The 53444-nt window shown below is 66.9% G+C and carries 58 protein-coding genes and 1 pseudogene (1 of these 59 running past the window's edge); 27 read left to right on the forward strand and 32 right to left on the reverse strand.

Annotation, left to right across the window (positions count from 1 at the left end):
- The 10 genes and pseudogenes from HMPREF3014_RS34375 to edd all read right to left on the reverse strand — a co-directional run.
- Positions 1-140 (reverse strand): annotated as a pseudogene (locus HMPREF3014_RS34375) (porin); the annotation flags it as partial.
- 43 nt (positions 141-183) lie between these two features.
- Positions 184-1344, reverse strand: a complete 1161-nt coding sequence (locus tag HMPREF3014_RS14340) for an ABC transporter ATP-binding protein (RefSeq protein ID WP_003119710.1) — start codon at positions 1342-1344, stop codon at positions 184-186.
- Between the two features lie 32 nt (positions 1345-1376).
- Entirely contained in the window at positions 1377-2222 is an 846-nt protein-coding gene (locus HMPREF3014_RS14345) for a carbohydrate ABC transporter permease (protein ID WP_003091470.1), read from the reverse strand.
- Positions 2215-3147 (reverse strand): carbohydrate ABC transporter permease, encoded by a 933-nt coding sequence (locus HMPREF3014_RS14350; RefSeq protein ID WP_003091471.1) that lies wholly within the window; start codon positions 3145-3147, stop codon positions 2215-2217. Before HMPREF3014_RS14350 ends, HMPREF3014_RS14345 begins: the two co-directional genes overlap by 8 nt.
- Positions 3148-3247: 100 nt before the next feature.
- Positions 3248-4510 (reverse strand): ABC transporter substrate-binding protein, encoded by a 1263-nt coding sequence (locus tag HMPREF3014_RS14355; protein ID WP_003091472.1) that lies wholly within the window; start codon positions 4508-4510, stop codon positions 3248-3250.
- 113 nt (positions 4511-4623) lie between these two features.
- Positions 4624-4977: an endonuclease domain-containing protein gene (locus tag HMPREF3014_RS33550; RefSeq protein WP_305954986.1), complete on the reverse strand. Its 354-nt coding sequence runs from the start codon at positions 4975-4977 to the stop codon at positions 4624-4626.
- 57 nt (positions 4978-5034) lie between these two features.
- Positions 5035-6456, reverse strand: coding sequence for a two-component system sensor histidine kinase GtrS (gene gtrS / locus HMPREF3014_RS14360; protein WP_003130488.1), 1422 nt, complete (start codon positions 6454-6456; stop codon positions 5035-5037).
- Positions 6457-6479: 23 nt separating this feature from the next.
- Positions 6480-7208 carry a two-component system response regulator GltR gene (gene gltR, locus HMPREF3014_RS14365; RefSeq protein ID WP_003091475.1) on the reverse strand — a complete coding sequence of 243 codons (729 nt, stop codon included), beginning with the start codon at positions 7206-7208 and terminating at the stop codon, positions 6480-6482.
- A gap of 34 nt (positions 7209-7242) precedes the next feature.
- A complete protein-coding gene (locus HMPREF3014_RS14370; RefSeq protein ID WP_003091477.1) occupies positions 7243-8238 on the reverse strand; it encodes a glucokinase in 996 nt (331 codons plus the stop codon).
- Between the two features lie 102 nt (positions 8239-8340).
- A complete protein-coding gene (edd, locus tag HMPREF3014_RS14375) occupies positions 8341-10167 on the reverse strand; it encodes a phosphogluconate dehydratase (RefSeq protein ID WP_003091478.1) in 1827 nt (608 codons plus the stop codon).
- A 129-nt stretch (positions 10168-10296) separates the two neighbouring features.
- Between edd and gap the strand changes: the two genes are divergently transcribed.
- The gene (gene gap / locus HMPREF3014_RS14380) at positions 10297-11301 is read left to right on the forward strand and encodes a type I glyceraldehyde-3-phosphate dehydrogenase (protein WP_003091480.1); all 1005 of its coding nucleotides are present in this window, start codon (positions 10297-10299) and stop codon (positions 11299-11301) included.
- 6 nt (positions 11302-11307) lie between these two features.
- On the opposite strand, the gene HMPREF3014_RS14385 is transcribed toward gap, so the two are convergent.
- From HMPREF3014_RS14385 to HMPREF3014_RS14410, 6 genes are all read right to left on the reverse strand, one after another.
- Positions 11308-11490, reverse strand: a complete 183-nt coding sequence (locus HMPREF3014_RS14385) for a DUF1289 domain-containing protein (RefSeq protein WP_003091481.1) — start codon at positions 11488-11490, stop codon at positions 11308-11310.
- Positions 11491-11604: 114 nt separating this feature from the next.
- Positions 11605-12135 (reverse strand): hypothetical protein, encoded by a 531-nt coding sequence (locus HMPREF3014_RS14390; protein WP_009876802.1) that lies wholly within the window; start codon positions 12133-12135, stop codon positions 11605-11607.
- An 81-nt stretch (positions 12136-12216) separates the two neighbouring features.
- Positions 12217-13215 (reverse strand): SMC-Scp complex subunit ScpB, encoded by a 999-nt coding sequence (gene scpB / locus HMPREF3014_RS14395; RefSeq protein ID WP_003114835.1) that lies wholly within the window; start codon positions 13213-13215, stop codon positions 12217-12219.
- Between the two features lie 144 nt (positions 13216-13359).
- On the reverse strand, positions 13360-14112 hold the full coding sequence (locus HMPREF3014_RS14400) for a segregation and condensation protein A (protein WP_003124353.1): 753 nt from the start codon (positions 14110-14112) through the stop codon (positions 13360-13362).
- A 172-nt stretch (positions 14113-14284) separates the two neighbouring features.
- A complete protein-coding gene (locus HMPREF3014_RS14405) occupies positions 14285-14914 on the reverse strand; it encodes an L-threonylcarbamoyladenylate synthase (RefSeq protein ID WP_003091486.1) in 630 nt (209 codons plus the stop codon).
- Positions 14911-15798, reverse strand: a complete 888-nt coding sequence (locus HMPREF3014_RS14410; protein WP_003091487.1) for a PHP domain-containing protein — start codon at positions 15796-15798, stop codon at positions 14911-14913. Before HMPREF3014_RS14410 ends, HMPREF3014_RS14405 begins: the two co-directional genes overlap by 4 nt.
- A 215-nt stretch (positions 15799-16013) precedes the next feature.
- Between HMPREF3014_RS14410 and HMPREF3014_RS14415 the strand changes: the two genes are divergently transcribed.
- The 7 genes from HMPREF3014_RS14415 to HMPREF3014_RS14445 all read left to right on the forward strand — a co-directional run bounded on the left by HMPREF3014_RS14415 (position 16014) and on the right by HMPREF3014_RS14445 (position 20674).
- Positions 16014-16601: a septation protein A gene (locus HMPREF3014_RS14415; protein ID WP_003091488.1), complete on the forward strand. Its 588-nt coding sequence runs from the start codon at positions 16014-16016 to the stop codon at positions 16599-16601.
- 1 nt (position 16602) lies between these two features.
- The gene (locus tag HMPREF3014_RS14420) at positions 16603-16902 is read left to right on the forward strand and encodes a YciI family protein (RefSeq protein ID WP_003091489.1); all 300 of its coding nucleotides are present in this window, start codon (positions 16603-16605) and stop codon (positions 16900-16902) included.
- A 175-nt stretch (positions 16903-17077) separates the two neighbouring features.
- Positions 17078-17446 carry a hypothetical protein gene (locus tag HMPREF3014_RS14425; protein WP_003111064.1) on the forward strand — a complete coding sequence of 123 codons (369 nt, stop codon included), beginning with the start codon at positions 17078-17080 and terminating at the stop codon, positions 17444-17446.
- Between the two features lie 10 nt (positions 17447-17456).
- The gene (locus HMPREF3014_RS14430; protein WP_003091491.1) at positions 17457-18134 is read left to right on the forward strand and encodes a response regulator transcription factor; all 678 of its coding nucleotides are present in this window, start codon (positions 17457-17459) and stop codon (positions 18132-18134) included.
- A gap of 128 nt (positions 18135-18262) precedes the next feature.
- Positions 18263-18703 carry a Spy/CpxP family protein refolding chaperone gene (locus HMPREF3014_RS14435; RefSeq protein ID WP_003114831.1) on the forward strand — a complete coding sequence of 147 codons (441 nt, stop codon included), beginning with the start codon at positions 18263-18265 and terminating at the stop codon, positions 18701-18703.
- A 114-nt stretch (positions 18704-18817) separates the two neighbouring features.
- Entirely contained in the window at positions 18818-20155 is a 1338-nt protein-coding gene (locus HMPREF3014_RS14440) for a sensor histidine kinase (RefSeq protein WP_003114830.1), read from the forward strand.
- A gap of 39 nt (positions 20156-20194) precedes the next feature.
- Positions 20195-20674, forward strand: coding sequence for a hypothetical protein (locus HMPREF3014_RS14445; protein WP_016852634.1), 480 nt, complete (start codon positions 20195-20197; stop codon positions 20672-20674).
- On the opposite strand, the gene HMPREF3014_RS14450 is transcribed toward HMPREF3014_RS14445, so the two are convergent.
- Both HMPREF3014_RS14450 and HMPREF3014_RS14455 read right to left on the reverse strand, forming a co-directional pair.
- A complete protein-coding gene (locus HMPREF3014_RS14450) occupies positions 20655-21215 on the reverse strand; it encodes a nitroreductase family protein (protein WP_003119703.1) in 561 nt (186 codons plus the stop codon). The genes HMPREF3014_RS14445 and HMPREF3014_RS14450 overlap by 20 nt on opposite strands.
- Positions 21216-21279: 64 nt before the next feature.
- Positions 21280-21651, reverse strand: coding sequence for a YkgJ family cysteine cluster protein (locus HMPREF3014_RS14455; RefSeq protein WP_003114826.1), 372 nt, complete (start codon positions 21649-21651; stop codon positions 21280-21282).
- Positions 21652-21808: 157 nt separating this feature from the next.
- On the opposite strand from HMPREF3014_RS14455, the gene HMPREF3014_RS14460 reads away from it, so the two are divergent.
- The 5 genes from HMPREF3014_RS14460 (at position 21809) to HMPREF3014_RS14480 (ending at position 26847) form a co-directional block, all read left to right on the forward strand.
- Positions 21809-23263: a TrkH family potassium uptake protein gene (locus tag HMPREF3014_RS14460; protein WP_003114825.1), complete on the forward strand. Its 1455-nt coding sequence runs from the start codon at positions 21809-21811 to the stop codon at positions 23261-23263.
- Positions 23264-23329: 66 nt separating this feature from the next.
- Positions 23330-24475 (forward strand): MlaE family ABC transporter permease, encoded by a 1146-nt coding sequence (locus HMPREF3014_RS14465; RefSeq protein WP_003452815.1) that lies wholly within the window; start codon positions 23330-23332, stop codon positions 24473-24475.
- On the forward strand, positions 24472-25266 hold the full coding sequence (locus tag HMPREF3014_RS14470; protein WP_003114823.1) for an ABC transporter ATP-binding protein: 795 nt from the start codon (positions 24472-24474) through the stop codon (positions 25264-25266). The genes HMPREF3014_RS14465 and HMPREF3014_RS14470 overlap by 4 nt, the downstream gene beginning before the upstream one ends.
- A gap of 1 nt (position 25267) precedes the next feature.
- The gene (locus HMPREF3014_RS14475; RefSeq protein WP_003114822.1) at positions 25268-26206 is read left to right on the forward strand and encodes an MlaD family protein; all 939 of its coding nucleotides are present in this window, start codon (positions 25268-25270) and stop codon (positions 26204-26206) included.
- Positions 26203-26847 carry an ABC-type transport auxiliary lipoprotein family protein gene (locus HMPREF3014_RS14480; protein WP_003109195.1) on the forward strand — a complete coding sequence of 215 codons (645 nt, stop codon included), beginning with the start codon at positions 26203-26205 and terminating at the stop codon, positions 26845-26847. The genes HMPREF3014_RS14475 and HMPREF3014_RS14480 overlap by 4 nt, the downstream gene beginning before the upstream one ends.
- Before the next feature lie 22 nt (positions 26848-26869).
- Here the strand turns inward: HMPREF3014_RS14480 and HMPREF3014_RS14485 are convergent, their stop codons facing one another.
- Positions 26870-27883 carry an AraC family transcriptional regulator gene (locus HMPREF3014_RS14485; RefSeq protein ID WP_003114821.1) on the reverse strand — a complete coding sequence of 338 codons (1014 nt, stop codon included), beginning with the start codon at positions 27881-27883 and terminating at the stop codon, positions 26870-26872.
- A 142-nt stretch (positions 27884-28025) separates the two neighbouring features.
- Between HMPREF3014_RS14485 and HMPREF3014_RS14490 the strand changes: the two genes are divergently transcribed.
- Both HMPREF3014_RS14490 and HMPREF3014_RS14495 read left to right on the forward strand, forming a co-directional pair.
- Positions 28026-28343 (forward strand): Mpo1-like protein, encoded by a 318-nt coding sequence (locus tag HMPREF3014_RS14490; protein WP_003114819.1) that lies wholly within the window; start codon positions 28026-28028, stop codon positions 28341-28343.
- Positions 28344-28559: 216 nt separating this feature from the next.
- On the forward strand, positions 28560-29951 hold the full coding sequence (locus HMPREF3014_RS14495; RefSeq protein ID WP_003124349.1) for a protein CyaB: 1392 nt from the start codon (positions 28560-28562) through the stop codon (positions 29949-29951).
- Here the strand turns inward: HMPREF3014_RS14495 and HMPREF3014_RS14500 are convergent.
- A complete protein-coding gene (locus HMPREF3014_RS14500; RefSeq protein WP_003114817.1) occupies positions 29941-30996 on the reverse strand; it encodes a glycosyltransferase family 4 protein in 1056 nt (351 codons plus the stop codon). The two genes, HMPREF3014_RS14495 and HMPREF3014_RS14500, sit on opposite strands and share 11 nt — an antisense overlap.
- Positions 30993-31805, reverse strand: a complete 813-nt coding sequence (locus HMPREF3014_RS14505; protein ID WP_003091510.1) for a UDP-2,3-diacylglucosamine diphosphatase — start codon at positions 31803-31805, stop codon at positions 30993-30995. Before HMPREF3014_RS14505 ends, HMPREF3014_RS14500 begins: the two co-directional genes overlap by 4 nt.
- Positions 31806-31951: 146 nt before the next feature.
- On the opposite strand from HMPREF3014_RS14505, the gene HMPREF3014_RS14510 reads away from it, so the two are divergent.
- From HMPREF3014_RS14510 to HMPREF3014_RS14520, 3 genes are all read left to right on the forward strand, one after another.
- Complete coding sequence (locus HMPREF3014_RS14510) at positions 31952-32716, forward strand: helix-turn-helix domain-containing protein (RefSeq protein ID WP_003114816.1); 765 nt, start codon at positions 31952-31954, stop codon at positions 32714-32716.
- 64 nt (positions 32717-32780) lie between these two features.
- Positions 32781-33116, forward strand: a complete 336-nt coding sequence (locus HMPREF3014_RS14515; RefSeq protein WP_003109191.1) for a tRNA-binding protein — start codon at positions 32781-32783, stop codon at positions 33114-33116.
- Positions 33117-33125: 9 nt separating this feature from the next.
- Positions 33126-34025 (forward strand): DMT family transporter, encoded by a 900-nt coding sequence (locus tag HMPREF3014_RS14520; protein ID WP_003116401.1) that lies wholly within the window; start codon positions 33126-33128, stop codon positions 34023-34025.
- Positions 34026-34129: 104 nt separating this feature from the next.
- Here HMPREF3014_RS14520 and azoR3 read toward each other — a convergent pair whose 3' ends face one another.
- A complete protein-coding gene (azoR3, locus tag HMPREF3014_RS14525; RefSeq protein WP_003114814.1) occupies positions 34130-34771 on the reverse strand; it encodes an FMN-dependent NADH-azoreductase AzoR3 in 642 nt (213 codons plus the stop codon).
- Positions 34772-34917: 146 nt separating this feature from the next.
- A complete protein-coding gene (locus tag HMPREF3014_RS14530; RefSeq protein WP_023087142.1) occupies positions 34918-35235 on the reverse strand; it encodes a hypothetical protein in 318 nt (105 codons plus the stop codon).
- Between the two features lie 199 nt (positions 35236-35434).
- On the opposite strand from HMPREF3014_RS14530, the gene HMPREF3014_RS14535 reads away from it, so the two are divergent.
- The 5 genes from HMPREF3014_RS14535 (at position 35435) to HMPREF3014_RS14555 (ending at position 40186) form a co-directional block, all read left to right on the forward strand.
- Positions 35435-36364 (forward strand): PA3225 family LysR-type transcriptional regulator, encoded by a 930-nt coding sequence (locus HMPREF3014_RS14535; RefSeq protein WP_003091534.1) that lies wholly within the window; start codon positions 35435-35437, stop codon positions 36362-36364.
- 6 nt (positions 36365-36370) lie between these two features.
- Complete coding sequence (locus HMPREF3014_RS14540; RefSeq protein ID WP_016263235.1) at positions 36371-37198, forward strand: alpha/beta fold hydrolase; 828 nt, start codon at positions 36371-36373, stop codon at positions 37196-37198.
- Positions 37180-37743 (forward strand): peptidylprolyl isomerase PpiA, encoded by a 564-nt coding sequence (gene ppiA / locus HMPREF3014_RS14545; protein WP_023087141.1) that lies wholly within the window; start codon positions 37180-37182, stop codon positions 37741-37743. The genes HMPREF3014_RS14540 and ppiA overlap by 19 nt, the downstream gene beginning before the upstream one ends.
- 62 nt (positions 37744-37805) lie before the next feature.
- Entirely contained in the window at positions 37806-39638 is a 1833-nt protein-coding gene (locus tag HMPREF3014_RS14550) for an ABC transporter ATP-binding protein (protein WP_003109184.1), read from the forward strand.
- Between the two features lie 281 nt (positions 39639-39919).
- A complete protein-coding gene (locus HMPREF3014_RS14555; RefSeq protein WP_003091540.1) occupies positions 39920-40186 on the forward strand; it encodes a DUF2790 domain-containing protein in 267 nt (88 codons plus the stop codon).
- A gap of 32 nt (positions 40187-40218) precedes the next feature.
- On the opposite strand, the gene HMPREF3014_RS14560 is transcribed toward HMPREF3014_RS14555, so the two are convergent.
- The 7 genes from HMPREF3014_RS14560 to HMPREF3014_RS14590 all read right to left on the reverse strand — a co-directional run bounded on the left by HMPREF3014_RS14560 (position 40219) and on the right by HMPREF3014_RS14590 (position 47420).
- Positions 40219-41343 carry a GNAT family N-acetyltransferase gene (locus HMPREF3014_RS14560; protein ID WP_003114811.1) on the reverse strand — a complete coding sequence of 375 codons (1125 nt, stop codon included), beginning with the start codon at positions 41341-41343 and terminating at the stop codon, positions 40219-40221.
- A 259-nt stretch (positions 41344-41602) separates the two neighbouring features.
- Positions 41603-41761 carry a DUF3309 family protein gene (locus HMPREF3014_RS14565; protein ID WP_003109182.1) on the reverse strand — a complete coding sequence of 53 codons (159 nt, stop codon included), beginning with the start codon at positions 41759-41761 and terminating at the stop codon, positions 41603-41605.
- Positions 41762-41869: 108 nt separating this feature from the next.
- Positions 41870-42496 (reverse strand): 3'-5' exonuclease, encoded by a 627-nt coding sequence (locus HMPREF3014_RS14570; protein ID WP_003114810.1) that lies wholly within the window; start codon positions 42494-42496, stop codon positions 41870-41872.
- On the reverse strand, positions 42493-44292 hold the full coding sequence (locus HMPREF3014_RS14575) for a CBS domain-containing protein (RefSeq protein ID WP_003116398.1): 1800 nt from the start codon (positions 44290-44292) through the stop codon (positions 42493-42495). Before HMPREF3014_RS14575 ends, HMPREF3014_RS14570 begins: the two co-directional genes overlap by 4 nt.
- A gap of 89 nt (positions 44293-44381) precedes the next feature.
- Positions 44382-46037, reverse strand: coding sequence for a cation acetate symporter (locus HMPREF3014_RS14580; protein ID WP_003091546.1), 1656 nt, complete (start codon positions 46035-46037; stop codon positions 44382-44384).
- Positions 46034-46345, reverse strand: coding sequence for a DUF485 domain-containing protein (locus HMPREF3014_RS14585; protein WP_003091547.1), 312 nt, complete (start codon positions 46343-46345; stop codon positions 46034-46036). The genes HMPREF3014_RS14580 and HMPREF3014_RS14585 overlap by 4 nt, the downstream gene beginning before the upstream one ends.
- Positions 46346-46562: 217 nt before the next feature.
- Entirely contained in the window at positions 46563-47420 is an 858-nt protein-coding gene (locus HMPREF3014_RS14590; RefSeq protein WP_003452840.1) for a glycine betaine ABC transporter substrate-binding protein, read from the reverse strand.
- Between the two features lie 303 nt (positions 47421-47723).
- Between HMPREF3014_RS14590 and HMPREF3014_RS14595 the strand changes: the two genes are divergently transcribed.
- The 4 genes from HMPREF3014_RS14595 (at position 47724) to HMPREF3014_RS14610 (ending at position 51254) form a co-directional block, all read left to right on the forward strand.
- Positions 47724-47945, forward strand: a complete 222-nt coding sequence (locus tag HMPREF3014_RS14595; RefSeq protein WP_003091551.1) for a DUF2061 domain-containing protein — start codon at positions 47724-47726, stop codon at positions 47943-47945.
- Positions 47946-48087: 142 nt separating this feature from the next.
- A complete protein-coding gene (locus tag HMPREF3014_RS14600; RefSeq protein WP_003114807.1) occupies positions 48088-49449 on the forward strand; it encodes an alpha/beta fold hydrolase family protein in 1362 nt (453 codons plus the stop codon).
- A gap of 3 nt (positions 49450-49452) precedes the next feature.
- Positions 49453-50256: an MlaA family lipoprotein gene (locus HMPREF3014_RS14605; protein ID WP_023087140.1), complete on the forward strand. Its 804-nt coding sequence runs from the start codon at positions 49453-49455 to the stop codon at positions 50254-50256.
- Between the two features lie 140 nt (positions 50257-50396).
- Positions 50397-51254 (forward strand): pirin family protein, encoded by an 858-nt coding sequence (locus tag HMPREF3014_RS14610; protein ID WP_003116397.1) that lies wholly within the window; start codon positions 50397-50399, stop codon positions 51252-51254.
- A 63-nt stretch (positions 51255-51317) separates the two neighbouring features.
- Here the strand turns inward: HMPREF3014_RS14610 and HMPREF3014_RS14615 are convergent, their stop codons facing one another.
- Positions 51318-52487, reverse strand: coding sequence for a patatin-like phospholipase family protein (locus tag HMPREF3014_RS14615; protein ID WP_003091575.1), 1170 nt, complete (start codon positions 52485-52487; stop codon positions 51318-51320).
- A 67-nt stretch (positions 52488-52554) separates the two neighbouring features.
- Positions 52555-53444, reverse strand: the 3' portion of a protein-coding gene (locus HMPREF3014_RS14620; protein ID WP_023087139.1) for a lipid A biosynthesis lauroyl acyltransferase. The gene runs 49 nt beyond the window's last position; 890 of the gene's 939 nt are visible here — the last part of the coding sequence; its start codon lies beyond the right edge, outside the window — the gene reads right to left on this strand; it ends in the stop codon at positions 52555-52557.

A 53444-nucleotide genomic window follows, 5' to 3' on the forward strand; every position in this document is an offset into this window, starting at 1 on the left:
CCCCAGTCGCCGAGCATCCATTTCGAGTTCGGGGAGAACGCCTCGGCGGCGTGCGCCGCGCTCCCCAAGCCCAGCGCTCCAAGGGCAAACAGGCAGCCAACGGTCCTGGCGGCCGGTCTGGTTTTCTTGTTCTTGTACATTTCCAGCGTCCTCGTGGTTGTGGTCTAGGCAGTACGAAAGGATTCAGGAGTTCTTCTGGCGATTGCCGTTCAAGGCGGTGACCTTCTCCGCCACCACGCCCGCCGTGCGCACGGCCACGCGCTCGCCGCTCTGCGCGTCGAACAGCAGGACCCGCGCGGGATCGAAGCGCAGGCTCATGCCGCTGCCCGCGGCCGGCGCGACGTCCGGCGCCAGGCGGCAACAGACCTTGACCTGGTTGACGGTGACGAAGACCAGGGTGTCCGGCCCGGTCGGTTCGAGCACCTCGACCTCGGTACGCAGGTCATGGGCAGCGCTGCCATCGCCCAGGGCGATCTGCTCCGGTCGTACGCCGAGGATCAGCTCGCGCCCCTCCTCCAGGCCGGGCTCCAGGCTCAGCGGCAGTTCGATACGGTCCTGGCCGCTATCGAGCAGGCCGGTCCAGCGTCCGTCCCGGCGCTGCAGGCGCAACGGAATGAAATTCATCGGCGGCGAACCGATGAAGCTGGCGACGAACAGGTTGGCCGGGTCGTTGTAGATCTGCTGCGGCGTGCCGAACTGCTGGATGACGCCGTCCTTCATCACCGCCACCTTGTCGCCGAGGGTCATGGCCTCGATCTGGTCGTGGGTGACATACACGGTCGTGGTCTTCAGCCGCTGGTGCATCAGCTTCAGCTCGGTGCGCATTTCCACCCGCAGCTTGGCATCGAGGTTGGACAGCGGCTCGTCGAACAGGTAGACCTTGGGCCGCCGCGCCAGCGCCCGGCCCATGGCCACCCGCTGCTGCTGGCCGCCGGAGAGCTGCGAGGGCTTGCGTTCGAGCAGGTGCTCGATCTGCAACAGCCGGGCCACCCGCGCCACCTCCTCGTCGATGGCGGCCTGGGGCATCTTGCGGATTTTCAGGCCGAAGGCGATGTTCTCGCGCACGCTCATGGTCGGGTACAGGGCGTAGGACTGGAAGACCATGGCGATGTCGCGGTCCTTGGGGCTCATGCCGCTGATGTCCTGGCCGTCCACCAGGATCGCACCGCCGGTGATGCTCTCCAGCCCGGCGATGCAGTTCATCAGGGTCGACTTGCCGCAACCCGAGGGCCCGACGAGGATCAGGAATTCGCCGGAGTCGATCTTCAGCCGGATGTCCCTGAGGGTATCCGCCAGGCCGCTGCCGTAGCTCTTGTGCAGGTTGCGCAGTTCGAGGGTTGCCATGTTTCGTTCGTCTCCGGGGTCAGCGACCCGTCTCAGCCTTTCACGGCGCCGGCGGTGAGGCCGCGCACGAAGTACTTGCCGGCCAGTACGTAGACCACCAGCGTGGGCAGCGCGGCGATCATCGCCGCGGCCATGTCGACGTTGTATTCCTTGACCCCGGTGGTGATGTTCACCAGGTTGTTCAGGGCCACGGTGATCGGTTGCGAATCGCCGCTGGCGAACACCACGCCGAACAGGAAGTCGTTCCAGATCTGGGTGAACTGCCAGATCAGGCAGACCATCACGATGGGCGTGGACATCGGCAGCAGGATGCGCAGGAAGATGGTGAAGAAGCCGGCGCCGTCCAGGCGCGCGGCCTTGACCAGGGCATCCGGGATCGCCACGAAATAGTTGCGGAAGAACAGCGTGGTGAAGGCCAGGCCGTAGATCACGTGGACCAGCACCAGGCCACTGGTGGTATTGGCCAGGCCGAGCTTGCCGAGGGTGAAGGACATCGGCAGGAGGATCACCTGGAACGGCAGGAAGCAGCCGAACAACAGCGCGCCGAAGAACAGCTGGGAACCGCGGAAGCGCCACATCGACAGCACGTAGCCGTTCAACGCGCCGATGAAGGTGGAGATCAGCACGCCGGGCACGGTGATCAGCACCGAGTTCCAGAAGAACGCGCCGACGCTGTCCCAGGCCTTGAGCCAGCCGATGACGGTGAAGGTGTCGGGCAGCGACAGCAGGTTGCCGGTGCGGATGTCGTCCGGCGTCTTGAAGCTGGTCAGCAGCATCACCAGCAGCGGCACCAGGTAAAGCGCGCAGGCGCCCCAGAGGGTCAGGTGCACGGCCAGGCGGCTGACGCTGAAGCTCGGGTTCAGGGACGCGTCACGCATGGCGCTTGCCTCGCAGTTCGGAATACAGGTAAGGCACCACGATCGCCAGTACAGCGCCGAGCATCAGCATCGCGCTCGCCGCGCCGAGCCCCATCTGGCCACGGGTGAATGTATGCGCATACATGAACATCGCCGGCAGGTCGGAGGAATAACCCGGCCCGCCGGCGGTCATCGCCGCCACCAGGTCGAAGCTCTTGATCGCGATATGGGCGAGGATCATCAGCGCGCTGAAGAACACCGGGCGCAGGCTCGGCAGGACGATGCGCAGGTAGATGGTCGGCAGGCTCGCACCGTCGACCTGGGCGGCGCGCACGATGGCCGGGTCGACCCCGCGCAGGCCGGCGAGGAACAGCGCCATGACGAAGCCGGAGGCCTGCCACACGGCGGCGATCACCAGGCAGTAGACGACCCGCTCCGGGTCCACCAGCCAGTCGAAGCGGAAACCTTCCCAGCCCCAGTCGCGGAGCAGCTTGTCCAGGCCCAGGCCCGGATTGAGCAGCCACTTCCAGGCGGTGCCGGTGACGATCATCGACAACGCCATGGGATACAGGTAGAGGGTACGGATGAAGCCTTCGCGGCGGATGCGCTGGTCCAGCAGCACTGCGAGGAACACTCCGAGCACCAGGCAGATGGCGATGAACGAGCCGCCGAAGAGCAGCAGGTTCTTGCTCGCCACCCACCAGCGGTCGTTGTCCCACAGGCGCTGGTACTGGCTCAGCCCGGCCCACTTGTAGCTGGGCATGAAGCGCGAGTTGGTGAAGGACAGCAGCAGCGTCCAGCCGATGTAGCCATACATGCAGAACAGCACCACGACCACGCTTGGCGCCAGCACCAGCTTCGGCAGCCAGCCTTGCAGGCGATCGAGCGGCGAGACGCGACGAGGCGCTACCGGAGCCGTGGGATAGACAGGGGAATTGGTCGCCATGCGTTTTCTCGCGTGCGAAGGAACCCACCCGTGCCGCTCGGCGGCACGGAGCCAGTCGGGAGGATCGAGCGGAGCCCAGGCCGGGCTCCGCGCCAGGGACTTACTGCGCCGCCGCCTCGATGGCGGCCGCCAGTTGCTGGGCGGCCTTCTGCGGGTCCGCGGCGGGGTCGTTGAAGAAGTTGGTCACCACGTCGAAGATCGCCCCCTGCACGTAGCTGGAAGCGGCCATGCTGTGGGCCATGCTCGGCACCAGGTTGCCGTCCTGGGAAGCCTGCTTGAAGTCCTTCATCGACTGCTGGGCGCAACTGTCGAACGGCGCCATGTCGGCGTCCAGGCGAACCGGGATGGAGCCCTTGTTGAGGTTGAAGTCCTTCTGGAAGGACGGATCGAGCACGCTGCGCGCCAGGTCTTCCTGGGCCTTGCGGTTCTCCGCGTTGCTCAGCTTGAACATCACCAGCGAGTCGATGTTGTAGTCGAAGGCCTTCTGCGTGCCGGGGAACGGCAGGCACTGGTAGTCCTTGCCCGGCACCTTGCCGGCGGCGGTGAATTCGCTCTTCGCCCAGTCGCCCATGATCTGCATCCCGGCCTTGCCGTTGATCACCATCGCCGTGGCGGCGCTCCATTCGCGACCGGCGGCGTCGGCATCGACGTAGCCGCGGAGCTTCTTCAGCGCGGCGAACACCTCGACCATCTGCGCTCCGGTGAGGGTCGCCTTGTCCTGTTCGACGAAGGCCTTGCGATAGCCTTCCGGACCCATCTTGCTCAGCACCAGGTTCTCGAACACGGTGCCGTCCTGCCACGGTTGGCTGCCATGGGCCAGCGGCGTGAAACCGGCGGCCTTGAGCTTGTCGGCGGCGACGAACAGTTCGTCGAGGGTGGTCGGCGGGGTGGCGCCGGCCTTCTTGAACACTTCCGGGTTGATGTAGAGCCAGTTCACCCGGTGTACGTTGATCGGCACTGCTACGTAGTCGCCGTCGTACTTCATGATCTGCGCCACCTGCTTCGGCAGCAGGCTGTCCCACTTGCCTTCGGCGGCCACCGCGTTGAGGTCGGCGAGCAGGCCCAGTTCGCCCCACTCCTGGATATCCGGCCCCTTGATCTGCGCCGCGGCCGGCGGATTGCCGGACACCGCGCGGGTCTTCAGCACGGTCATCGCCGCCTCGCCGCCACCGCCGGCCACGGCGAAGTCCTTCCAGGTGTGGCCCTTGGCTTCGACCAGCTTCTTCAGGGTTTCGGCGGCGCGCTTCTCGCCGGCGGAGGTCCACCAGTGCAGCACTTCGACTTCGCCGGCCTGGGCCAGCAGCGGGGAGAGACAGAGGGAGGAAAGACAGATGACGGCAGAGAGGCGACGGATCGCATTCATGAGGAAAACCTTCTTCTTGTTATTCGGAGCAAGTCTGCGCTTGCAATGCTTCGAGTCTATTCAAGCGTTCCGCGTCGCGGGTAACGAAGCGATCCGGGTTTGTCACGGAGTGGTTACATTGGGATTGAGGCAGAGCAGGAAAATCTGGACTTGAACTCGGCAAGGCGGTTTCGCGACAGAAACCTCCTACAACACGAGAATGACCTCCAGCAGCACCTCCCTGCGCGCCAGCACCTTGTCGTTCCAGAACCGCAGTACCCTGGACCCCGGCTCTCCAGCCAGGCATCGGCCGGCGAACCCACATGCTGCCCGCCATCCAGTTCGATCACCAGCATCCGCTCATGACAGACGAAATCGACGATGTACGGCCCGAGAACCTTCTGCCGACGAAACTTCAGCCCGAGCAATCGATGCCCGCGCAAACACCGCCATAGCGCCCGCTCCGCCTCTGTCTGCGGCTGCCGCAGAACACGGGAGAACCTCGTGCCTGCCCGCCTCGTTCAAGGGCCCGGCAGGCCAGCCCATCACTCCAGCCCCAGGCGCGGCAAGCGCAGGCTGACCCGCAGGCCGCCCTCGCGACGGTTCTGCAAACTGACTTCGCCGCCATGGGTGTGCGCGATGTTGCGCGCGATGCCCAGGCCCAGCCCGTAGCCCTGCCCTCGCGGAGACAGGCGGAAGCGCGGTTCGAAGATCTGTTCCAGGCGCTGCTCGGGCACGCCGGGGCCGTCGTCGTCGACGTGCAGCACCACCGCTTCCGGCCCGTCCTCCAGGCTCAGGCGGGCGCGTTCGCCGTATTTCAGCGCATTGTCCAGCAGGTTGCCGATACAGCGCTTGAGCGCCAGGGGCTTGCCCGGATAAGGCTCCGCGGCGCGACCGACGACCTCCACCCGGCCATCGGCCAGGTAGGGCTCGGCGATGTGCTGGAGCAACAGGTTGAGGTCGACCGGCTCGACGTTCTCGTGGATATCGGTGTCCTTCACGCACTGCAGCGCGCCCTTCACCAGCAGTTCCAGCTCGTCCAGGTCGCGCCCGAACTTCTCCTGCAAGCGCTCGTCCTCGAGGAGTTCTACCCGCAGGCGCAGGCGGGTGATCGGCGTGCGCAGGTCGTGGGAGATGGCGCTGAACAACTGCCCGCGCTCGTTCAGGTAGCGGTCGATGCGCTCGTGCATGGTGTTGAAGGCGCGCGCCACCTCCACCAGTTCGCTGGCGCCGCGCTCCTCCAGCGCTGCCGACGGACTGCCCAGGGCCAGGTCGCGGGCGGCGCGCGCCAGGCGCTTGAGCGGACGGCTCTGCCAATGCATCAGCAAGCCGGTGAAAAGCAGCAGCAACAGGCTGGTGAAAACGATCGAGAGCACCTGCTGCGGTTGCAGTCCCTCGGGTTCCAGGCTGACGTACGGCGCCGGCATCAGGCTGGCGATGTACAGCCACTCGCTGTCGCCGATGCGGATCTGGGTCACCAGCACCGGCGGGTTCACCGGCTCCAGGGTCAGCGCGTAGTGCGCCCAGGAACGCGGCAGCTCGTCGAGCTTCAGCGCGCCGTTGAACAGGCGCAGCTCGTCGGGACTGACGAATTCGACCTGCAGCTCGACCTCCTTGCCCAGGCGTTGATGCAACACGTCCTGGACGATCTCCAGCACCGCCTGCTTGTTCGGCGTGTCCGGCAGGGCACGCATCTCCAGCGGCCGGTCGTTCAGCGAGACGAAGAAGCGCGTACCGCCCATGCTGCGCAACTGGTCGAGCACCAGCGGACGGTAGCCGAGCGGCAGGGAACGGAAGTAGCTGACGCTGGCCGCCATCGAGTAGGCCAGGCTGCGCGAGCTGGTGAGCAGGCCCTCGCGCTGGCTGGAGCGCAGGTGCGACAGCCAGAACAGGCTGGAAAGCCCTTGCGCGACCAGCACCGCGAGCAGGGTCAGGAGCAGCATGCGCCCGAGCAGCGAGCGCGGCACCGGCGACCAGCGCCGCCATTCGCTCATGGCTGCAGGTGCGGCCGCACCTGCGCCGCCAGCAGGTAGCCACTGCCGCGCACGGTCTGGATCAGCCGCGGCGCCTTGCCGGTGTCGCGCAGGCGCTGGCGCAGGCGGCTGACCGCCATGTCGACGATGCGCTCCAGCGGCAGCACCTCGCGGCCGCGGGTGGCGTTGGCGATGGTGTCGCGGTCGAGGATCTGCTGCGGATGGTCGAGGAACAGCTTGAGCAGGGCGAAATCCGCGCCGCTGAGGAAGAACTCCTCGCCGTCCTCGTGGAACAGCCGGTGGCTGACCGTATCCAGTCGCCAGTCCTCGAAGGCCAGTACGTCGCCACCGCGCACCTGGGTGAACTGCGCGCGGCGCAGCAGGGCCTTGATCCGCGCCAGCAGCTCGCGCGGGCTGAACGGCTTGCCCAGGTAGTCGTCGGCGCCCAGTTCCAGGCCGATCACCCGGTCGGCCTCGTCGGAACTGGCGGTGAGCATGATGATCGGCATGCAGGCCAGGCGCTGGTGGGAGCGAATCCAGCGACAGAGGCTGAAGCCGTCCTCGTCCGGCAGCATCACGTCGAGGATCGCCAGGCTCGCCTCCTCCTCGCACAGCGCCTGGCGGAAGTCGGCGCCCCGCGAGACGCTGCGGACCTGGAAGCCGGCGCGGCTCAGGTAGGTCTCCAGCAATTCGCGGATCTCCTGGTCATCGTCCACCAGCAGGATCGATCGTCCGTTCGCGCTCACGAGGCTCCTCCTTATGCGGTTGCTCGACGCCGACTCAGCCCTCGGCGTCCAGGGCCTGCTGCAGGGCGACGCCGGCGCCGAGCAGGCCCGGATGTTCGGCGGTCATGACCCACACCGGTACGTCCTGCAGGTAAGCGCCGCTGGTCTTGCCACGCCTGGCGAAGGCCTCGGCGAAGCCGCTGGCGATGAAACGCTCGAGGAAACGCGGGACGATGCCGCCGGTAATGTAGACGCCACCGAGCGCGCCGACGGTGAGCACCGCGTTGCCGGCGACCCGCGCCAGCCACAGGAAGAAGTGCTCCAGCACGGCGTCCGCCTGGGCGTCGCCGGCCATGGCCAGGGCACCGACTTCCGCCGCACTGCTCGCGCGTACGGCAACCCCGTCCAGGGCACAGCTGATTTCATAGAGGGCGAGCAGGCCGTTGCCGGACAGTGCGCGCTCGGCGGAGACATGTCCGTAGCGCGCCTGCAGGCCCTGCCAGAGCGCGAAGTCGCGCGGCGAAGTGACCGGCAGGTCGACATGCCCGCCCTCGCAGGGCAGCACTTCCCAACGTCCCCCGCCCAGCGGCAGCAGGCTGCCGACGCCAAGGCCGGTGCCGGGACCGATAATCAGCCGGGCGCGATCCGCCTGGGCGCTGCCGGCCCGGACCTGCACCAGCTCGTCCGCGCCCAGCCGCGAGGCGGCCCAGGCCATGGTGCTGAAGTCGTTGACCAGCAGCAGGTGATCCAGCCCCAGCTCCTCGCGGAACGCGGCGCGATTGATCACCCAGTGGTTGTTGGTGAAACGGAAATCCGCCGCCCCAACCGGACCGGCGCAGGCCAGGCAGACCGAGTCGATGTTCGCCACCGATTCGCCGATCCGCGCCAGGTAGTCGCGCACGGCCAGTTCAGGCCGTGGGTAGTCGGCGCAGGCGAGCACCTCGATGGATTCCAGGCGCTGCCCGCGCCAGAGCGCGAAACGCGCATTGGTGCCGCCGATATCGCCGACCAGGCCGAGGCCGCCGGCGCTTCTCTTGTTGTCGTTATTCATCGTCGTTGAACCGCAATGCCCCGCGCCAGGGCGGGACGGTCGGCAGATGTTGCCGGAGAGACAGCCGCCAGCCAAGCGCCGGCGGATATCGACCTATCAGAATCAGCGCCAGCCGTTGAGGCTCTCGGTAAAGCTGCAGGCGCCCTCTTCCGCGCTGCTCATGGCGTTGCGCATGAAGGCGAACAGCTCGCGGCCGCAACCGAGATTGCCGTCCTGCGGCGCCGGCTCCAGGCTGCGCGCCTGCCATTCGGCGTCGTCGACCAGCACCCGCAACTCGCCGTTCACCCCATCCACCCGCACCCGGTCGCCGTCGCGCAGGCGCGCCAGCGGACCGCCGGCGATGGCTTCCGGACTCACATGGATGGCCGCGGGCACCTTGCCCGACGCCCCGGACATGCGCCCGTCGGTGACCAGCGCCACCTTGAAGCCACGATCCTGCAGGACCCCGAGGAACGGCGTGAGCTTGTGCAGCTCCGGCATGCCGTTCGCCCGCGGGCCCTGGAAACGCACCACGGCGACCAGGTCGCGCTCCAGCTCGCCGGCCTTGAAGGCCGCGGCCAGGCTGGCCTGGTCGTGGAAGATCCGTACCGGCGCCTCGACCACCTGGTGTTCCGGCGCCACCGCCGAGACCTTCATCACGCCGCGACCGAGGTTGCCCTCCATCAGGCGCAAGCCGCCTTCGGCGGAGAACGGCTTGTCCAGCGGACGCAGGATGGCTTCGTCGAGACTCCGTTCCGGCCCTTCGCGCCAGACCAGCCGGCCATCCTCGAGGAACGGCTCGCGGGTGTAGCGGCGCAGGCCGGGGCCGGCGACGGTCTGTACGTCCTCGTGAAGCAGCCCGCCGTCGAGCAGTTGGCGGATCAGGAAGGACATGCCGCCGGCCGCCTGGAAGTGGTTGATGTCGGCCTGGCCGTTCGGATAGATGCGCGCCAGGGTCGGTACCACATGGGACAGCTCGGACATGTCCTGCCAGGTCAACTGGATGCCCGCCGCCTGGGCGATCGCCAGCAGGTGCAGGGTGTGGTTGGTCGAGCCGCCGGTGGCGAGCAGCGCCACCACCGAGTTGACGATGGCCTTCTCGTCGACGATCTCCGCCATCGGCACGTAGTTGCCGTTCTCGGGGGTCAGCCGGCTGGCCTGGCGTGCCGCTTCGCGGGTGAGTTCGTCGCGCAGCGGGGTGTTCGGGTTGACGAAGGAGGCACCGGGCAAGTGCAGGCCCATCACCTCCACCAGCAACTGGTTGGTATTGGCGGTGCCATAGAAGGTGCAGGTGCCGGGTGCATGGTAGGAGGCCATTTCCGAGGCCAGCAGCTCTTCGCGAGTGGCCTTGCCCTCGGCGAACAGTTGGCGCACCGCGGCCTTTTCCTTGTTGGAGATGCCGGTCGGCATCGGCCCGGCCGGGACGAACACGGTGGGCAGGTGGCCGAAGCGCAGCGAGCCGATCAGCAGGCCCGGCACGATCTTGTCGCAAACACCCAGGCACAGCGCTGCATCGAACATGTTGTGAGACAGCGCGATGGCGGTGGACATGGCGATCACGTCGCGGCTGGCCAGCGACAGTTCCATGCCCGGCTCGCCCTGGGTCACCCCGTCGCACATGGCCGGCACGCCGCCGGCGAACTGGCCGACCGAACCGATCTCGTGCAGCGCCTGCTTGATCAGCCCCGGAAAGCGCTCGAACGGCTGGTGCGCCGAGAGCATGTCGTTGTAGGCGGAAACGATGGCCACGTTGGCCTGGTTCATCAGCCGCAGGGTCTGCTTGTCGCTTTCGCCACAGGCCGCGACCCCGTGGGCGAGGTTGCCGCACGGCAGGGTGCCGCGGTGCGGCCCCTTGCTGGCCGCAGCCCGGACCATCTCGAGGTAGCGCTGGCGAGTGGCCGCGCTACGGGCCTGGATGCGGCGGGTGACTTCGAGCACACGAGGGTGCATGGCAGATTCTCCTACAGACTATCAATTGTTGTTTTTACAACATAATCATCGGTTGAAGGATGTTTACTTTTCTTTCTGGACGAAATGTAATGGTTTTTACCACAACAATAGAAAAGAGACGACCTCATTATGACTATCCGCCTGGCCATCAACGGCTTCGGTCGCATCGGCCGAAACGTTCTTCGCGCCCTGTATACCGGCCACTACCGCGAACAGTTGCAGGTAGTGGCGATCAATGACCTCGGCGACGCCGCGGTCAACGCCCACCTGTTCCAGTACGACAGCGTCCATGGACGCTTTCCCGGCGAGGTCGAGCACGATGCCGAAAGCCTGCGGGTGATGGGCGACCGCATCGCCGTCAGCGCCATCCGCAACCCGGCGGAACTGCCCTGGAAGAGCCTCGGCGTGGACATCGTGCTCGAGTGCACGGGGCTCTTCACCAGCCGCGACAAAGCCGCTGCCCACCTGCAGGCCGGCGCCGGCAAGGTGCTGATCTCGGCGCCCGGCAAGGACGTCGACGCCACCGTGGTCTACGGCGTCAACCACGAGGTGCTGCGCGCCTCCCATCGGATCGTCTCGAACGCCTCCTGCACCACCAACTGCCTGGCACCGGTGGCCCAGGTGCTGCATCGCGAGCTGGGCATCGAGCACGGCCTGATGACCACCATCCATGCCTACACCAACGACCAGAACCTCTCCGACGTGTACCACCCGGACCTGTACCGCGCACGTTCGGCGACCCAGTCGATGATCCCCACCAAGACCGGCGCCGCCGAGGCGGTCGGCCTGGTCCTGCCGGAACTCGCCGGCAAGCTTACCGGGCTGGCGGTGCGGGTGCCGGTGATCAACGTGTCGCTGGTCGATCTCACCGTGCAGGTGGCCCGGGATACCAGCGTAGACGAGGTCAACCGCCTGCTGCGCGAAGCCAGCGAGGGCTCTCCGGTGCTCGGCTACAACACCCAGCCGCTGGTGTCGGTGGATTTCAATCACGACCCGCGCTCGTCGATCTTCGACGCCAACCACACCAAGGTCAGCGGCCGGCTGGTCAAGGCGATGGCCTGGTACGACAACGAGTGGGGCTTCTCCAACCGCATGCTGGACAGCGCCCTGGCGCTGGCCGCCGCCCGCGACTGACGCGCCTCAGCGGAACTTGCGCCGACCGCGCGCCTGCAACGCCAGCAGGCGCAGGTCGGCCTCGGCGAGGATCAGTCGCTGCTCGGCCTTGTCCGCGCGCTTCCAGGCACGGATTTCCTGGCGCGTACGCCCGCAGCCACGGCACACGTCGGCATCGAACTCACAGATATTGATGCAAGGACTTTTCAAGCGTTCCCCCTTTTTCGGCGCGGACCGCAACCGGTCCTCGCCCGTCACTTCACGACAGGCGGCGGGCCGGCGTCCAGGAGGGAATGACTATCGGGCCGATCGAGCGGCCCGCGGTCACTCGGCCTCGGCGTCGCGCAGGCTTTCGTAGGCAGGCGCGGCATAGATGCCGGCCTCGACGCAGAGCGTCATGACCCGCGGCAGGTCCTGGGTATAGACCAGCACCGCCTGCAACTCGTCGTCCAGCGGCTCGCTGAAATCCACCAGCACGTAGCCGCCCTTTTCCGGATACATGCTGCTCAGTTGCACCTGGATACGGTTGAGGGCGACCAGCGGCTCGGTCTTGAGCAACTGCTTCGGCTTGATGTTGAACGCCACGTCCTTGCCGAAGGAGGCGACGATCCGGGCGAACAGCTCGGCATAGGTGTCGGCCTGGAACAGCACGATATCCGGCAGGCTACCGACCACCACCCACTCGCCGAGCGGGATCGGGAAGCTGTCGTCGTAGTTGATATCCGGGTTGGCGGCGAGGAACCCTGCCGGATCGGCATAGGCCTGGGCCGCCTCGTCGGCGATCCGCCGGATCTCCTCGGCGCCCATGCAGCCGGTGCTGATGAGGGTGATCAGTTCGTTCAGGGTCTCTTTCATGGGCGGGTTCCAGGGTCGATGAAACGGAGCGGGCCGGCCTCGCCGGCGCGGCCGGATGAATTCTACAGGGTGGAACGACGGTCAGCGGCGCGGCCAGTCGTCGTCGGCGTCCAGTGCCTCGCGCTCCTCGCGCATGGCCTCCGCCAGGGCGCGCTCCTCGTCATCGGGATCGGCGCCCGCGACAGCCTCCGCGACGGCAGGCTCGACGGCTTGCTCCGCGACCACGGGAATCGGCCCAGCCGCTGGCTCGGCGGACTCGTCGCCCTGCTCCGAGGGCTCCGGAGGGTCGAGCAGGTCGTCGAAGTCGGTCTTCAGGCCCTGCTCCATCTCGTCCAGTTCCAGCAGCAGGCTGCGGAAGCTGGTTTCCTCGCGCGGCTTCTCCGGCTCGCCGGCCTCCCCCTCGATCTCCTCGAGGCTTTCCCCGGCCTCGGCGATGGCGCGATCGGCCAGGGCCTGGATCGAGGCAGGAATCGCATCCTCGTCGAGATCGTCGCGCGGCGGCTGCGCCGCGGGCGCCACTTCGACCGGCGGTTCCGGCTCGGGCTCCATCTCGCGCAGCGCCGACAGCGGCGGCAGCTCGTCGAGGCTCTTCAGGTTGAAATAATCGAGGAACGCCTTGGTAGTCGCCAGCATCGCCGGGCGCCCCGGCACCTCGCGGTAGCCAACGATGCGGATCCACTCCCGCTCCATCAGCGTCTTGACGATCTGGGTGTTCACCGCCACGCCGCGGATCTCCTCGATCTCGCCACGGGTGATCGGCTGGCGGTAGGCGATCAGCACCAGGGTTTCCAGCAGCGCGCGCGAATAGCGCTGCGGACGCTCCTCCCAGAGGCGGCCGACCCACGGCGAGAAACGCTCGCGAATCTGCAGGCGATACCCGGACGCGACTTCCTTCAGCTCGAAGGAGCGCCCTGCGCAGGACAGTGCCAGGATCGCCAGGGCGTCGCGGAACTGCCCCGGCTCCGGCCGCTCTGCCTCGTCGAACAGCTCGGCCAGGCGTTCCAGCGACAGCGGCTTGCCGGCCGCGAGGAGGATGCCTTCGAGCAGAGTGGCGAGTTCGTGGGGATCGGACAGGTTCATCGTCGCAACGGATACCGGAGCCAGGAAGAGGGAAAGATAGCGGAATCGGGCATGCAGCTTAACAGGCCACGGCAGGGAGCGAAGCCGGAAGCTCGGAAAAGGCGACCGTCCGCAGGGGGACGAACGGCCAGCGGCGCGGCGCGCTCACTCGAAATCGTCTTCCAGGGCTTCCTCCAGGGTTTCGCCTTCCTCCGCTTCGCGGGCTATCCGCAGGCGCACATGGATGGCGCCGAAAGCCTCGTTCTGCACCAGCTCCACCATCTGCTCCTTGACCAGTTCGAGGATCGCCATGAAGGTGACCACCACGCCGAGCTTGCCCTCCTCCAGGGTGAACAACTGGATGAAGGGCACGAAGGCGCCGCCTTTCAGGCGCTCCAGCACTTCGCTCATGCGTTCGCGGGTGGACAGTACCTCGCGGGTCACCTGGTGGCTCTCGAACAGGTCGGCGCGGCGCAGCATCTCGCCCATCACCAGCATCAGCTCCTGCAGCGCCAGCTCCGGCAGCAGCTTGCGCGCCCGCGCCTCGGGAGCAGCCACCGCCGGCACCAGCACGTCGCGGCCGACCCGGGGCAGTTCGTCGAGGTCTTCGGCGGCCTTCTTGAACCGTTCGTACTCTTGCAGGCGGCGGATCAGCTCGGCCCGCGGATCTTCCTCTTCCTCCTCGGCTTCCGCCGAGCGCGGCAACAACATGCGCGACTTGATCTCCGCCAGCATCGCCGCCATCACCAGGTACTCGGCGGCCAGCTCCAGGCGCACCGCCTTCATCAGCTCGACATAGCCCATGTACTGGCGGGTGATTTCCGCCACCGGGATATCCAGGATGTCGATGTTCTGCTTGCGGATCAGGTACAGCAGCAGGTCGAGCGGGCCCTCGAAGGCCTCGAGGAAGACCTCCAGCGCGTCCGGCGGGATATAGAGGTCCTGCGGCAGCTCGGTGACCGCCTCGCCGTAGACCAGCGCCAGTTGCAGCGGCACCCGCTCGGCGGCGGGTTCGGCTGGAGGGGGGGCGGCGTTGGCCGGGTTATCGTCCTGCATCGCTAGGCTCGTGGTGGGCGGATTCGGGCGGCGCTCAGGCCGGCTGCATGAACGGCGCCGGATCGCCGCAACCCACGCGGATCACTTCGGGATCGGTGTCGGTCAGGCTGATCACGGTGGAGGCCTCGCCGCCGCCATAGCCCCCGTCCACGATCAGGTCGACCTGGTGTTCCAGTACCTGGCGCATTTCATAGGGATCGTTCAGCGGCTCGCCGCTGCCGGGCATGATCAGGCTCACGCTCATCAGCGGTTCGCCCAGTTCCTCCAGCAGCGCCCGGGCGATCGGACAGTTCGGCACGCGCAGGCCGATGGTGCGGCGCTTGGGGTGCAGGAGCATGCGCGGCACCTCGCGGGTGGCGCTGAGGATGAAGGTGTAGGGACCGGGGGTGTGCGCCTTGAGCAGGCGGAACAGGCCGGTGTCGACCTTGGCATAGACCCCCAGCTCGGAAAGGTCGCGGCAGACCAGGGTGAAGTTGTGCTTGTCGTCCAGTTGGCGGATGCGGCGGATGCGGTCCACCGCGGTCTTTTCGCCGATGCGGCAGCCCAGGGCATAGGACGAGTCGGTGGGATAGACGATCACCCCACCCTGGCGGACGATTTCCACCGCCTGCTTGACCAGCCGTGGCTGGGGATTTTCCGGATGGATCTGGAAGAACTGGCTCATTCGGCCCCCTTGGCTTCGGAATGACGTTCGGTATCGCGAAAATGCCTGGCGAAACGCGGCCACATGGCCGGCAGGTCCTCTGGAACCGCACGGTACATGCCCAGTTCGGACCAGTCGCCCGGCGCGTGGAAATCGCTGCCGGCGGTGACCATCAGGCCGAACTCGCGGGCCAGGATCGACAGGGTACCGACCTGTTCGGCCGGCTGCACGCCATTGACCACCTCGATGGCGTGTCCGCCGGCCTGGAGAAAGTCGGCGACCAGGCGCCGGCGCTTGGTCCGGGTGAAATCATAATGATACGGGTGCGCCAGGCTGATCCAGGCGCGCGCCTCGCGCAGGCAGCCGACCACTTCCTCCAGGGTCGGCCAGTGCTGCTTGACGTCTCCCAGCTTGCCGGCCCCCAGCCACTTGCGGAACGCGTCGGCGCGATCCTTGACCCAGCCGCCCTGGACCAGGAACTCGGCGAAATGCGGCCGCGCCGGCGCGTTGCCGCTGTCGCCCAGGGCCCGCTGGATCGCCCGCGCGCCCTCCAGCGCCCCGGGCATACCCTTGGCCGCCAGCCGTCGGTCGATTTCCTCGGCGCGCGCCCAGCGGCCGCGGTGCAGGGCTTCGGTGGCCTGGCGCAGGGGAGCGGCGTCGAGGTCGAAACCGTAGCCCAGCACATGGATGGTGGCGCCACCCCAGGTGCAGGACAGCTCGACGCCGTTGACCAGTTCGATACCGAGTCGAGCGGCCGCCTGGTGGGCTTCCGGCAAGCCTTCCAGGGTGTCGTGGTCGGTCAGCGCCAGCAGCCCGACGCCTTTCTCGTGGGCCCGCTGCACCAGGGCGGCGGGCGCGAGAACGCCATCGGAGGCGGTACTGTGGCAATGCAGATCGACACGCATGGCTGAATCCTGATTCCAGTGAAGAATGGTGATGAAGCAACGCCGATTCGCTGCCTCGCGGTATCGAGACGTACCGTTCATGGGTCCGGGGAGCCTGCTCCACCTGGCGAATGCGCCTGCGGCACAGGCCTGACGCATTCGGAAAGACAGGATGACTGTTTCAGAACATCCAGAGGTTGCTATTATGCCGCTTCAACCGTGTCCTGACTGCCACCATGAAGCAATTCATCGATTTCATCCCACTGATCCTGTTCTTCATCGTCTACAAGATAGACCCTCAGAACGTCGAGTTCGCCGGGTTCAATCTGAGTGGCATCTACGGCGCGACCGCGACCCTGATCCTCGCCTCGGTGATCGTCTACGGCGCCCTCTGGCTCAAGCACCGCCACCTGGAAAAGAGCCAGTGGTTCACCCTCGGCGCCTGCCTGGTCCTCGGCGGCCTGACCCTGGCCTTCCACGAGGACACCTTCCTCAAATGGAAGGCGCCGCTGGTCAACTGGCTGTTCGCCCTGGCCTTCGCCGGCAGTCACTTCATCGGCGACAAGCCGATGATCCAGCGCATCATGGGCCATGCCATCCAGTTGCCGCAGGGCCTCTGGGTGCGCCTGAACATCGCCTGGGTGGTGTTCTTCCTGGTGTGCGGCTTCGCCAACCTGTACGTGGTCTTCACCTATCCGAACTTCTGGGTGGACTTCAAGGTGTTCGGCAGCCTCGGCATGACCTTGCTGTTCCTGATCGGCCAGGGCCTGTTCCTGGCTCGCCACCTGCACGACGCCGATACCGGCGAAAAGCCCAAGGACTGACATGCTCTACGCGATCATCGCCCGTGACATCCCCGCTTCCCAGGAACGCCGCCTGGCCAGCCGCCCGGCCCACCTGGCCCGTCTCGAACAGCTGAAGGAAGAAGGCCGCCTGGTACTCGCCGGCCCGCACCCGGCGATCGACAGCAACGACCCGGGCGCCGCCGGCTTCACCGGCAGCCTGATCGTCGCCGAATTCGATTCCCTGGCCGCGGCGCAGAGCTGGGCCGAGGCCGACCCCTACCGGGCCGCCGGGGTGTATGCCGAGGTGGTGGTCAAGCCGTTCAAGAAAGTCCTGCCCTGAGGCAGTCGCCGGGTACCGGCGGCCGGCCCGGTCGCCCTCCCGGCAAACGTTTTCGCACCGGACGCCGCTTTCCGGTGCCCGCCGCAGCGCAACCAGGCCGGCCCGGCGCTTTCGCCAAGCCGGAAGGGCGAACCGGAAGACAGTGCAATCCGTCGCTTCATCGGTACAAGGAGTCATGATGCGTCCATCCACTGCCCATTGCCTGCTGCTGAGCCTGAGCCTGGGAGCTTCCCTGGCCCAGGCCGAGGAACCCGCGCCAGCACCGATTCCAGCCGCGCAGCCTTCCATTGCGCAGGCTACCGCCGAACTGGAGCGCCGCCTGGTGGAAACGGAACGCCAGCGCGACGAACTGGTCAGTCGTATGCGCCAGGAGAACCGCCAGTTGCGCGAGCAGTTGCAGGCGGCCCAGGCGCAGCGGCAACCGCCGCTGCTCACAGAAGAGCAGACCTGGTATGTCGCCGGCGCCGCCACCGCCCTGCTCGCGTTCGTCCTCGGCGCCCTGAGCCGCGGCCGCCGGCGACAGCGACGCGAATGGATCAATTGAGCGACACCCGATGAGCGAACTGCTGTTGATCGACGATGACCGGGAGCTCTGCGAGCTGCTCGGTACCTGGCTGGTCCAGGAAGGTTTCTCCGTGCGTGCCAGCCACGACGGCGCCCAGGCCCGTCGCGCCCTCGCCGAGCAGACGCCGGATGCCGTGGTGCTCGACGTGATGCTGCCGGACGGCAGCGGCCTGGAACTGCTCAAGCAACTGCGCGGCGACCATCCCGACCTGCCGGTGCTGATGCTGTCCGCCCGCGGCGAGCCGCTGGACCGCATCCTGGGTCTGGAACTGGGCGCCGACGACTACCTGGCCAAGCCCTGCGACCCGCGCGAACTCACCGCACGGCTGCGCGCCGTGCTGCGGCGAACCCACCCGGCGCAGCCCAGCGCGCAGATGCAACTGGGCGACCTGTCGCTGAACCTGACGCGCGGCGTGGCGCAGATCGACGGCCAGGAGATCAGCCTGACCCTTTCCGAAAGCCGCATCCTCGAAGCGCTCCTGCGCCAGCCCGGCGAGCCGCTGGACAAGCAGGCCCTGGCGCAACTGGCGCTGGGCCGCAAGCTGACCCTCTACGACCGCAGCCTGGACATGCACGTCAGCAACCTGCGCAAGAAGCTCGGCAGCCACCCCGACGGCAGCCCGCGCATCCTCGCCCTGCGCGGCCGCGGCTACTACTACAGCCACTGAGCGGGTTTCGTCAGCCCGCCGACACAAGGTCTTTACCCAAGCTTTACCCAGGGCTGACCGCGCTTGACCTTGACCTCCCTAGACTGGGCTCATCCGGTAAATGGCCGGACCCAGAAAGGAGAAACACCATGCGCAAGACGCTAACCGCCCTGTTCATCGCCGCCGCCCTGCCGACCTTCGCCATGGCCGCGCCCGCCGCCAACGACCTGCCCCCCCCGCCGATGGAAGGCGGCCACATGATGGGCCAGCACGGTCCCCGGCATGGCGGCCCGATGAAGGAACTGGACCTGACCCGCGAACAGCGCCAGCAGATGGGCAAACTGATGGGCGAACAAATGAAGGCCCGCCACGAGATCACCCAGCGCTACCTGGCCAAGCTGCCGGCGGCCGAGCAGAAGGCCCTGAAGGACGAACTCAAGGCCAGCCACGAGAAGACCCAGAAGGACATCCGCGCCCTGCTCACCCCCGAGCAGCAGAAGAAGTTCGACGAACTGCAGAAGAAGCGCGAGCAGCGCAAGGCAGAGTGGGCCGAATTCCAGCAATGGAAGGCCGACAAGAAGTCCAACTGACGTCCGAGCCACCGCTACCGGGTCCTCCGGTAGCGGTCTTCCGACCAGCCGGAATCGCATATCCTAGGGGTTTACCCTCGCGGCCGGCCCGACATGCGATTCAACAGGAAAACCATGCGTTCACTCTTCTGGCGAATCCTCGCCGCCTTCTGGCTGGCCCTGCTGCTGGTCGCCGGGCTGTCCATCCTGCTGGGTCGTGCGCTGAACCAGGACACCTGGATCATCGCCCGCCATCCTGGCCTGAAGGATCTCGCCGAGCAGTGGACCGCCCTCTACGAAGAACAGGGCAGCTACGCGGCCCAGGGCTTGCTGGAGCAACGCCGTCGCGACTACGGGATTTCCATCCAGGTGCTCGATGAAAGCGGCCAGCGCCTGGTCGACGGCACCTACCTGCCGCGCCCCCACCACCGCCCGCCGCGCACCAGCGACCGCAACCTGCCGCGCTTCCCCTGGCGCCAGCTGAGCCAGGAATACGTCAGCCCGCAGAGCAACCATACCTATCTGTTCATCTACCGCATCCCGCACCCGGAGCTGGAGGCCTGGCACCGCGGCAGCCTGCTCTGGCCGCTCAGCGCGCTGGGCATCGCACTGGTGGTGCTGACCCTGTTCAGCCTGCTGCTGACGCTGTCCATCACCCGTCCGCTGAACCGTCTGCGGCGCGCCGTGCACGACCTCGGCCAGACCGCCTACCAGAAGGACAGCCTGGCCCGCCTGGCGCGGCGCGGCGATGAACTGGGCACCCTGGCGCGCGATTTCAACCGCATGGGCGAACGCCTGCAAAGCCTGATCGGCAGCCAGCGTCAGTTGCTCCGCGACGTATCCCACGAACTGCGCTCGCCGCTGGCGCGCCTGCGCATCGCCCTGGCCCTGGCCGAACGCGCCGAACCGGAAGCGCGGGCGCAGATGTGGCCGCGCCTGGAACAGGAATGCGACCGCCTGGAAGCGCTGATCGGCGAGATCCTCGCCCTCGCCCGGCTCGACGCCGAACCCGGCGCGAGCCAACGGATCGCCCTGCTACCGCTGCTCCAGCGGCTGCGCGAAGACGCCCTGCTGCTGGCTCCGGAACAGGATATCCGCCTGGAGGTGGCGCCTGACCTGAGCATCGACGGCTGGCCGGACATGTTCGAACGCGCGGTGGACAACCTGCTGCGCAACGCCGTGCGCTTCAACCCCGTCGGCCAACCCCTGGAGGTGCGTGCCAGCAGCGCCGGCGACTACCTGCGCCTGAGCGTCCGCGACCATGGGCCAGGCATCGCCGCCGAACTGCAGGAGCAGTTGGGCGAGCCGTTCTTCCGCGCACCCAACCAGAGCAGCCCGGGACACGGCCTGGGCCTGGCCATCGCCCGCCGCGCCATCGAGCGCCACGGCGGGCACCTGCGCCTGGGCAACCATCCCGACGGCGGCTTCATCGCCACCCTCAGCCTGCCGCTACGGCGCAAGGCGACCGAATGACGCCGCGCCCAGATGAACAATTCCCCAGGAGCATCCGGCATGACTCTTCCCGCTTCGTTGTTCCTCGATGAACACCCGCTCGCCCAGGCCATCGCGCCGCCGCCGGAACCTCCCGGCGACGAACCGCAATCGCTGGTCCTGGCGGTCGAGCTGGGACAGGTCGCCCAGCAACTGCGGCATCGCTGGGCGCGCCTCGACCTGAACCTGCCGGAACGCGGCACCTGGCCGCTGGAAAGCTGGCGCCCGGCCTTGCACGAGGCGCTCTACGGCCTGCTCGGCGGCGCCGCGCAGGCCCGCCCGTGGCAGCGCATCACACTGAATCCGGCGCTGGACGCACGCCACGGCCGGCTGCGCCTGGACATCCTCGGCCAGGCGGAAGAAGGCCGGCGCTGGCTGCCGGCGGCCGTGGAAGCCGCCCGACGACTGGCCGGCTGGCAGGGCGGACGACTGCTCTGGCACGCCCAGGGCGCGTATTGGTGCGTACGCCTGCTGTTGCCGCTCAGCCCGGCCAGGCGCTGACGAAGGCCGACGGGTCGAGTTCCGCCGGCGTGCGCAACTCGCCCATCGGCGTACCCAGGTAGACGAAGCCGATGATCCGCTCCTGCTCGCCGAGCCCCAGGCCGGCGTGCACCACCGGATCGGTGGCCATCTCGCCGGTCCGCCACATCGCCCCCAGTCCCTGGGCATAGGCGCCCAGCACCAGGCCGTGGGCGGCGCAGCCGGCAGCCAGCAGTTGCTCAGCGTGCGGCACCTTCGGGTGGTCCTGCAGGCAAGCGACCGCCACGACCAGCAACGGTGCGCGCAGCGGCATGTTGCGGGCCTTGGCCAGCGCTTCCTCGGCGGCGTCCGGCTGGCGGCTCGCCAGGGCGCGGGCGTAGAGGTCGCCCAGGGCCCGGCGGCCTTCGCCCTCTACCAGGATGAAGCGCCAGGGCCGCAGTTGCCCGTGGTCCGGGGCACGCAAGGCGACCCGGAACAGCCGGTCGAGCTGCTCCGGCGAGGGCGCGGGATCGCTCAGGCGGGCGTGGGAAACGCGAGTGAGCAAGGCGTCGAGAGCCTCCATGGGCGAACTCCTGTCAGAAACGAAATCGCCATTGTAGACGCAATCGCCAGGCTCACGCCCGCTCTCAGGCGACCCGTCCCGGCGCCAGGTGCGGCTGCAGCGGCGGGGTCAGCGGCGGCAGGCCGTAGGCGGCACGCGCGGCATCGCAGGCCGGGTTGGGCTGGCCGTTGGCCCAGGCCGCCTCGAACTCGCGGCAGGTACTCGAGCGCTGCTCGTAGACGGTGCAGCGAACGCCGCAACCGACCTCGCCGAGCAGCCCGACGCAGCGTGCCGGCTTGTTCTCGGTACCGCTCATGGCAACCATCTGCGGGCTGATGCGGACGGTCAGTTCGTCGGGTACGACGCCACCTGCGGAACGGCACTCGCCCCAATAGAAAGACACACGAAAATGCGCACAGCAGGCGCCGCAGGTAAGACACGGATTGTCAGTGGACATGGTTGGCAGAACACCAGAGAAACCGGCGAGCGCCGGCGGGCGAAGCGAGATTCTAGCGATTTCGCGGCAGCTGTGAAGAGGGGGGCAGCGGCAGATTTACTCTCCGCGGACGGCTGGTAGAATGGCCGGTCCGCCACAGCCCAGAGCCCCACGATCCATGGCCTTGCCGACCCTACGTATCCTCGGTTTCATCATCGGCATCTTCCTGATCACTCTGGCCGCCAGCATGCTGGTCCCGATCCTGACCATGCTCGCCTTCGACCGTACCGAAGGCATCCAGGCATTCATCTGGTCCAGCGTCGCCACCTTCGTCACCGGCCTCGGCCTGGTCCTGCCGGGACGTCCCGAGCATGTCCACCTGCGCCCGCGGGACATGTACATGCTCACCGTATCGAGCTGGGTGCTGGTATGCATCTTCGCCGCCCTGCCGTTCGTCCTGCAGCAGCACATCAGCTACACCGATGCCTTCTTCGAAAGCATGTCGGGAATCACCGCCACCGGCTCCACCGTGCTCAGCGGGCTGGACGACATGTCCCCGGGCATCCTCATCTGGCGCTCTCTGCTGCACTGGCTGGGCGGCATCGGCTTCATCGCCATGGCCGTGGCGATCCTGCCGATGCTGCGGATCGGCGGCATGCGCCTGTTCCAGACCGAATCCTCGGACCGCTCGGAAAAGGTCCTGCCACGCTCGCACATGGTCGCCAAGTACATCGTCGCCACCTATGTCGGCATCACCCTGCTCGGCAGCCTGGCCTTCTGGGGCGCGGGCATGAGCCCGTTCGACGCGGTCAACCACGCCATGTCGGCGATTTCCACCGGCGGTTTCTCCACCTCCGACCAATCCCTGGCCAAGTGGAAGCAGCCAGCGGTGCACTGGACCGCGGTAGTGGTGATGATCCTCGGCAGCCTGCCGTTCGCGCTCTACGTCGCCACCCTGCGCGGACACCGCAAGGCGCTGATCAAGGACCAGCAGGTCCGCGGCCTGCTCGGCCTGCTGCTGGTGACCTGGCTGCTGATGGGCACCTGGTACGCGGTAACCTCCAAGCTGCCCTGGATGGATGCTTTCCGCATCGTCGCAGTGAACGTCACCTCGGTGGTCACCACCACCGGCTTCGCCCTCGGCGACTACAGCATGTGGGGGCACTTCTCGATCATGCTGTTCTTCTACCTCGGCTTCATCGGCGGTTGCTCCGGTTCTACCGCCGGCGGTATCAAGATCTTCCGCTTCCAGGTCGCCTATACCCTGCTCAAGGCCAACCTCTACCAGTTGATCCATCCGCGCGCAGTGCTCAAGCAGAACTACAACGGCCATCGCCTGGACGAGGAAATCGTCCGCTCGATCCTGACCTTCTCGTTCTTCTTCGCGATCGTCGTCTGCCTGCTCGCCCTCGGCCTGTCGCTGATCGGCCTGGACTGGATGACCGCCCTCACCGGCGCCGCCAGTACCGTGGCCGGCGTAGGCCCGGGGATGGGGCCCATCATCGGCCCCTCGGGCAACTTCGCCAGCCTGCCGGACGCCGCCAAGTGGCTGCTGGCCGCCGGCATGCTGCTCGGTCGCCTGGAGATCATCACCGTGCTGGTCCTGCTGACCCCGGCGTTCTGGCGCCACTGAGCGCTCACGGGCCTGTCTGCAATGGCTCTACTCAGGGACTGAAAAGCCGGTGTAAGCTTCTGCACCATGACGACACAGCCGCAACCCGGCCACGTGAGCCTGGATAGCTCCACCCAGCCCGCCCGCGTCAGAGCCATAGGTGATTGGACGCTCGCCCACTACACGGCTCTGGAGCGCGAGGTGACGCGCCTGCGCAGCGAAGTGGCGGCCAACGCCAGCTTCGACCTGAGCCAACTGGGCGCCCTGGATACCGCCGGCGCCGCCCTGCTCGCCGAATTGCTCGGCGCCGAGCGCCTGGCCGACCTCGCCGAGCTGGAGCCCGGCCTGCCGCGCGAGCGCCAGGCCCTGCTGAAGACCGTCGGCCACGCCCTGCACGACTTCTGCGAGCCGGAGAAACCCAAGCCGCCAACCACCGCCATCGAACTGCTGGCTCGCATCGGTTGTGCCATGGAGACCTTCTGGCTGCACCTCAAGGCACTCCTCGGCTTCATCGGCCTGACCCTGGAGACCCTGTTCCGCAGCCTGGTCCGCCCTGCCAGTTGGCGGGTCACGCCGCTGGTGGCGAACATCGAGAAGAGCGGCCTGGACGCGGTGCCGATCATCGCCCTGCTGACCTTCCTGGTCGGCGCGGTGATCGCCTTCCTCGGCGCCACGGTGCTGGCCAACTTCGGCGCGACCATCTACACGGTCAACCTGGTGGTGTTCTCCTTCCTCCGCGAGTTCGCCGTGCTGCTCACCGCGATCCTCATGGCCGGCCGCACCGCCAGCGCCTTCACCGCGCAGATCGGCTCGATGAAGGCCAACGAGGAGATCGACGCGATCCGCGCCCTCGGCCTCAACCCCATCGAGCTGCTGGTGCTGCCGCGGGTGCTGGCGCTGCTGGTATCGCTACCGATGCTGACCTTCGTCGGCATGCTCTGCGGCATCGTCGGCGGCATGACCGTCTGCGCCTGGACCCTGGACATCCCGCCGGCGATGTTCCTGTCGATCATGGAGGACGGAATCGGCGTACAGCATTTCCTGGTCGGTATCAGCAAGGCCCCGCTGTTCGCCTTCCTGATCGCCGTGATCGGCTGCCTGGAAGGCTTCAAGGTCAGCGGCAGCGCCCAGTCGGTGGGCGAGCACACCACCACCAGCGTGGTCCACTCGATCTTCGTGGTGATCCTGCTCGACGCCCTCGCCGCGCTGTTCTTCATGGAGATGGGCTGGTGAACCAGGACAACCCGCAGGCGATCATCCAGGTCCGCGACCTGTGCAACCGTTTCGGCGCCCAGGCGGTCCACGAGCACCTCGACCTCGACGTCCGTCGCGGCGAGATCCTCGGCGTGGTCGGCGGCTCCGGCACCGGCAAGTCGGTGCTGCTGCGCAGCATCGTCGGCCTGCGCCGGCCGACCTCCGGCAGCGTGCGGGTGTTCGGCGAAGACCTGCTGCAACTGCCAGAGGAGCGCCGCTCCCTGGTCGAACGGCGCTTCGGCGTGCTGTTCCAGCAGGGCGCGCTGTTTTCCTCGCTTACCGTGGTGGAGAACGTCGCCCTGCCGCTGATCGAGAACGCCGGCCTGCCGCGCGCCGACGCCGAGCACCTGGCCCAGGTCAAGCTGGCCCTGGCCGGGCTACCGGCCAACGCCGGCGACAAGTATCCGGCCTCGCTTTCCGGCGGCATGATCAAGCGCGCCGCCCTGGCCCGCGCCCTGGCGCTGGACCCGGACATCCTGTTCCTCGACGAGCCCACCGCCGGCCTCGACCCGATCGGCGCGGCGGCCTTCGACAACCTGATCCGTACCCTGCGCGACGCCCTCGGCCTGACCGTGTTCCTGGTCACCCATGACCTGGACACCCTGTACACCATCTGCGACCGGGTCGCCGTGCTGTCGCAGAAGAAGGTCCTGGTAGTCGATACCCTGGAACGGGTCGCCGCCACCGACGACGCCTGGGTCCGCGAATACTTCCACGGGCCGCGCGGGCGCGCCGCCCACCAAGCCGCCGCCGTGCCGGAGAATCACTGAGATGGAAACCCGAGCCCACCATGTGTTGATCGGCCTGTTCAGCGTGATCGTGATCGGCGCCGCCCTGCTCTTCGGCCTGTGGCTGGCCAAGTCCGGCTCGGAGGGCAAGTTCAACTACTACGACATCGTCTTCAACGAAGCGGTCAGTGGCCTTTCCCAGGGCAGCTCGGTGCAGTACAGCGGGATCAAGGTCGGCGACGTGGCCTTCCTCCGCCTCGATCCGAAGGACCCGCGCAAGGTCTGGGCACGCATCCGCGTGGTGGCCAGCGCGCCGATCAAGCAGGACACCACCGCCAAGCTGGCGCTCACCGGGATCACCGGCACCTCGATCATCCAGCTCAGCAGCGGCACGCCCGCCAGCCCGATGCTGGAGGGCAAGGACGGGAAGATCCCGGTGATCGTCGCCACGCCCTCGCCGCTGACCCAGTTACTGAGCAACGGCGAAGACCTGATGGGCAACATCAACCAGCTCATCGCGCGCTTCAGCAACCTGCTCTCCGAGGAAAACACAGCGCGCATCAGCCGCACCCTCGACCATCTCGACCAGGCCACCGGCGCGCTCTCCGCCGAGCGCGAGAACGTCAGCGCGGTGATGCAGCAGTTGGCCCAGGCGAGCAGGCAGGCCAACGCCGCCCTGGCCCAGGCCAGCGAGTTGATGCGCAGCGCCAACGGCCTGCTCAACGAGCAAGGCAAGGGGATGCTGGAAAACGCCAACAAGACCATGGCTTCGCTGGAGCGCACCAGCGCCACCCTCGACCAGTTGATCAGCGAGAATCGCCACTCGCTGGACGGCGGCATCCAGGGACTCGCCGAGCTGGGCCCGGCGGTCAGCGAACTGCGCGATACCCTGGCGGCACTGCGCGGAATCAGCCGGCGCCTGGAAGAGAACCCGGCGAACTACCTGCTGGGCCGGGAAAAAACCAAGGAGTTCACCCCATGAGGCTCGCCCTTCGCCCGCTGCGTCGCCTGTCCCTGGCCGCCGGCCTGGCCGCGCTCGCCACCCTCGGCGCCTGCTCGATCCTGCCGGAGGCGCAGGTCCTCCAGGTCTACCTGCTACCGGTGCACAACCCTCCGGCCAGCGCCGCCGCGCGGCCGGTCGACTGGTCGCTGCGGATCGCCCGGCCGCGTACCAGCCTGGTGCTGGAGAGCCCGCGCATCGCGGTGCGCCCGCACGGCGACGAAATCAGCGTGTACCAGGGCGCGCGCTGGAGCGATCCGGCGCCGTCGCTGCTGCGCGATCGTCTGATGCAGGCGTTCCAGGCCGACGGCCGGGTCCGCGGCCTGAGCAGCGACGACAGCAACCTGCAGGCCGATTTCGAACTGGGCGGCGACCTTCGCGCCTTCCAGACCGAGTACCCGAACGGCCAGGCCAGCGCGCTGATCCGCTACGACGCGCGCCTGGTGCGTACCGACGACAAGCGCGTGGTCGCCAGCCGGCGTTTCGAGGTCAGCCAGCCGGTGGATGGCAAGAAGGTCGCGGCGGTGGTCAGCGCCTTCGGCAAGGCCGGCGATACGCTGTCGGCCCAGGTTCTCGACTGGACCCTACGCCAGGCCTCGGCGCAACCCGCCGTGCAGCCCTGAAGCGTCCCGCCTGGCCTGGCGACTAGCCCGGGCGCTCCTGGCGGCGCGCCCGGTATTCGTTGGGCGTGCAGCCGAACCAGCGGCGGAATGCCCGGAAGAAATTGCTCGGATCGGCGAAACCCAGCAGGTAGGCGACTTCCAGCAAGGTCAGGCCGGGCTGCTGGAGATACTGTTCGGCCATATCCCGGCGCGTGTCGTCGAGCAGTTGCTGGTAGCTGGTGCCTTCTTCCTGGAGGCGCCGTTGCAAGGTGCGCTGCGACAGGTGCAGCGCCTGGGCCACCCGTTCGCGCTTGGGTTCTCCCTGCGGCAGCAGCCGGCACAAGGTCTGCCGGGTCAGATGGGTAATGCGGCTGGTACTGAAACGCGCCAGGTATTCGCCGGCGAAGCGATCGTGCAACTGGGCCAGCGCCTCGTTGGCCGAGGGTAGCGGCGTCTCGAGGTCGACGCGGGAAAACACCAGCGCGAACTCCTCGGCGTGAAAGCGCAGCGGCGCGCGGAACAGCTCGACATAGGGTGCCAGCGGCTCGCGGGGCGCGCCGGGCAGTTCCACCGCCAGCGGGTCCAGCGACCGGCCGGTGATCCAGCGGACCATGTCCACCAGGTAGGCCAGCGAGCATTCGGCACTCTGCGGTGGCGCCGGCAGGCGATCGCCATGCACCGTGACGCCGATTCGATAGCCCTGCGGCGTGCGGCGGAAAGTCAGGTCGGACGCTTCCGCGATGATCCGCTGGTAGCGCTCCAGGCGCGCGAAGCCTTCCGCCAGGTTGCGGCTCGACATCAGCGCATAGCCGACGACGTGGAAAGCCGGGCGCCGGACCCGGGCGATGTTCAGGGCGATCGCCGGGTTGCCGCTGAGCGCCACCGCACGCTGCCACAGACGGCTCATGGCGTCCTGCGGGAAGCGCGCGTCGGGGTCCTGCAAGGCCTGGTAGTCGAGGCCCAGCTCGGCGAACAGCTGGCGTCCGTCGAGGCCTTCCAGCTCCAGGGCGAGGACGATGCCCTGGACCCAGCTGGACAAGGTTGTACGTTCCGGCATCGGTCTCTTCTTGTTCTGGCGGGAGGCACGCCGACCGTCGTCCGGCCTGGCGGCCCAAGGATACTAAACTGGCCCTGTATGTCATCCGCGACATCGTGCGGCCCGCACTACACTGCGCGGACACAACGAGAGGAGGCATTCCATGAGCAGCCCTGATGACGAGCGTTTCCACAGTTTCGCCGAGTTCTACCCCTACTACCTGCAGGAACACAGCAACGCGGTATGCCGCCGCCTGCACTACGTCGGCAGCCTGCTGGTGCTGGCGGTGCTCTTCCACGCCGTGGCCAGCCAGCAGTGGCTATGGCTGCTGGCGCTGCCGCTGGTGGGCTACGGCTTCGCCTGGGTCGGCCACTTCGTCTTCGAGAAGAACCGCCCGGCCACCTTCAAGTACCCGCTGTGGTCGTTCATGGGCGACTGGGTGATGCTCAAGGACGCTTTCACCGGCCGCATCCGCTTCTGACCCATCCGCGCGGCTGGCCCTCGGGCCGGTCGCTCCCCCGGGACGACCGTCGGTCCCGGATCGGCGCGCTTTCCTGAACTATCGATCAGCTGTCACTGGCCGCCGCGCAAACGCTTGGTTAAGATTCCGCCAGCAACCTGGCCACCCGCCATTCCCCAGGCGGAAAGCTCACGAGGCCGAGCCGGGACGAAAATACACAGGGATCCTCTCCAGCGCATGAAGCCTACCCTCCCCGACCGCTCGCCGACGAGCCGGTCCGTCGCGTCCATGCGTGAATACTATTCGCGCGTGCTGGCCTATATCGCCTGTGGCGCCAGCATCGCGGCGGGAACCTACACCCAGTATTTCAGCTACGGCATCCTCTGGATGGTGCCCTATGCGCTGCTCTACCCGCACCTGGCGTACCACCTCGGCCAGCGCTTCCGCCAGCACGACCCGCGCAAGGTGACCCGCGCCCTGCTCGCGGTCGACGCCGTGCACTGTGGCCTGGGCATGGCGCTGCTCGGCTTCTCCGTGGTGCCCAGCCTGATGTTCCTGCTGGTGCTGAGCTTCACCGCGCTGGTCATCGGCGGCCTGCGCCTGCTCGGCATGGCCTTGCTGGTATCGGCCAGCAGCGCCCTGCTGGTCGCCGTGCTCGTCGCCCCGCCGCTGCTGGGCAATACCCCGGTCGAGGTGGCCGCGGTCAGCATCCTGTTCTGCGGACTGTACATCTGCATCACCGCCTTCTTCGGCCACCAGCAGGGCCTGCGCCTGGCCCAGGTGCGCCAGGAGATCGCCCGCGAGCAGGAAAAGGCCGCGCGGCTCGCGCGCAACCTGGCCAAGTACCTGTCGCCGCAGGTCTGGGAAATGATCTTCAGCGGCAAGAAGAGCGTGCGCCTGGAAACCCAGCGCAAGAAGCTCACCGTGTTCTTCTCCGACATCCGCGGCTTCACCGAGCTATCCGAGGAACTGGAAGCCGAGGCCCTGACCGACCTGCTCAACAACTACCTCAACGAAATGTCGAAGATCGCCCTCAAGTACGGCGGCACCATCGACAAGTTCGTCGGCGACTGCGTCATGGTGTTCTTCGGCGACCCCAGCACCCAGGGCGCGAAGAAGGACGCGGTGGCTGCGGTATCGATGGGCATCGCCATGCGCAAGCACATGAAGGTGCTGCGCCAGCAGTGGCGGGCCCAGGGCATCACCAAGCCGCTGGAAATCCGCATGGGCATCAACACCGGCTATTGCACGGTGGGCAACTTCGGCGCCGACACGCGCATGGACTACACCATCATCGGCCGCGAGGTGAACCTCGCCAGCCGCCTGGAAAGCGCCTCGGAAGCCGGCGAAATCCTCATTTCCCACGAGACCTACTCGCTGATCAAGGACGTGATCATGTGCCGCGACAAGGGCCAGATCGCGGTCAAGGGCTTCAGCCGCCCGGTGCAGATCTACCAGGTGGTGGACTCGCGCCGCGACCTCGGCGCCGCGCCCAGCTACGTCGAGCACGAACTGCCCGGCTTCTCCATGTACCTGGACACCAACAACATCCAGAACTACGACAAGGAACGGGTCATCCAGGCCCTGCAACAGGCCGCCGAACGCCTGCGCGACAAGGTCATCCTCTAAGTTCGTCGAACGCCGCCGGCAGTTCGTCGCGCCATTCCGGCGCAGTCCGTGGGCCGCTCGCCTGCAGCGCCAGGAACTCCTCCGCCGAAACCCGCCAGGACTGCTCCCGCGCCCAGCGCCCGCAGGCCTGGCGATCCAGCGCCAGCGCCTGGCGGCAGGCTTCGCCAAGATCCTCGTGCATGACCCCGGTCACGCCCTGCTGCAATACATCCAGCGGCCCCGGCACGGCGAAGGCCGCCACCGGCACGCCACAGGCCAGAGCTTCGAGCATCACCAGGCCATAGGTATCGGTCAGCGAGGGGAACACCAGCACCGAGGCCGCCCGGTAGGCGTCGGCCAGCGCGCGGCCATGGCGGTAGCCGAGAAAACGCGCCTGTGGATAGCGCTGCTCCAGCGCCGCCCGCTGCGGGCCGTCGCCCACCAGCCATTTTTCGCCCGGCAGTTCGAGATCGAGGAACGCCTCCAGGTTCTTTTCCGTCGCCAGCCGCCCGACATACAGGAACACCGGCGGCCGCTCTTTCGCCGGAGGTGTCTCGGCGGGATGGAACAGTTCGGTATCGACGCCCTTGCGCCACAGCCGCAGGTGCTGGAAGCGCCAGGCGCAGAACTCGTCGCGCAGGCGCGGGGTGCTCACCAGCACCGCCCGGCTCGGCCGATGGAAGGTGCGCAGGAAGGCATAGCCCCAGGACAACGGCAGCCACGGACAGCGGTCACGCAGGTATTCGGGAAAGCGCGTATGGATCGCCGAGGTGAAGTCCAGGCCGCGCTTGCCCAGCCAGCGCCGCGCGGCCCAGCCGAGCGGCCCCTCGGTGGCCAGGTGCACGGCATCCGGGGCGAAGGCCTCGATCAGCCCGCCGAGGCGCCAGAGGTTCCAGGCCAGGGGGATTTCCGGATAGCTGGGACAGGGCAGGCAGCGGAAGTCGGCGGGCGACAGCACCCGTACCTGGTGGCCCAGCAGTTCCAGCTCGCGCTGCAGGGCCAGCAGGCTGGTGACGACTCCGTTGACTTGCGGTAACCAGGCGTCGCTGACGATCAATAGCCTCATGCCGCCGGCTCGACCGCCGCGGCCTGCGCCGCCAGCCGCGCCTGCTCCTCGGCCAGGCGGTAGAGCTGGATGCTGCCGTCCCAATGTTCGATCAGCGCCGTGCAGGACTCCACCCAGTCGCCGCAGTTGAGGTAGTCGACGCCCTCGATGCGGCGGATCTCGGCATGGTGGATGTGCCCGCAGACCACCCCGTCGAGCCCGCGCTTGTGGCACTCGTGGGCGATGGCTTCCTCGAAGTCGCTGATGAAGTTCACCGCGGTCTTGACCTTGTGCTTGAGGTACGCCGACAGCGACCAGTAGCCGTAGCCCCAGCGCCGCCGCCAGTGGTTCAGCCAACGGTTGAGGAGCAGGGTGAACTCGTAGGCGGAGTCGCCGAGGAACGCCAGCCAGCGGTGGTAGCGGGTGATCACGTCGAACTGGTCGCCGTGTATCACCAGCAGCTTGCGGCCGTCGGCGGTACTGTGCACCGCCTCGTCGACCAGGCGGATGTTGCCGAGGATCAGGCTCGAATAGCGGCGCAGGAATTCGTCATGGTTGCCGGTGACGTAGATCACCTCGGTGCCGCGCTTGCTCAGGGTGAGCAGGCGGCGGATCACGTTGGTGTGCGCCTGCGGCCAGTAGATGCCGCCGCGCAGCTTCCAGCCGTCGATGATGTCGCCCACCAGGTAGATGCGATCGGCGTGGTAGCGCTTGAGGAACGCCGCCAGGTGTTCGGCCTGGCAATCCCGCGTCCCCAGGTGGACATCCGAGATCCACAGGGTCCGGACCCGCTGCTTGCGGTTCGAGGTGAAGCGTTGCGCGGTGCTCATCGGCGGGTCTCCGACGGTGTTTTTCCGATCTTGGCCGGCGCCGGTGAAACGACTGTGACAGGCCGGCGACCGTTGCGTGACAGGGCCCGGCTGTCTGTCGCCGGCGCCAGCGGGTAGACTGGGCGCCTGCCTCCGGGAGCTTCGCCATGGGTTCGATCCTTTCCCTGCGCCACTACAGCCACGACCAGATCGTCCACAGCCATGACCATGCCCAATTGGTCCTGGGCCTCAGCGGCTGCCTCGACTTCGAGGTCGAGGGGCGCGGCAGCCGCGTGTTGCGGCAGACCTTCGCGGTGGTTCCGGCGCAAGCCCGGCATGCCTGCTCGAGTCCCTCCGGCAGCCGCTGCCTGGTCCTCGACCTGCCCTGCGACGGCAGCCTGCTGCTGGGCCTGGGCGAACACGCCGAAGCCGGCAGGCGGCTGTTCGAGCGACCGCAGGCGCTGTCGCTGACGCCCGCCCAGGGCCAACTGGTGAACTGGCTGGCCAGCGGCCCGATCAACGACCCGGTGATCGCCCACCAGGGCGCCGGCCTGCTCCTCGCCAGCCTGGCCAGCGAGCGCCAGCCGCCGCGCCAGCAGCCCCGCCTGCCACTGGCCAGCCTCGACGCCTACCTCGACCGCCATGCCGCCCATCCGCTACAGGTAGCCGACCTGGCGCGGCTGGCCGGTCTTTCGGTGGCGCGCTTCCACAGCCTGTTCCTCGCCGAGACCGGACAGACGCCCATGGACTACGCGCGCAGCCGACGCCTGCACCAGGCCCACGAACTGTTGCTGGAGAGCAGCCTGGCGGTGGGCGAGATCGCCGCCCGGGTCGGCTACGCCTCGCAGAGCGCCTTCACCGCAGCGCTGGTCCGCGAGTTCGGCGTCACCCCGCGACAACTGCGTCGCGAGTCCCGCGACAAAACCGGCTAGCCGCACGACAGACAAATCCGTCACGACTCCTTACTCTCTGCCCATCGACAGAACAGGAGTCAGCATGGACATCATCGAATGGCAGGATTTCGAACGCGTCGAACTGCGCGTCGGCACCATCCTCAGCGCCGCTCCCAACCCCAAGGCACGCAAACCCGCCTATGTCCTCGAGGTCGACCTCGGACCGCTCGGCCTGCGCACCTCCAGCGCGCAACTGACCGCACACTACCAGGCCGAGCAACTGGTCGGACGCCAGGTCCTCTGCGTCTGCAACTTCGCTCCGAAGCAGATCGCCGGGGTGCGCTCGGAGGTCCTGGTCACCGGGGTCTACGATAGCGAGGACAAGGTGGTCCTGGCCGGCTTCGACAAGCCCCTGCCCAACGGTGCGCGCCTGGCCTGAAGGATCCCCATGAATCGACGTTCCGCCCTCGCCGCCCTGCACGGCGGCGCCCTCCTCTTCGGCCTGACCGGGGTGTTCGGCAAGCTGGCCAGCGCCTCCCCCGGGGTGATCGTGTTCGGTCGTGCGCTGTTCGCGGTGCTCGCCCTCGGCCTCTTCGCCCGCCTCGCGGGCCAGGCCTGGCGCGCCCTGGGACCCGCGCAATGGCTGCGCCTGGCGCTCTGCGGCCTGCTCCTGGCCGGCCACTGGGTGAGTTTCTTCATCGCCGTGAAGACCGCCGGCGTGGCCATCGCCACCCTCGGCTTCGCCAGCTTCCCGGCCTTCACGGTAATCCTCGAAGGGCTGCTCTTCCGCGAGCGCATTCATCTCGCGGAAGGACTGCTGGTGGTCCTGGTCAGCCTTGGCCTGGTGCTGGTCACGCCGAACTTCGACCTCGCCAGCGGCGCCACCCTCGGCCTGCTCTGGGCGATCCTTTCCGGCCTGCTGTTCGCCCTGCTGTCGCTGGCCAACCGTAGCAACAGCGGGCAGGTCGGCCCGGTGCAGGCGGCGCTCTGGCAGAACCTGGTAGTCGCCCTGTGCCTGCTGCCATTCGCGGTCGGCGAATTACCGGCGCTACCCGCTCTCGACTGGCTCTGGCTGGCCCTGCTGGGCGTCTTCTGCACCGGCCTGGCGCACAGCCTGTTCGTGGCCAGCCTGGCGGTGGTCAAGGCCCGCACCGCGGCACTGGTATTCGCCCTGGAGCCGGTCTACGGGATCGCCTTCGCCTGGCTGCTGTTCCATGAGACGCCGGGGCCGCGGATGTTCCTCGGCGGTGCCCTGATCATCCTCGCCATCGTGCTGTCGGCGCGCCTCGGTGCACGGGGCAGGAAAACCGCAGTCGGCGACGAACGAGGCGATCCCGAGCGCGCCTGAATCCGCCCCGGCCGTCACACCGGCAACCATCGAAAGTCCGCAGTGAATAAAAAAACCCGGTCGAACACGCGGGGGGAAGGGGTTCGACCGGGTGCTGCGTCCAATCACCGGAGCGTTGGCAGAGGGACGCAAAGGGAGGTGTCGGTTTCCAGCGCCTGCCGCATCCGCTCACGGGCTCGCGCCAGGCCTTTCTCACGGAATTCCGGGCCCATGTTCATGCCCTCCGCGTGGATGAAGGTGACGTCGTGGATGCCGACGAAGCCCAGCACCTGGCGCAGATAGGGTTCCTGGTGATCGAGACCACCGCCGGCGTAGATCCCGCCGCGGGCGGTGAGAACGAAGGCGCGCTTGCCCTGTAGCAGGCCTTCCGGCCCCTGCTCGGCGTAACGGAAGGTCAGGCCGGCGCGCAGCACATGGTCGAACCAGCTCTTCAGGCTGCTGGGAATGGCGAAGTTGTACATCGGTGCCGCCAGCACCAGCACGTCCGCCATCCGCAACTCCTCGGTCAGGCGATTGGAACGCTCGAGGGCGCGCCTTTCCGCAGCGCTATGGCCATCACAGGGGGTGGTCCAGGCTCCCAGCAATAATTCATCGAGGTGCGGCAGCGGCTCGCGCGCCAGGTCGCGAACCTGGAAGCGATCAGCGGGATGCGCGATTTTCCAGTGGGAGATGAATTCCGCCGTCAGCAGGCGGGAAACCGAGCCCCGTTGGCGGGCACTGCTCTCGATAACCAGGACACGGGACATGACTCGACCTCCACCCACTGCGCTACAACGATGGAGGTGAGGGTAGAGAATGATTAATCGATTAAAAAGTTGAAAAAACCGCTGTTAAATATCGACCAGGTTGATTTATAAACAGGCACCACCTAGTCTTTCGGTGAGAGAACGCTCTATTTCGCGATCTTGCAGGTCAGCTTGATCCGCAACTTGATGATGTCGCGGCCGAATTGCGCGGCGAAGTTGCTGTTCTGCCCGGGCTGGATCACGCCCTTGCGCACTTTCGGGGTCTCCGGGCCGTTGCGGAACACCGCCGTGCACTCTGCCGCCTGGCCTCCCAGGTTGGTGAGAAGGATCGCGCCCATGTCGCGCCCGATGTCCTGGGTGCTGTAGGAGACCTCGGTGCCGTTGAGTTGCGGGTCGACCTCGATCGGATAGGCGAAAGCGGACAGGGGCAGCAGCGATAGTGCGAAACAGCAAAGCCTTTTCATGGCCGGACTCCCGGTAGCGACAGATGGAAAAATGGCAACACCCTGAAAACCACGGCATCCCGTACGTCAAGAGAATGGACAGCTACCCCGTACAGGACGCCGACGACACGATAAGCGAAGTCGCCCCTCCGGCGCACTCGTCATCGCCTGCCGGCCGCGGAAACGCCGGCGAGGCATCCCTGCATTCGAGGAGGCGGAAATGAAAGCGCCACGCGTAACCCTGGACCAATGGCGGACCCTGCAGGCGGTGGTCGACCACGGCGGCTTCGCCCAGGCCGCGGAAGCCCTGCACCGCTCGCAATCGTCGATCAGCTATACCGTGGCGCGCATGCAGGAACAGCTCGGCGTGCCGCTGCTGCGCATCGACGGACGCAAGGCGGTGCTGACCGAGGCCGGCGAAGTATTGCTGCGCCGTTCGCGGCAACTGGTCAAGCAGGCCGGGCAACTGGAGGAACTGGCGCACCACATGGAACAGGGCTGGGAACCCGAGGTGCGCCTGGTGGTGGACGCCGCCTACCCCACCGCGCGGATCGTCCGCTCGCTGTCCGCCTTCATGCCGCAGAGCCGCGGCTGTCGCGTGCTGCTGCGCGAGGAAGTGCTCTCCGGCGTCGAGGAAGCGCTGATCCAGGGCGCCGCCGACCTGGCGATCAGCGGCCTGATCATTCCCGGCCACCTCGGCGCCGACCTCAGCGTGGTCGAGTTCGTCGCCGTGGCCCACCCCGACCATCCGCTGCACCGCCTGCAACGCGAACTGACCCACCAGGACCTGGAAACCCAGATGCAGGTGGTGATCCGCGACAGCGGCCGGCTACAGCCGCGCGACCACGGCTGGCTGGGCGCCGAACAGCGCTGGACGGTGGGCAGCCTGGCTACCGCGGCGACCTTCGTCGGCAACGGCCTGGGCTTCGCCTGGCTGCCGCGACACATCATCGAGCGCGAACTGCAGAGTGGCCAGCTCAAGCCGCTGCCGCTGAGCCAGGGCGGCGTGCGGCAGAGCCGCTTCTACCTCTACACCAACAAGGAAAAGCCGCTCGGCCCGGCCAGCCAGATCCTCATGGAAATGCTCAAGTCGTTCGCCAACGTACCGCTCAACGCGCCCTTCGCGGCGCCCGAACCGGCCGCCGAGTGAACGCAGATGCCTGACTTCCAGCACCGCGACTGCACCCTCGTCTACGACGACCACCCCGGTCCCACCGAGCGCGCGCCGGTCCTGCTGCTGCACGGTCTCGGTTCGAGCGCCCGCGACTGGGAATACCAGTTGCCGGCCCTGCTGGGCCACTACCGCCTGCTGGTCCCGGACCTGCGCGGCCACGGCCGCTCCGGCAAGCCGCGCGGCGGCTACAGCATGGCCGGCTTCGCCGAGGACTGCGCGGCGCTGCTCGACCGGCTCGGCTGCGGTCCGGTACACCTGGTCGGCATCAGCATGGGCGGGATGATCGGCTTCCAGTTGGCCTGCGACCGACCCGACCTGCTGCGCAGCCTGACCATCGTCAACAGCACTCCGGAAGTCATCCCGCGCAAGCCTCGCGAACATCTGGAGGTGGCCAAGCGCAAGCTCCTCTCGCGCCTGCTCAGCCTGCGGATCATCGGCCGCGCCCTCGGCCGGCTGTTGTTTCCCAAGGCGGAACAGGCCGGGCTGCGAGAGAAGATCGAGGCGCGCTGGGCGGAGAACGACAAGCGCGCCTACCTGGCCAGCCTCGACGCGATCATCGGCTGGGGCGTGCAGGAACGATTGGCCGAGATCGCCTGTCCGACCCTGGTGATCAGCGCGGATCGCGACTACACGCCGGTATCGCTGAAGCAGGCCTATTGCGAGCGGATCGCCGACGCCCGCCTGGTGGTGGTGGAGGACTCCCGCCACGCCACGCCGATGGACCAACCCGAGATTTTCAACACCACCCTGCTCGGCTTCCTCGCCGATATCGATAAAACCAAGGAACAACCATGCTCAAACGTCTCCTGATCGCCGCCTGCACCCTGCTCTTCGCCGGTTCCCTGCTGGCCGCCACGCCTGCCGCCAAGCCGCACGTCCTGATCGCCACCAGCCTCGGCGAGATCGAGGTAGAACTCGATCCGGCCAAGGCGCCGATCAGCGTGAAGAACTTCCTCGAGTACGTCGACAGCGGCTACTACGACGGCACCCTGTTCCACCGCGTGATCCCGGGCTTCATGGTGCAGACCGGCGGCTTCAGCGCCGGCATGCAGGAGAAGAAGCCCCGTGCACCGATCAAGAACGAGGCCGACAACGGCCTGCTCAACGAGCGCGGCACCCTCGCCATGGCCCGTACCGGAGTGGTCGATTCGGCCACCAGCCAGTTCTTCATCAACCTGACCGACAACGACTTCCTCAACCATGGTGCCCGCGACTTCGGCTATGCCGTGTTCGGCAAGGTGGTGCGTGGCATGGGCGTGGTCGACCAGATCGCCAAGGTTCCCACCACCCGCCGCAACGGCTTCGCCGACGTGCCGAGCGACGACGTGGTGATCCTGTCCGCCAAACGCCTCTGAGTCCAGCCGCAGGGGCTTGATCCGGCGGGCCCAGGACGGGCCCGCTCCAGAAGAGAGCCATCATGCTTTATCGTCGTTTCGAACGTCTGATCGACCCGTTCCGCAGTGCTTCCGAACGCATGCCGCCCAGCGAAGTGCTGCGTTTCTATGTCTACTTCCTGCGCCAGGTCTGGCCGGTGTTCCTGGCCCTGCTGGTGGTCGGCCTGATCGTCGCGCTGATCGAGGTGGCGCTGTTCAGCTACCTCGGCCGCATCGTCGATCTCGCCCAGAGCACGCCCAGCGCGGAGTTCTTCCGCGTGCACGCCAACGAACTGATCTGGATGGCGGTGGTGGCGCTGGTCCTGCGCCCGCTGTTCAACGCCCTGCACGACATGCTGGTGCACCAGAGCATCAACCCGAGCATGACCAACCTGATCCGCTGGCAGAACCACCGCTACGTGCTCAAGCAGAGCCTCGGCTTCTTCCAGAACGATTTCGCCGGGCGCATCGCCCAGCGCATCATGCAGACCGGCAACTCGTTGCGCGATTCGGCGGTGCAGGTGGTGGACGCCCTCTGGCACGTGCTGATCTATACCGTCAGCGCCCTGGTGCTGTTCGCCGAGGCCGACTGGCGCCTGATGATCCCTCTGGTGCTGTGGGTGTTCGCCTACGTCGGCGCCCTCGCCTACTTCGTTCCCCAGGTCAAGCGCCGCTCGGTGGAGGCCTCGGATTCGCGCTCGAAGCTGATGGGGCGGATCGTCGACGGCTACACCAACATCACCACGCTGAAGCTGTTCGCCCACACCCGCCAGGAAGAGGACTACGCCCGCGAAGCGATCGGCGACCAGACCCTCAAGTCGCAACGCGCCGGGCGCGTAGTGACCTCCATGGACGTGACCATCACGGTGATGAACGGCGTGCTGATCACCGGCACCACCGGCCTGGCCCTGTGGCTGTGGAGCCAGGAGCTGATCTCGGTGGGCGCCATCGCCCTGGCCACCGGGCTGGTGATCCGCATCAACAACATGTCCGGCTGGATCATGTGGGTGGTCGGCGGCATCTTCGAGAACATCGGCCAGGTCCAGGATGGCATGCAGACCATCGCCCTGCCGCGCAAGGTGGTCGACCGCGAGGACGCCCAGCCGCTGCGGGTAGAGCGCGGCGAGGTGGAGTTCGAGCACATCGCCTTCCACTACGGCAAGGGCAGCGGCGTGATCCAGGGTCTCGACCTGAAGGTCCGGCCCGGCGAGAAGATCGGCCTGGTCGGACCTTCCGGCGCCGGCAAGTCGACCCTGGTCAACCTGCTGCTGCGCCTGTACGACCTGGAGAGCGGACGCATCCTGGTCGATGGCCAGGACATCGCCGGGGTGACCCAGGAAAGCCTGCGCGCGCAGATCGGCATGGTCACCCAGGACACCTCGCTGTTGCACCGCTCGATCCGCGACAACCTGCTCTACGGCCGCCCCGGCGCCAGCGACGCGGAACTCATGGAAGCGGTGCGCAAGGCTCGCGCCGACGAGTTCATCCCGCTGCTCAGCGACGCCGAGGGCCGCCGCGGCTTCGACGCCCATGTCGGCGAACGCGGAGTGAAGCTCTCCGGCGGCCAGCGCCAGCGCATCGCCATCGCCCGGGTGCTGCTCAAGGACGCGCCGATCCTGATCCTCGACGAAGCGACCTCGGCGCTGGACTCGGAAGTCGAATCGGCGATCCAAGAAAGCCTGGAGACCCTGATGCAGGGCAAGACGGTGATCGCCATCGCCCACCGCCTGTCGACCATTGCGCGCATGGACCGCCTGGTGGTGCTGGACAAGGGCCACATCGCCGAAAGCGGCACGCATGCCGAGTTGCTCGCCCATGGCGGCCTCTATGCGCGCCTCTGGCAACACCAGACCGGCGGCTTCGTCGGCGTCGACTGAAGCCTCGGCACCGGGCGGCGGCTCGCGCCGCCCGGCCTGGGTGACCTTGTCAAAGGCTCTGCAACGGGCCTTTTCGCGGCAATCATCACCGCCGTCGATCTCGACTAGCACGCGCTTCGATTTTTTCCGCCAGCGAAACGGTGTTCTTATCGAACCCGTGCCCCGGCTCGATCCCGACGCCTGCCGCATCGTCCCCGTCCACCTGGCGTCGGCCACGGACGACCAAGGATGCCAGTGCTCGGTACCGGGGATTTCGCCCCATCGCTACGGAGAATCACAGAATGAAACTTGCCTCTGTCGTGTCCGCCGTCATCACCAGCCTCGCCCCCATGGCCTTCGCCCAGGACGTGGACAAGGACCCGGGCCGCGGCCTGCCGGTCGAGGAATACCACTACGGCATGCAACTGGACGTGAAGAATGTCCTGCACCGTACCGACAATTCGACCAGGACCGGCGTAGTGCCGGTGACCGTGGTCTACGAGGACCATAGCGGCGAGCTGCACAAGATCCGCTTCCTCGAATGGGGCGGCAGCACCAGCAACGGCTGAGCGGACGCCACGCCCTATCGTTCCGGCCCCCTTCAGGCCTGGCGGTAGGGCAACAGGCCGTGGGCCTCCTCGGCGTAGGCGCGCACACCCGCCCGCTCCTGTTCGAGGAACTGCGCCACGGCATCGCGCAGACCGGGATGTGCCAGGTAGTGCCAGGAGCGCGTCAGCACCGGCTCGAAACCGCGGATCAGCTTGTGTTCGCCCTGGGCGCCGGCGTCGAAGCGCGCCAGGCCGGCGCCGATGGCGAATTCCAGGCCCTGGTAGAAGCAGGTCTCGAAGTGCAGCCGGTCGAACTCGGCCAGGCATCCCCAGTAGCGCCCGTACAGGGTATCTCCAGCGACCAGGCTGAACGCCATCGCCACCGGCTTGCCACGCTGGTGGGCGAAGACCACGCGGATCGCCTCCGGCATGCGCTCGGCCAGCAGGCCGAAGAACTCGCGGCTCAGGTAGGGATCGCGGTCGCGCACCAGGTAGGTGTTGGCGTAGCAGAGATAGACGAAATCCCACTCCAGTTCGGACAACTGGCCGCCTTCCCGCCATTCGAACTCGATGCCCTGTCCGCCGACCTGTTCGCGCTCCTTGCGCAGTTGCTTGCGCTTGCGCGAACTGAGGGCCTCGAGGAAGTCCTGGAAGTCCCGATAGCCGCGGTTGTGCCAGTGGTACTGGCAACCCAGGCGTTCGAGCCAACCGTCACGCGCGGCAAGCAAGGTGTCCGCCCGGGCGTCGGTGAAATTCACATGGATGCTCGACAGACCGCTCGCCTCGGCCTCCTCGCCAAGGGACGCGAGCAGCCCCTGCAACCCTTCGTCCTCGCCCAGCAGGCGCGCACCGGCGACCGGGGTGAAGGGCACCCCTACCAGCAGCTTCGGGTAGTAGCGGATACCGGCCCGCTGGCAGGCGTCGGCCCAGCTCCAGTCGAACACGTATTCGCCGTACGAGTGCGCCTTCACATAGGCCGGCAGCGCCGCGCACAGCCGCCCTTGCGGATCGCGCAGCACGCGATGAGCCGGGCGCCAGCCGGTAGCGGGCGTCACGCTGTGGCTGTCTTCCAGCGCGGACAGGAAAGCATGACGCAGGAATGGCTGGGCGGGAGGCAGCAAGGCGTCCCACTCGGCGGCGTCGATATCGGCAAGGGTGGCAAGCGTCTGGATCGGCATGCGCGCCAGTCTGGCGCGAGACGCAAGGCAAGTGAAGCCGGTCGATGGAAAAAAAGCGCCCGGCGGACCCGCGATGAAACCGCCCTTCACCAAGCGAAGGCTTCGATCCATCCTACGTAGAGCGCATAACGCCAACGGCGTTATCCGCCGATACCCCGCCGCAACGGCGGAGCGAAAGCTGGGAACCCTCCGCGTAGGGCGAATAACGCCGGAGGCGTTATCCGCCGATACCCGCCGCGACGGCATTCCCGATCGGGCCCTAGATCATGCCCAGCAGCAACAGGACCAACAGCACCACCAGCAATGCGCCGATGATCCCCGAGGGCCCGTAGCCCCAGTTGCGCGAATGAGGAAAGACCGGCAGACCGCCGATCAGCAGCAGGATCAGGATGATCAGAAGAATCGTACCGAGACTCATGGGCGTCGCTCCTGTTCGGCTCATGGGGCAAAGGGCGGGAGATTCCGCCCTTGTAGTTCTCGACCCCCGCCGAGCAACGAAGATTCAATAAATCCGCGACCTCCAGCCTCAGTGGATGACCTTGGGCGCCGGCCCCTTGAGCAGACGCATGAACATCAGCGCCACCGCCTGGGCGTCGCCGAGGGCGGTGTGGCGACCGCTGACCGGCACATCCAGGGCCCGCGCCAGGGTGTCGAAGCGCAGGTCGATGTGTGCGTCGGGAAAATGCCGGCTGACCTTCCGGTGGTACAGCGACGAAATCTCGATGGAGGGGTTGTGCAACTGTCGGTCGAGGAGCTGGCGCAGGTGCCGGTTCAGCACGGCGACATCGAACGACAGATAGTAGCCCAGCAGCGGTCGGTCGCCGATGAACGCCAGCACCTGGCGCAGGGCCTGCTCCAGCTGCAACTGTCCCTCCAGGTCGGCGCGGCGCAGCTTGTGGATGCGGATCGACTCCGCATCCAGGCTCGGCGGCGGCTCGACGTAGAGTTCCAGGCGCTCGCCCATGACCAGTTTGCCGCGCCGCACCAGCACCGCGCCGATGCTGAGGATGTCGGCACGACGCGGGTCGAGGCTGGTGGTCTCGAGATCGAGGGAGATCACTTCCTCCGCCTCGACCGCCTCGTGCATCCACCAATACAGCCGGCGGCGCCAGCCCGGCCAGCGGCTGTCGGGCAACTTGACCATGGTGTTCATCGGGTCTCCAGGTGGAATTGACGGGCCACGCTCTGCTTGAACTTCTTCACCACATGCAGGCCGTAGCGCAGCATGTCGCGATCGTGGCGGCTCATGCCGCTGACGTCCAGGCCCTGCTGGCGACCGTCGCGTTGGCCGGCCAACTGGCGGGTCAGGCGCAGTTGCAGGAACAGCTCGAAAGACTCGCTCAGGTCGTCCGCCAGGCGTGCTTCGAGGACCTTGTGTCGCTTCAGCGCCTCGATCCGTGCCAGGGTCCCGCGGGTCTCCAGGCCTTCGCGCAGGGCCAGGGTGCGGATGCCGTGGACGATGGGGAAGATCCCGCCGCGCTTGAGATCGAGGCGGGCGTCCTGGGTTTTCAGCTGGCCGAGGAAGGTCAGCGGCGTATCGAATTGCAGGGCCGCCGCCGCGATATCCGCCAGCCAGCGCTCGCCGCCGTCGGCGAAACCGCGCAGTTGCCGACGCAACGGCTCGAACAGCTGCAGGTTGCCGGCCACCGGCCAGGCATCGGCCAGGATCGACAGGCGCAACAGCTGCTCCGGCTTGCCCTCCAGCAGCGTCCCGCGCAGCTCCGCCTGCCAGGCCGCCAGCGGCTTGCACCATTCCGGCCGACTGGCCATTACCCCTCCGGGACAGGGCGGATAACCGAACTCCAGCAAGGCCGCGCTGAAGCGCTGCATCATCGCCAGGGCCTGTTCCTGCGGCAGATCGTCGGCCAGGACCAGGGCATTGTCCTGGTCGGTCTTCAGCAACTGCTCGCCGCGTCCTTCGCTGCCCATCACCAGCAAGCAGCAGCGCCCGCGCAGGGTTGGCGGCAGCAACAATTCGAAAAGCCGTTCGAGCAATTGCTCGTTGAGCGCGCTGACCAGCTGCATGATGAAGCGCAGGCGGATACCGTTGCCGGCCAGGGTAGCGATCAGGGTGTCCAGGGTTTCCGCGCAGCGGCGCAGGTCGCCGAGGTCGTCGGCGCGGGCGATGCGCAGCGCCAGGACGTGGGAATGGGTGGAGAACAGGCTGAGCACCTGGGTCAGGTGCAACAGGCCGATCACCTGACCGTCCTCCGTGACCGCGACCCGCTCGATACGCTGGCGCGTCATGAGGATCATCGCGTCGAACAGGAAATCGCCCAGTTCGACGCTGGCCAGCGGACCATGGGCCAACGGCCCGATAGCCTCCAGCTCGCTGCGCCCGTCGCGGAAGTGCGCGCTCATGAGGTCGGTGCGGGTGACGATGCCGAGCTCGGGCCCGTCCCTCTCCAGCCGCACCAGCAGGGCATCGGCGCCGTGGCTCAATTGCAGGCGCGCGGCGTCGCCGAGGGACAGCGAGGCCTCCACCTCCAGCGCCGGCAGCAAGTGCTCGCGGGCGATGCGGGTAAGGATGAACTCGGCAAGGTTCTGCCCGTCGCGCTGGGCCAACTGGCGCTTGGCCGCCAGGTCGGCCTGGAAGAACCGGGCGAAACCCGGGTTCTCCCCGCACAACTGGTGGAAGCAACTGGCCGGCAGTTCGTAGACGATGCTTTCCTCGATCGCCAGGTAGCGATGCTTGCTGCTGCCGGAAAACAGCCCGCGGACGTCGAACAGGTCGTCCGCGGCGTACTGGGCGAACACTCGCCCGTCGTCGCCGCGCTCCTCGACCACGCCCTTGAGCAGGACGAACAGCCCGGGGACCGCCGAACCGGCCTCCAGCAAGGTTTCCCCCGGCGCGTAGTAGCCTACGCTGAGGGCCTGCTTGAGGGTCTCGCGCTGATGGGGACGCAACTGGTCGAAGGGCGGCGAGGCGAAGTTGAAACTGTCAGGCATGGCTCATCTCGCTGTAACCGGGACGCTGAAACGAAAGGCGGCGGACCGGAAATCCGGCCGCCGCCTCGGGCTACGTCTTCACGTAGCGCTTAGTGGGCCACCGCGCCAGAGGCGCCCAGGCCGGTCTGGGAACGGATGAACTGCGGGAAGAAGCGCGCCCGCTCCTCGTCGGCCGCCGCCGACTTGTCGGTGATGGAGAAGAACCAGATACCGACGAAGGCGACGATCATCGAGAACAGCGCCGGGTACTCGTACGGGTAGATGGCTTTCTCGTGGCCGAGGATCTGCACCCAGATGGTCGGGCCGAGGACCATCAGGCCCACCGCGGTGATCAGGCCCATCCAGCCGCCGATCATGGCGCCGCGGGTGGTCAGCTTCTTCCAGTACATGGAGAGCAGCAGCACCGGGAAGTTGCAGCTGGCGGCGATGGAGAAGGCCAGGCCGACCATGAAGGCGATGTTCTGCTTCTCGAAGAGGATGCCGAGCACGATGGCGACCACGCCCAGGGCCACGGTGGTCATCTTCGAGACCCGCAGCTCGTCCTTCTCGTTGGCCTTGCCGCCCTTGAATACGCTGGCGTACAGGTCATGGGAGACGGCCGAGGCCCCGGCCAGGGTCAGCCCGGCGACCACCGCGAGGATGGTGGCGAAGGCCACCGCCGAGATGAAGCCGAGGAACAGGCTGCCGCCCACCGCGTCGGCCAGGTGCACCGCCGCCATGTTGTTGCCGCCGATCAGGGCGCCGGTGGCGTCCTTGAAGTCCGGGTTGGTGCTGACCAGCAGGATCGCGCCGAAACCGATGATGAAGGTCAGGATGTAGAAGTAGCCGATGAAACCGGTGGCGTAGAACACGCTCTTGCGCGCTTCCTTGGCGTCGCTGACGGTGAAGAAGCGCATCAGGATGTGCGGCAGCCCGGCGGTGCCGAACATCAGCGCGAAGCCCAGGGAGAATGCCGAGATCGGATCCTTGACCAGGCCGCCCGGACTCATGATCGCCTCGCCCTTCGGATGCACCTTGATGGCTTCGGAGAACAGCGTGCTGACGTCGAAGTTGACGTGCTTGAGCACCATGATCGCCATGAACGAGGCGCCGGAGAGCAACAGCACGGCCTTGATGATCTGCACCCAGGTGGTCGCCAGCATGCCGCCGAACAGCACGTAGAGCACCATCAGGATGCCCACCAGGACCACCGCGACATGGTAGTTGAGGCCGAACAGCAGCTCGATCAGCTTGCCGGCGCCGACCATCTGCGCGATCAGGTAGAACGCCACCACCACCAGCGAGCCGCAGGCCGACAGGGTGCGGATCTGCTTCTGCTTGAGGCGGTAGGAGGCGACGTCGGCGAAGGTGTACTTGCCCAGGTTGCGCAGGCGCTCGGCGATGAGGAAGAGGATGATCGGCCAGCCGACCAGGAAGCCGATCGAGTAGATCAGGCCATCGTAGCCGGAAGTGAAGACCAGCGCCGAAATACCCAGGAAGGATGCCGCCGACATGTAGTCGCCGGCGATCGCCAGGCCATTCTGGAAGCCGGTGATGCGGCCGCCTGCGGCATAGTAGTCGGCCGCCGAGCGGTTGCGCTTGGATGCCCAGTAGGTGATGCAGAGGGTCGCGCCGACGAAGGCGACGAACATGACGATGGCCGAGACGTTCAGCGGCTGGCGCTGCACGTCGCCGGTCAGCGCGTCGGCCCAGAGGGCCGGAGCGAAGGCCGCAAGGCCGAGCGCGGCAAGGAGACGAGCGATCATTGCTGCGCCTCCTTGAGGATTTCCTGGTTCAGGCTGTCGAACTCGCCGTTGGCGCGACGCACGTACAGGCCGGTCAGGATGAACGCGGCAAGGATCAGTCCGACACCCATCGGGATGCCCCAGGTCACGGACGAATCGGGACTGATACGCGCGCCCAGCAGCTGCGGCTGGAAAGCGATCAGCAGGATGAATATCACGTAGAGGCCAAGCATGATCGAAGAAAGTATCCAGGCGAAACGCTCTCGCTTGGCCACCAACTCCTTGAAGCGCGGATTGGTATCAATCCGCTGGTAGATGCTGTCGTTCATTGTTTTTATCCTCACAGCGGGGTGACGCGGAATGTCGTCGATATCCACTGTAGGACGCTGGTGCAAGCGCTCCAGACGACTTTAGTCGTAGCGTTTCGCCAGCCGCTCTAGACCGGTATTCCCGGGCCTTCCGGCAGATTCCGGAGCCAGCCTTCGGCAAGGAAAAACGCCGTGCCCGGTTGCCCGGGCACGGCGTCCCCCGATCGAACCAGCCGTGCTACTGCACCCAGTCCTTGACCCGTCCCGGGTTGGCCGCCACCCACTGCTTCGCCGCATCCTCGGGTTTGGCGCCCTCCTGGATCGCCAGCATCACCTGGCCGACCTCGTTGCCATCCCTCCAGCCGAACTTCTTCAGGAACTCCCAGACCGGCTTGGCCTTGGCCTCCAGCGCCGGGTTGGCGACGGTGTCGACATGCTCGGTATCGCCATAGACCTTCTTCGGATCGTCGAGGAACTTCAGCTTCCACTTGGCGAACATCCAGTGCGGAATCCAGCCGGTCACCACCACCGGCTTCTTCTCGTTCTCGGCACGGGTCAGCTCGGCGATCATGCCGCTGCCGGAACTGGCCACCAGCTTGTAGTCGAGGCCATATTGCTTGATCGCCTCGTCGGTCTTGATCATCACCCCGGCGCCGGCATCGATACCCACCACGCGGCCGCCGAAAGCGTCCTTCTGCGCCTGGAGGTCGGCGATGCTGTTGGCGCTCACGTATTCGGGGACGATCAGGCCGATGCGTGCGTCCGGGTAGTTGATGGCAAGGTTGACCACCTTATCCTTCATCTTCTCGTAGTAGGCGCCGTGGGTGCCCGGCAGCCAGGCCGAGAGCATGGCATCGAGCTTGCCGCGCGCCACGCCCTGCCACATGATCCCCGCCGCCACCGGCATCAGCTTCACCTCGTAGCCGAGCTTCTCGCGGATCACCTCGGCGGCCACATGGGTGGTCGCCACGCTGTCCGACCAGCCGTCCACGTAACCGATGGTGATCACCGGCTTGTCCGCCGCGGCCGCCATCCCCACAGCCGCCGACATTGCCAGGCCCGCACTCCAGCACAACAGTCGTCGCATCATTCGCATCAGACGTACCCCTTGTTCTATGCCGACGGGGACGCTCCCCGGCGGTCGCGGCACTCTGCGGTGCCGCCGTCCATCATCGGCGCGCCCGGACGGCGGACTGCTCTGAGAACGACACCTATCGCACCCGATAACGACATGCCTCGAACTGCGCTGCGGCACGCTGCGGCACGCTGCGGATGTGCTCCGAGACAGTGCGATCGAAGCGCTCTATGCACTCGATTGGACAGGCCGATTTCCGCTTGGCCGAGCGCCTGGATAGGCTTTCGCCAAAGAGGAATGATTCTCGATCAAAGGAGAGCAGCCATGCTCAAGACCCTGACCTTCACCGTCATGCACTTCATCATCGCCTTCAGCGTGGCCTATGCGCTGACCGGCAGCATAGCGGTCGGCGGGCTGGTGGCGGCGGTCGAGCCGCTGTGCAACTCGGTCGGTTTCTACTTCCACGAGAAGATCTGGAAACGCTTCGAGAAAGACGGCGCGCCGCGCCCGGCTAGCGCCCATGGCTGGCTGCACCGCCACGCCTGAAGGGATATTCGCGAGGCACGGCAAGAGGCGGGAAAGACCGATTGGAACGCTGGCTGCAATAACCCACTGCACTACTGAGGCTTGCAGTTGTCATAGCGGCAGTATATTCACTCAGTACTTTTCCCTCGAAGGGATTCCCCCGATGCCCCACTTCCTCCGTTTCGCTGCCCTGCTCGGCGGCCTCGCCCTCGGTTGTGCCAATCTGGCGCAGGCCCGGGACGTGGACGCCGCGAGCTACGGCTATCCACTGACCAACCCGTTCGAGGCGACCATCGCCACCACGCCGCCGGAACTGCGTCCCGAGCTTCCGCACAGCGAGGACATCGACCAGAAGGACTACAGCCTGAAATTGCGCCCGGAGCGCGAGTTCGCCCTGCCGGACAACTTCTGGCCGGTGAAGAAGCTGCGCTACCGCCTGGCCCGCCAGGATCATGCGGCGCCGCTGATCTTCATCATTGCCGGGACTGGCGCCCACTACGCCAGCAGCTTCCCGGAATACCTGAAGAAGCTCTTCTACCAGGCCGGCTACCACGTGGTGCAGTTGTCCTCGCCGACCAGCTGGGACTTCATGGCCAGCGCCTCGCGCTTCGCCACACCGGGCTTTTCCAGCGACGACGCCGATGACCTGTACCGGGTGATGCAGGCGGTGCGCGCGCAGCAGCGCGACCTGCCGGTGACCGACTATTACCTCACCGGCTATAGCCTGGGGGCGCTGAACGCCGCGTTCGTCAGCCACCTCGACGAAAGCCGCCGGAGCTTCAACTTCAAGAAAGTGCTGCTGCTCAACCCACCGGTGAACCTCTACACCTCGGTGAGCAACCTCGACAAACTGGTGGAAACCCAGGTCAAGGGCATCACTGACTCGCGCACCTTCTACGAGGTGGTGCTGAGCAAGCTGACCCGCTACTTCCGGCAGAAAGGCTACGTCGACATCAACGACGCCATGCTCTACGACTTCCAGCAGTCGAAGCAACGCCTGAGCAACGAAGAAATGGCCATGCTGATCGGCACCTCGTTCCGCTTCTCCGCCGCCGACATCGCCTTCACCTCGGACCTGGTCAACCGTCGCGGCCTGATCACCCCGCCGAACTACCCGATCAACGAAGGCACCAGCCTGGAACCCTTCTTCAAGCGCGCGCTACAGTGCGACTTCGAGTGCTACATGACCGAGCAACTGATCCCGATGTGGCGAGCCCGTTACGACGGCGGCAGCCTGACCCAACTGGTCAACCAGGTCAGCCTCTACAAGCTGCAGGACTATCTGCACGACAGCCCGAAGATCGCCGTGATGCACAACGCCGACGACGTCATCCTCGGCCCGGGCGACCTCGGCTTCCTCCGCCGGACCTTCGGCGAACGCCTGACCGTCTATCCCTATGGCGGTCACTGCGGCAACCTCAACTACAAGGTCAACGCGCAGGACATGCTGGACTTCTTCGCCACGCCCGCTGCCGGACAGACCCAGGTCGCCAGCGCGGCCCTCACCCAGCAGGCAGGAAACTGATCGATGAGCCGAACCGCACACTGGATGTTCGCCCTTCTGCTGAGCGCTGCCGCCAGCGCCCAGGCCGACGAGGCCGCCGCGCCGGCCGAACTGCCGCCACGCCAGCTCGACGGCGACGGTTTCAGCCGTCCACTGGACCAACTCAAGTTCAATCCCGGCCTGGATCAACGCGAATTCGAGCGCGCCACCCTCGACGCACTGAACATGTACGATCCCTGGGAATCCTGGAACCGCCGGGTCTACCACTTCAACTATCGCTTCGACGAGTGGGTGTTCCTGCCCGTGGTACGAGGCTACGAATACGTCACCCCGCACTTCGTCCGCAGCGGCGTGAGCAATTTCTTCGACAACCTCGGCGACGTGCCCAATCTGCTGAACAACCTCGCCCAATTGAAGGGCAAGGCGGCGATGGAAACCACCGCGCGGCTGCTGTTCAACACCACCTTCGGTGTGCTCGGCCTGTGGGACCCTGCGACCAGGATGGGCCTGCACAAGCGCAGCGAGGATTTCGGCCAGACCCTCGGCTTCTACGGCGTGGGCAGCGGCCCCTACCTGGTGCTGCCGATCCTCGGCCCGTCCAACCTGCGCGACACCGGCGGACTGGTGGTGGACTACGTCGGCGAATACCAGGTGAACTACCTCAACGTTCCCCAGGCCAGCGGCGACCACCCGGAGATCACCGCCCTGCGCGTGGTGGACAGGCGCTACAACACCAGCTTCCGCTACGGCCAGATGAACTCGCCGTTCGAGTACGAGAAACTGCGCTACATCTATACCGAGGCGCGCAAGCTGCAGATCGCCGAGTGAGACGAAGAACCGCCGCCCTGGTGTGGCGGTTTCTTTTTCTCAAAACAATCCAATAACTCGATAGGAATCAAACAAAACTCGCATCCATATATCGAGCACAGAGGACTATCATCGAGCCATACACGAACCAGGAGGTTCCCATGACCCGCTACCGTGATGTCCTCGAACTGCATACCGGCCACCCCGCCTCCGATGGCGCCGGCGTCCGCCTGACCCGCGTGATCGGCGGCCCTTCCCCGGAACGCTTCGACCCGTTCCTGATGCTCGACCAGTTCGATACCCAGAACCCGGATGACTATGTCGCCGGTTTCCCTTCGCACCCGCACCGCGGCTTCGAGACCGTGACCTACATGCTCGAAGGGCGTATGCGCCACGAAGACCACCTCGGCAATCGCGGCCTGCTCAAGCCCGGCGGCGTACAGTGGATGACCGCCGCCCACGGCATCATCCACAGCGAGATGCCGGAACAGGTGGAAGGCGCGATGCGTGGCTTCCAGCTGTGGGTCAACCTGCCGGCGAAGAACAAGCTGGCCCCGGCCGGCTATCGCGATATCGAGCCGGAAGACGTGCCGCGCCTGGAAACCGCCGGAGGCGTGAAGGTCACGGTGATCGCCGGTCGCTTCGACGACGGCCAGGCGCAGCAGATCGGCGCCGTGGAAAGGCCGGACACCGAGCCGCACTACTACGACCTGCAACTGCCTGCCGGCGGCCGCATCGCCCCGCGCCTGCCGGACGGCCATCGCGTGCTGCTGTACGTCTACGAAGGCAGCCTGACGGTGGAAGGCGAACGCCCGGTGGAAATCGCCACCAATCGCCTGGCTCGGCTGTCCGAAGAAGGGGAACTGAGCCTGCGCAGCGAAGCCGGCGCCCGGGTACTGGTGCTCGCCGGCAAGCCGTTGCGCGAGCCGATCGTCCAGTACGGTCCGTTCGTGATGAACAGCCGCGAGGAAATCGAGCAGGCGCTACGCGACTATCGCGACGGTGTCCTGGCCGTCTGAGCCGTGCGCGAGCCGCCCTTCGGGGCGGTTTTTTCCTTCCGCCTGTCCCGTCCTGAATAAGGTTTACCGCTCGATCCGCAGGAAGCGCTCCAGTTCCGCCCGCTTGCCCATCGCATCGTGGTAGCCCAGTTCGATCAGTTCGCTGCAATAGCCGCGCTCGAACAACAGGTAGCTCAATACCCCCGCCCCGCTGGCGCGGGTCGCTCCGGGACCGCGCAGGAAAAGCCGCAGCACCCGCGACAGCTCCCGGTAGTGCCGCGCGGCGATCTCGTCCAGCGGCCGGCTCGGCGACACCAGCAATACCTCCACCGGCTCCAGCCCACCCGCCTGGCGGCGCACCTCCGGCGCCACCAACTGGCCGATCTGGTTCATCCGCTGCAACTGCTCGATGTCGCCTTCCAGGCTGTCGATGAAGGTGCTGTTCAACAGGTGGGCGCCGATCTGCGCCAGGCTCGGCGGTCGGTCGGACGGCGGCAGGCCGGTCATGGCACTGTCGCCACCGGTGGCCGGGTTGCCGCTGACGCCGATCACCAGCACCCGCGTGGCGCCCAGGTGCAACGCCGGACTGATGGGCGCCTGGGAACGCACCGCGCCGTCGCCGAAGTATTCGCGGTTGATCCGCACCGGCGGGAACAGCAGCGGGATCGCCGCGCTGGCCAGCAGGTGCCGAAGCTCCAGGCGGGTGGGAATGCCCAGGCGCCGATGGCGTACCCAGGGATCGATGGTCGCGCGCCCCTGGTAGAAGGTCACCGCCTGCCCCGACTCGTAGCCGAACGCGGTCACCGCCACCGCGCGCAACTGGCGCTGGCGCACCGCCGCATGAATCCCGGAAAAATCCAGCTCACGTGCCAGCAGCTCATGCAACGGCCGGTTGTCCAGCAACGCCACCGGCACCCGCCGTCCCAGGCCGAGCAGGCTATGGCCGAGGAAGCGCGAGGCCTGGCGGGTCACGCCCGGCCAGTCGCTGCGATAGACATGTTCGGTGCGGAATCCCTGCCAGACCGCGGTCAGGCGCTGGATCGCCTGGCGGAATTGCAGGGCGCCGCAAGCCAGGCCAACGGCGTTGATGGCGCCGGCGGAGGTACCGACGATGACCGGGAAAGGATTGCCGGCACTGTCCGGCAGCAGGTCGGCGATGGCGGCCAGGACCCCGACCTGGTAGGCCGCGCGGGCGCCGCCCCCGGAAAGGATCAGGCCGGTGAGCGGCGGACGTGGGGCAAGGGGATCGGACACAGCGGGGCTTCCGTCATGAACTGCGGCGAGTATAGCCAGACCCCGCGCGCGTCCGGAATGCCCGTCCTCAGCGCTTGCGCCGTTTCGGATAGAGCTTGGCTTCGCCTGGCGGGCGGGTCTTGAAACGCCGGTGCGCCCACAGGTACTGCTCGGGCTGCTGGCGCACGCAGCGCTCGACCCACTGGTTGATCCGCAGGCAATCGGCTTCCTCGCTCTCGCCGGGGAAGTCCTCCAGCGGCGGGTGGATGGTCAGGCGATAACCGCTGCCATCGGCCAGGCGGCTCTGGGTGAACGGCAACACCCGCGCCCGGCCCAGGCGGGCGAACTTGGTGGTGGCGGTGACGGTGGCCGCCGGGATGCCGAACAGCGGCACGAACAGGCTCTGCTTGGCGCCGTAGTCCTGGTCCGGTGCGTACCAGATGGTGCGGCCGCCACGCAGCACCTTGAGCATCGAGCGCACGTCCTCGCGCTCGATGGCGGTGGCATCGAGGTTGTGCCGCTCGCGGCCACGGCGCTGGACGTAGTCGAACACCGGGTTGTCGTGCTCACGGTACATGCCGTCGATGGTGTGCACCTGGCCGAGCAGCGCCGCGCCGATCTCCAGGGTGGTGAAATGCAGGGCCATGAGGATCACCCCCTCGCCCTGCGCCTGGGCCTCGCGCAGATGCTCCAGGCCTTCTATATGGGCAAGACGGGCCAGGCGCGCCTTCGGCCACCACCAGCTCATGGCCATCTCGAAGAAGGCGATGCCGCTGGAGGCGAAGTTCTCCTTCAGCAGACGCTCGCGTTCGGCGGGCGACTTTTCCGGAAAGCACAGTTCGAGGTTGCGCGCGGCAATCTCGCGGCGCGAGCCGACCAAGCGGTACATCAGCGCCCCCAGGCCACGGCCGAGCATCAGCAGGACGGGATACGGCAACTGCACCACCAGCCAGAGCAGTCCCAGGCCGAACCAGAGCG

It is taken from the genome of Pseudomonas sp. HMSC065H01 (assembly GCF_001815235.1).
Classification (GTDB): Bacteria; Pseudomonadota; Gammaproteobacteria; order Pseudomonadales; family Pseudomonadaceae; genus Pseudomonas; species Pseudomonas aeruginosa.

What these genes read in the sequence shown, in the direction of transcription:
- azoR3 (WP_003114814.1), bottom strand. Translation starts at nt 34,771, where the DNA reads ATGTCCCGTGTCCTGGTTATCGAGAGCAGTGCCCGCCAACGGGGCTCG.
- scpB (WP_003114835.1), bottom strand. Translation starts at nt 13,215, where the DNA reads ATGAACCTGTCCGATCCCCACGAACTCGCCACTCTGCTCGAAGGCATC.
- HMPREF3014_RS14440 (WP_003114830.1), top strand. Translation starts at nt 18,818, where the DNA reads ATGCGTTCACTCTTCTGGCGAATCCTCGCCGCCTTCTGGCTGGCCCTG.
- gap (WP_003091480.1), top strand. Translation starts at nt 10,297, where the DNA reads ATGACTATCCGCCTGGCCATCAACGGCTTCGGTCGCATCGGCCGAAAC.
- edd (WP_003091478.1), bottom strand. Translation starts at nt 10,167, where the DNA reads ATGCACCCTCGTGTGCTCGAAGTCACCCGCCGCATCCAGGCCCGTAGC.
- HMPREF3014_RS14465 (WP_003452815.1), top strand. Translation starts at nt 23,330, where the DNA reads ATGACGACACAGCCGCAACCCGGCCACGTGAGCCTGGATAGCTCCACC.
- HMPREF3014_RS14575 (WP_003116398.1), bottom strand. Translation starts at nt 44,292, where the DNA reads ATGCCTGACAGTTTCAACTTCGCCTCGCCGCCCTTCGACCAGTTGCGT.
- HMPREF3014_RS14450 (WP_003119703.1), bottom strand. Translation starts at nt 21,215, where the DNA reads ATGGAGGCTCTCGACGCCTTGCTCACTCGCGTTTCCCACGCCCGCCTG.
- HMPREF3014_RS14425 (WP_003111064.1), top strand. Translation starts at nt 17,078, where the DNA reads ATGATGCGTCCATCCACTGCCCATTGCCTGCTGCTGAGCCTGAGCCTG.
- HMPREF3014_RS14490 (WP_003114819.1), top strand. Translation starts at nt 28,026, where the DNA reads ATGAGCAGCCCTGATGACGAGCGTTTCCACAGTTTCGCCGAGTTCTAC.
- HMPREF3014_RS14410 (WP_003091487.1), bottom strand. Translation starts at nt 15,798, where the DNA reads ATGCGTGTCGATCTGCATTGCCACAGTACCGCCTCCGATGGCGTTCTC.
- HMPREF3014_RS14415 (WP_003091488.1), top strand. Translation starts at nt 16,014, where the DNA reads ATGAAGCAATTCATCGATTTCATCCCACTGATCCTGTTCTTCATCGTC.
- HMPREF3014_RS14600 (WP_003114807.1), top strand. Translation starts at nt 48,088, where the DNA reads ATGCCCCACTTCCTCCGTTTCGCTGCCCTGCTCGGCGGCCTCGCCCTC.
- ppiA (WP_023087141.1), top strand. Translation starts at nt 37,180, where the DNA reads ATGCTCAAACGTCTCCTGATCGCCGCCTGCACCCTGCTCTTCGCCGGT.
- HMPREF3014_RS14605 (WP_023087140.1), top strand. Translation starts at nt 49,453, where the DNA reads ATGAGCCGAACCGCACACTGGATGTTCGCCCTTCTGCTGAGCGCTGCC.
- HMPREF3014_RS14595 (WP_003091551.1), top strand. Translation starts at nt 47,724, where the DNA reads ATGCTCAAGACCCTGACCTTCACCGTCATGCACTTCATCATCGCCTTC.
- HMPREF3014_RS14370 (WP_003091477.1), bottom strand. Translation starts at nt 8,238, where the DNA reads ATGAATAACGACAACAAGAGAAGCGCCGGCGGCCTCGGCCTGGTCGGC.
- HMPREF3014_RS14570 (WP_003114810.1), bottom strand. Translation starts at nt 42,496, where the DNA reads ATGAACACCATGGTCAAGTTGCCCGACAGCCGCTGGCCGGGCTGGCGC.
- HMPREF3014_RS14455 (WP_003114826.1), bottom strand. Translation starts at nt 21,651, where the DNA reads ATGTCCACTGACAATCCGTGTCTTACCTGCGGCGCCTGCTGTGCGCAT.
- HMPREF3014_RS14480 (WP_003109195.1), top strand. Translation starts at nt 26,203, where the DNA reads ATGAGGCTCGCCCTTCGCCCGCTGCGTCGCCTGTCCCTGGCCGCCGGC.
- HMPREF3014_RS14475 (WP_003114822.1), top strand. Translation starts at nt 25,268, where the DNA reads ATGGAAACCCGAGCCCACCATGTGTTGATCGGCCTGTTCAGCGTGATC.
- HMPREF3014_RS14345 (WP_003091470.1), bottom strand. Translation starts at nt 2,222, where the DNA reads ATGCGTGACGCGTCCCTGAACCCGAGCTTCAGCGTCAGCCGCCTGGCC.
- HMPREF3014_RS14505 (WP_003091510.1), bottom strand. Translation starts at nt 31,805, where the DNA reads ATGAGCACCGCGCAACGCTTCACCTCGAACCGCAAGCAGCGGGTCCGG.
- HMPREF3014_RS14590 (WP_003452840.1), bottom strand. Translation starts at nt 47,420, where the DNA reads ATGCGAATGATGCGACGACTGTTGTGCTGGAGTGCGGGCCTGGCAATG.
- HMPREF3014_RS14555 (WP_003091540.1), top strand. Translation starts at nt 39,920, where the DNA reads ATGAAACTTGCCTCTGTCGTGTCCGCCGTCATCACCAGCCTCGCCCCC.
- HMPREF3014_RS14485 (WP_003114821.1), bottom strand. Translation starts at nt 27,883, where the DNA reads ATGCCGGAACGTACAACCTTGTCCAGCTGGGTCCAGGGCATCGTCCTC.
- HMPREF3014_RS14350 (WP_003091471.1), bottom strand. Translation starts at nt 3,147, where the DNA reads ATGGCGACCAATTCCCCTGTCTATCCCACGGCTCCGGTAGCGCCTCGT.
- HMPREF3014_RS14405 (WP_003091486.1), bottom strand. Translation starts at nt 14,914, where the DNA reads ATGAGCCAGTTCTTCCAGATCCATCCGGAAAATCCCCAGCCACGGCTG.
- HMPREF3014_RS14340 (WP_003119710.1), bottom strand. Translation starts at nt 1,344, where the DNA reads ATGGCAACCCTCGAACTGCGCAACCTGCACAAGAGCTACGGCAGCGGC.
- HMPREF3014_RS14500 (WP_003114817.1), bottom strand. Translation starts at nt 30,996, where the DNA reads ATGAGGCTATTGATCGTCAGCGACGCCTGGTTACCGCAAGTCAACGGA.
- HMPREF3014_RS14515 (WP_003109191.1), top strand. Translation starts at nt 32,781, where the DNA reads ATGGACATCATCGAATGGCAGGATTTCGAACGCGTCGAACTGCGCGTC.
- HMPREF3014_RS14565 (WP_003109182.1), bottom strand. Translation starts at nt 41,761, where the DNA reads ATGAGTCTCGGTACGATTCTTCTGATCATCCTGATCCTGCTGCTGATC.
- HMPREF3014_RS14540 (WP_016263235.1), top strand. Translation starts at nt 36,371, where the DNA reads ATGCCTGACTTCCAGCACCGCGACTGCACCCTCGTCTACGACGACCAC.
- HMPREF3014_RS14535 (WP_003091534.1), top strand. Translation starts at nt 35,435, where the DNA reads ATGAAAGCGCCACGCGTAACCCTGGACCAATGGCGGACCCTGCAGGCG.
- HMPREF3014_RS14445 (WP_016852634.1), top strand. Translation starts at nt 20,195, where the DNA reads ATGACTCTTCCCGCTTCGTTGTTCCTCGATGAACACCCGCTCGCCCAG.
- HMPREF3014_RS14390 (WP_009876802.1), bottom strand. Translation starts at nt 12,135, where the DNA reads ATGAAAGAGACCCTGAACGAACTGATCACCCTCATCAGCACCGGCTGC.
- HMPREF3014_RS14510 (WP_003114816.1), top strand. Translation starts at nt 31,952, where the DNA reads ATGGGTTCGATCCTTTCCCTGCGCCACTACAGCCACGACCAGATCGTC.
- HMPREF3014_RS14435 (WP_003114831.1), top strand. Translation starts at nt 18,263, where the DNA reads ATGCGCAAGACGCTAACCGCCCTGTTCATCGCCGCCGCCCTGCCGACC.
- HMPREF3014_RS14460 (WP_003114825.1), top strand. Translation starts at nt 21,809, where the DNA reads ATGGCCTTGCCGACCCTACGTATCCTCGGTTTCATCATCGGCATCTTC.
- HMPREF3014_RS14495 (WP_003124349.1), top strand. Translation starts at nt 28,560, where the DNA reads ATGAAGCCTACCCTCCCCGACCGCTCGCCGACGAGCCGGTCCGTCGCG.
- HMPREF3014_RS14580 (WP_003091546.1), bottom strand. Translation starts at nt 46,037, where the DNA reads ATGATCGCTCGTCTCCTTGCCGCGCTCGGCCTTGCGGCCTTCGCTCCG.
- HMPREF3014_RS14530 (WP_023087142.1), bottom strand. Translation starts at nt 35,235, where the DNA reads ATGAAAAGGCTTTGCTGTTTCGCACTATCGCTGCTGCCCCTGTCCGCT.
- HMPREF3014_RS14420 (WP_003091489.1), top strand. Translation starts at nt 16,603, where the DNA reads ATGCTCTACGCGATCATCGCCCGTGACATCCCCGCTTCCCAGGAACGC.
- HMPREF3014_RS14430 (WP_003091491.1), top strand. Translation starts at nt 17,457, where the DNA reads ATGAGCGAACTGCTGTTGATCGACGATGACCGGGAGCTCTGCGAGCTG.
- HMPREF3014_RS14610 (WP_003116397.1), top strand. Translation starts at nt 50,397, where the DNA reads ATGACCCGCTACCGTGATGTCCTCGAACTGCATACCGGCCACCCCGCC.
- HMPREF3014_RS14355 (WP_003091472.1), bottom strand. Translation starts at nt 4,510, where the DNA reads ATGAATGCGATCCGTCGCCTCTCTGCCGTCATCTGTCTTTCCTCCCTC.
- HMPREF3014_RS14560 (WP_003114811.1), bottom strand. Translation starts at nt 41,343, where the DNA reads ATGCCGATCCAGACGCTTGCCACCCTTGCCGATATCGACGCCGCCGAG.
- HMPREF3014_RS14520 (WP_003116401.1), top strand. Translation starts at nt 33,126, where the DNA reads ATGAATCGACGTTCCGCCCTCGCCGCCCTGCACGGCGGCGCCCTCCTC.
- HMPREF3014_RS14585 (WP_003091547.1), bottom strand. Translation starts at nt 46,345, where the DNA reads ATGAACGACAGCATCTACCAGCGGATTGATACCAATCCGCGCTTCAAG.
- HMPREF3014_RS14550 (WP_003109184.1), top strand. Translation starts at nt 37,806, where the DNA reads ATGCTTTATCGTCGTTTCGAACGTCTGATCGACCCGTTCCGCAGTGCT.